A 56129-nucleotide genomic window follows, 5' to 3' on the forward strand; every position below is an offset into this window, starting at 1 on the left:
AGGGCGACGCCAACCAGGCCGGCAGCGTCATCCGCGATATGGAAAAGTCATTGCGCGGCAATGCCGCGATCGACGCCTGCAAGGCCATTTCGGTGGCGCTGCTGCATGAATCGGCCGGCAATACCCCGGCGGCGGTGACGGAACTGAACGCGGCGGTGGCGGCGGTGCGGCTGTCCAAGGGTTTATCGAGCGACTTCAAGATTGGCCTGGCGCGCACCTGCCTGTCGAACCGGCTCGATAACGCGGCGGCGGAAGTGATGCTCACGGTGATGAACGATGTCGACAGCAAGGTGTCGATGCAGGATGCGATGAGCGTGTTCGTCAAGGCCGGCCGTCCCGACCTGGCCGAAGGCATGAACTCGCGCCTGATGACCCAGGTGCAGGAACTGCTCGACCTGGCCGCCGAAAAAGGCAATATGGGCGACGTCAAGGGCGCGGTGCAGACCCTGCTCGAAGCGCAGCACATGGCGCCCAAGAACGTGCAGGTCATGCTGGCCCTGGCCAAGGCGATCTTGCGCCAGCTCGAAGACCTGGGCTGGGATCATCCGCTGGCCGAAGTGTGCATCAGCCAGATCGAGGCCGTGCGCAAGATCGATCCGGGCAATCCGCTGTTGCCGGGCCTGACCGAGGATTACCACGGCGCCCAGCGCAAGTACGGTATTTCGAGCTGACCGGAAGGGTCAAGCTGCGCGGGCGCGCAGCGCGGCGGCCAGGGCGTCCGGCGTCGGCGCGCAGGTAAGCCAGATCTCGTTCCAGGTATTGCCGTCGCCACTGTCGCCCTGGGTCCAGATGGTGAGCCAGAGACGATTCTCGTGCGGCGCGCCGGAACCGGTGCCCGGCAATGCCACCGGCAAAGCGAAGGCCCAGCCGGATTCGCCATCCAGGCCGGTCGCGCCGATATGGTCGCAAGCGTCATCGGCGGGACCGAAGTGCGCCTCCAGTTGCGCCAGCAGGTCGTCGCGGATGTTCTCCAGCAGGTCCGCGCGCTCGATGAGCGGCTGCGAAGAAGACCGGCGGCATGGCCACCTCCGCGCGCGGGCGGCCCTGCCACACCAAACGTCCCGCGTGATCGTAGAGCGCGGCGAACTGGCCGGCGTCGCCATGCTCGCGCCGCCAGCGGTACGCCACGCGCGCGTCGCGGTCGAGCAGCACCACGCCATCGTGCCCAAGAAACGGCGCCAGCGGCGTATTCGTCTCTGGAAGCCACAGTGCGCCGTCGGACGAGAATACTTCGATGAGCTCTTTCGGCGCCGGCAGGAACACGCCGTCGGTGCGCACGAGACCCCATATCAGGGCGCCGTCATCGATTCCGGTGGGAGCTTGCGCTGCAGGGGATCCGTGGCCGATGGCAAACCCGTGCCTGGTGAAATCCGTTCCCAATAAACATATGGCGTGTCGAGTTCGCTCCCGTCGGCCTTGAAGAAAGTTTTTTCGCCATATTTGACGATTCCACAGCTCATCGTCGTGGACAGGTGGCAGGACTGATCCTTGAGCACATGCTTGCCGCTGGCATCCAGATAACCGAACGTGAAGCCCTTCTGAATGCAAAATGCAAGTCCGTCGGCATTGAATTGGTCGATCCGGTCATGACGCGGTGGCACAATCGAGTTGCCTGCCGTGTCGATCAGGCCGAACATGTCCGGCGCGCTCGCCGCCGGCGCCACGCCGTGGACGGAAAACCCGAGCGCATCGTCAAACTGCGCAGCGATGATCCACTGTCCATCGCGCCCGATGTAGCCGGTCTTGTCTTGTTCGCTCAAACGCGCGGCGGCCAGGCCGTTCGCGACGAATTGCCCGGCGTTGAAGAAGCTGCCGTCGAAGGCGAACTGGCCGTGCAGATCGATATAGCGCCAGGCGGTCGCAGACACTTTCACGGCCGCCAGCCCGTGCGCAAACGCACTCACCGCCTCATGCCTGGGTGCGATGACGCACTGGCCAAGCAGATTCATGTAGCCCCAAAGGCCGTTCTTGCGGAAGCGGGAAAGGCCATCGTCGCTGAACGTGTACGCGTCGTCCAGATCGGGCGCCACCAGCCAGTCGCCGGTCGCGTTGATGTAGCCGCATGCATCGTCGCCGGCCGAGGCGGCGGCAATCAGGCCGCCACGTCCGTCGTCCCGGAACGGCCCCAGCACCTGGACCAGCGCTGGCTCCATGGCGCGCGCCACGCCCTCATGAATAAGGAGCAGATCGCCATATGCGTCGTCGGCTTGGAAATGATTTCGGATCAGGATGGGCCGGGTCGGCATGATGGCGTGCGTGTGCGAGTCGGATTGTGCCGGCATTTTACCCGCAGCAACTACAAGGCATTAGCATTTCGATAACATTGATGCGGAATGTGCTGACACGCGACGAGATGCCCGGCTGGAAATAATCACCCGCACTACGGCGCGATGGCCGGCGACCGGAACGGCAATCGTCACCGGCTCGCCGTCAGAGAGTTCCGCTTGCCGGACAGCGCTTCAGCACTCGCGCGCCAGTCCTCCACTCTTGCACGGATCGGCATTGGCCGGGGTGTGCAGCTTGAACGCCGGCTGATGCCCAGCTACCGGTTTCGCAGGGGCGGGTTTGGCCTTCACGGCAGGCTTGGCCGCTGGCTTGGCTGCCACTTTGGGCTTGACGCCAGCTTTTGCCGGAACGACGGCGAGCTTCTTTTTCGCTGCGGCTTTCGCTGGCGCCGGCGGCATGTTTTTCCTGGCCGTCGGCTTGACCGGCGCCACAGGCGCTTTTGCCTTTGCGAGCGGCTTTTTCGTCGGAATCGCGGGCGCCCTGGCTTTCGCCACCGGCTTGGCCGCAGGCGCTTTTTTTACCACGGTGGCAGCCAGCGGATGCGCACGTGTGGGCGCCGGTTTCGGTTTCGGTTTCGGTTTCGGTACCGGTAGCGGCTTTTCCACATGCGCAATCTCGACCGGCTTGTTGACCACCGGCTTTTCCGGCTCCGGCGGCAAGACCACCAGCGGCGGTATCGGTTCCGGCGCCGGCGTGATCCGGCCCGGCGGCGGCGAGGTGTTGTCCGGCACCGGTTCGGTGCCTAGCGGAGCGAGCGCAGCCTTCGGCTGCGGCTTGGCAAGCGGCTTGGCCGGCGCCGCCGGATCGACCCTGGCGCTCATCGCCACCGCATGCATGGCGTCGTCGAGCTTGCGTTCGGCATTGAACCACAAGCCGCCGCCAATCAGGGCCGCCAGCGCAAGCGCGCCGCCGCCCCATGCCACCGCCGTGCCGACCCAGTTGTCCGCGGGCGGTTTTTCCTGCAGGATGCCCGACAGCGCCGGCGGACCCTCGGGCTCCTCGGGCTCCTCGGGCAGCAAGGACGGCACAGGCAGCTTCGCGGCAGGCGCCGGTGGCGCAGGATCGAACGTCGCATCGTCCGGTGTCAGGCTCGGCTCGACCCGCCGAGGTCCGTTTTGCTCATGTGATTCCAAAATCTAACCTTTATTGATCTGACACTAAATTGTGTACCAAGTCACAAGTGTAGCCAATATTACAAACTTTTGGAGCACAAATCGCCAAAGCCGCCGCCGCCGGGGGTTTCGATCACAAACAGGTCGCCCGCCGCCATCTCGGTTTTACCGATGTGGGCCAGCAGTTCCACGCTGCCGTCGGCCCGCACCACGCTGTTGACGCCGCATGCGCCCGGACTGCCGCCCGCCATGCCGAACGGCGCGTGGATGCGGTTGTTCGACAGGATCGCGGCCGTCATCGGTTCCAGGAAGCGCACCTTGCGCACCCCGCCGTTACCACCGTGCCAGCGCCCCGCCCCGCCCGATCCGTGCCGGATTTCGTAGCTCTCGAGCCGCACCGGGAAGCGGAACTCCAGGATTTCCGGATCGGTCAGGCGCGAGTTGGTCATATTGGTCTGGACTACGTCGGTGCCGTCGTAACCCTCGCCCGCGCCGGAGCCGCCCGAAATCGTCTCGTAATACTGGTATGTGGCGTTCCCGAAGGTGAAGTTGTTCATCGTGCCTTGCGACGCGGCCATGACCCCGAGCGCGCCGTACAGCGTGTTGGTGATGCAGGTCGACGTCTCCACATTGCCCGACACGACCGACGCCGGATAATGCGGATTGAGCATCGAACCGGGCGGAATGAGCACCTTCAGCGGCTTCAGGCAGCCCGCGTTGAGCGGAATTTCATCGTCGACCAGCGTGCGGAACACATACAGCACCGCCGCCATGCACACCGCCGACGGCGCGTTGAAGTTGTTGGCCAGTTGCGGCGAGGTGCCCGTAAAGTCGATGGTGGCGCTGCGCGCGGCCTGGTCGACCCGGATCGCCACCTTGATCTGCGCGCCGTTGTCGAGCTGCGTGGTGAAGTCGCCGTTCTTTAAGGCGCCGATCACGCGCCGCACCGCTTCCTCGGCGTTGTCCTGCACGTGGCCCATGTACGCCTGCACCACGTCCAGGCCGAAGTGCGCGACCATCTTGCGCAGTTCGTCCACGCCCTTCTGGTTGGCGGCCACCTGCGCGCGCAGGTCGGCCATGTTCTGGTCGGGATTGCGCGCCGGGTAGCGCGCACCGCCCAGGAGCGCGCGCGCCTCAAGGTCGCGCAGCAGCCCGTCGACGCCGTCGACCAGCTTGAAGTTATCGATCAACACGCCTTCCTGCTCGATGAAGACCGAGTCCGGCGGCATCGACCCCGGCGTGGTGCCGCCGATGTCGGCGTGGTGGCCACGCGAGCCGACGTAAAACAGGATCGCGCCGCCGGCCTGGTCGAACACCGGCGTAATGACCGTGACGTCCGGCAGGTGGGTGCCGCCGTGGTAAGGGTCGTTGAGCATGAAAACGTCGCCCGGACGCATCTTGCCGGCGTTTTCGGTCATGACGGTCTTGATCGACTCGCCCATCGAGCCCAGATGCACCGGCATGTGCGGCGCATTGGCGATCAGCTTGCCGTCAGCGTCGAAAATGGCACAGCTGAAGTCCAGCCGTTCCTTGATGTTGACCGAATACGCGGTGTTCTGCAGGCGCAGTCCCATTTGCTCGGCAATCGACATGAACAGCTTATTGAAAATCTCGAGCATCACCGGATCGGCCGTGGTGCCGATGGCGCGTCGCGCGGGCATCGCTTCGATCCGCGTCAGCACCAGATGATTGTGCGGCGTGACCCTGGCCTGCCAGCCCAGTTCCACCACGGTGGTGGCGTTGTCTTCGGCCACAATGGCCGGGCCTTTGATCACATCGCCCGGGCGCATGTCGGCGCGTTTGTACAGGCCCGTGTTGTGCCACGAATCGGCGCCGAACATGCGCACCGTCTCGCGCGCCTTGAGCGCGCCTTCACGCGGGGCCTGCAGCGCCAGGCTCTCGGCCGGGGCGTCGGAGGCGCCGATGGCTTCCACCGACACCGCTTCGACGACCATCGCCTTGGACGGCATCAGGAACGAGAAGCGCTTCTTGTAGGCCGCTTCGAACTGGTTCTTCATGCGTTCGGGATTATCGAACAGGACGATGATGGCCGAGTCGGTGCCTTCGTAGCGCAAGTGAACGCGCCGCACCAGGCGAATGCGCGCGGCGGCCACGCCCTGGTCGGTCAGCTCGCGGGTCAATCCGTCGCCCAGCGCGCTGAGGTAGCCGTGCAGCATGTCGGGCGTGGTATCGGGCAGGCGCAGTTCGACCGCGCGTTCGCGCATGGCGCGCTGGTCGGCCAGGCCCATGCCGTAGGCCGACAGCACGCCGGCCAGCGAGTGGACGAACACGGTTTTCATGCCGAGGGCGTCGGCCACCAGGCAGGCGTGCTGCCCGCCGGCGCCGCCGAAACTGGTCAGCGCGTACTCGGTCACGTCGTGGCCACGCTGCACCGAGATCTGCTTGATCGCGTTGGCCATGTTCCCGACCGCGATCTGGATGAAGCCTTCGGCCACCTGCTCCGGCGCCGGCGTGACGCCCGTGGCGGCGCCGATTTTCTGCGCCAGGGCGAGGAACTGGGCGCGCACGCGCTCGACGTCGAGCGGCTGGTTGGCGCTTGGTCCGAACAGGCGCGGAAAATGGGCAGGCTGGATTTTACCCAGCATGACGTTGCAGTCGGTGACCGCGAGCGGGCCGCCGCGCCGGTAGCTGGCCGGCCCCGGATTGGCGCCGGCGCTGTCGGGTCCCACGCGATAGCGGCTGCCGTCGAAATGCAGCAGCGAGCCGCCGCCGGCGGCGACCGTATGGATGCTCATCATCGGGGCGCGCATGCGCACGCCCGCGACCAGGGTTTCGAACACGCGTTCGAATTCGCCCGAAAAGTGCGACACGTCGGTCGAGGTGCCGCCCATGTCGAAGCCGATCACCTTCTCGAAACCGGCCGCCTGGCTGGCGCGCGCCATGCCGACGATGCCGCCGGCGGGACCGGACAAGATGCTGTCCTTGCCCTGGAAGGCGCGGGCGTCGGTCAGGCCGCCGTTCGACTGCATGAATTGCAGGTGTACGCCCGGCATCTCGGTGGCCACCTGGTCGACGTAGCGGCGCAAGATCGGCGACAGGTAGGCGTCGACGACGGTGGTGTCGCCGCGCGCGACCAGTTTCATCATCGGGCTCACCTCGTGCGAGACCGAGACCTGGGTAAAGCCGATGGCGCGGGCGATCCGCGCGCAAGCGGCCTCATGGGCAGTGTAGCGGTAGCCATGCATGAAGACGATGGCCAGCGAACGGGCGCCCTCGTCGTAGGCCGTTTGCAGGGCGATGCGGGTGGCGGCGTCATCGAGCGCCGTGAGCACGTCGCCGTGGGCGCCGATCCGTTCGTCGATTTCCACCACGTGGCTGTACAACAGTTCCGGCAGCACGATATGCCGATCGAACAATTTTGGCCGGTTCTGATACGCTATGCGCAGCGCGTCGCGAAAGCCTCGCGTGATGGCCAGCGCCGTGCGCTCGCCTTTGCGCTCGAGCAGGGCGTTGGTGGCGACGGTGGTGCCCATCTTGACGGCCTCGATGGCGTCGACCGGCATCGGGGCGTCGGCGGCGAGGCCAAGCAGGTGGCGGATGCCGGCGACGGCGGCGTCGCTGTACTGCTCCGGATTCTCGGACAACAATTTATGGGTCACCAGGCTGCCGTCAGGCTGACGCGCCACGATGTCGGTAAATGTGCCGCCGCGATCGATCCAGAATTGCCAATCCATGTGCCATCCTTAAATGTGTTTGGGATGGCGCATATTGTAGTGCCCATCCCGAAATTTTAGTCAGCGTGTATTGAAATTGGCGCAATCTTGGCGCCTTTGCAACGGAGTTATGATGAAATCACTATACAGCGTCGCCGAAATCCGCACTATCGAACATAACATGGCACAAAGTCTACCGGCCGGCACGCTCATGCAACGCGCCGGCGAAGCGGCGGCCAGCGCCGCGCGCGCCATGCTGGCCGGACGCAAGATCCTGGTGCTGGCCGGCCCCGGCAACAACGGCGGCGACGCGCTCGAAGTGGCGGCCAACCTGGCCGGCGCCGACACCGACCTCGATGCCGAGGTGACGGTGCTGTACCTCGGCGGCCCCGCGCCCTCGGCCGACAGCGCGCAGGCGCTGGCGCGTGTACGCGCCAGCAAGGCGCTGTTTGTCGACAGCCTGCCGCTCGGGCGCGACTGGGGCCTGATCGTCGATGGTTTGTTCGGCATCGGCCTGGCGCGCCCGATCGACGGCGACCTGCGCGCGCTGGTCGAGGCCATCAACGCGCTGGGGCGGCCGGTGCTGGCGCTCGACGTGCCGAGCGGGCTCGATGCCGACACCGGCGCCGTGATCGGCCCCGATGGCGTGGCGATCCAGGCCACGCGCACGATTACCTTCATCGGCGACAAGCCCGGCCTGCATACGTTTGAAGGACGCGATTACGCGGGCCAGGTGCAGCTGGCGCCACTGGGCATCGATCCGGGCCAGCGGCCGGCGGCCGGGGCGCGCCTGAACGAGCCGGCGCTGTTTGCGCGCCACCTGGCGCCGCGCCGGCATAACAGCCACAAAGGCAGCTTTGGCGACGTGGCGGTGATCGGCGGAGCCAAAGGCATGGCGGGGGGGCCCCCCGGGGGGGCGGCCCCCCCCCCGCGGGGGGGGGGGGGGGGGGGGGCCCTTCCAAAAAACCATTCCCCCCCCCCCCCCCCCCCGGGGGGGGGGGGGGGGGGGGGGGGGGTGTTTCTATTCCCCCCGGGGGGGGGGGCCCCCCCCCGCCGCCCGCTGGGGCCCGGGGGCGGGGCGCGGCGGCCCCAACGGCCGGGGGGGCGCGCCGCTGCGGGGGGCGCGCGCGGCCCTGTTTACCGGGGCCGGGCGGGTGTTCGTGGCGGCCATCGAGCCGGCGGGCGCGGTCGATTTCGTGCAGCCCGAGATCATGATGCGCGACGCCCAGGACTTCGATGGCGGCGACGCCACCCTGGTGATCGGGCCGGGCATGGGCGACTCGGTGAGCGCGATGCGGGTGCTGTTCAAGGCGCTTGAAGGCAAGGCGGCGCTGGTGATCGACGCCGATGCGCTCAATCTGATCGCCGACAGCCCGGACTTGCAGGGACGGCTGGCGCAGCGCGAGGCGACGGCGATTGTGACGCCCCATCCGCTGGAGGCGGCGCGGCTGTTGGGCGTGACCAGCGCCGTGGTCCAGGGCGACCGGCTGGCCGCGGCGCGCGAACTGGCGTCGCGCTTGAACGCGGTGGTGGTGCTCAAGGGCTCGGGCACGGTCATTGCCAATGCCGGCGGCGCGGTGGTGATCAATCCGACCGGGAATGCGGGCCTGGCGACAGCGGGCAGCGGCGATGTGCTGGCCGGGATGTGCGGCAGTTTGCTGGCCCAGGGGTGGCAGGCGTGGGAGGCGGCGATTGGCGCGGTGTGGGTGCATGGCGCGGCGGCCGAGCGCCTGGTGGCGCAAGGGAGCGGGCCGATTGGCTTGACGGCCGGCGAATTGCCGGTGGCCGCGCGCGCGGTGCTTAACGCGCTGGCGCGGTAGAACCACGTCGTTCCCGCGCAGGCGGGAACCCAAGTTCGTCGAGCCACCTGTAGCTTCGGCACGAACTTGGGTTCCCGCCAAGGGGGCCGCCGAGGCCGGGAACGACTGATAATAGGATACTGGCTAACGGAGATGGTTAAACCAGGCGTCCACCCGCGATCGTAATCGTCCTGCCACAGCGCGCCGCAATCGACGGGTCGTGCGTCACCAGCACCAGGGTCGAACCGCGCTCGCGGTTCAACTCGAACATCAATTGAATCACCGCCTCGCCGGTGGCCGCATCCAGGCTGCCGGTCGGCTCGTCGGCGAACAACAGCGGCGGCTCGGTCACGAACGCGCGCGCCAGGGCCACGCGCTGCTGCTCGCCGCCCGACAAGAACTTGGGATAATGCTTCAAGCGGCTCGACAGCCCTACCCGTCCCAGCATCGCCGCCGCCTTTTCCCTGGCATCGCTTTCGCCGCGCAGCTCCATCGGCAGCATCACGTTTTCCAGCGCATTGAGGTGCGCCAGCAACTGGAACGACTGGAACACGAAGCCCAGCTTGGCCTTGCGCAGGCTGGCGCGGCCATCTTCATCGAGCGCGAAGATATCGTCGCCCGCCAGGATCACCTTGCCGCTGGATGGCGTGTCCAGGCCCGCCAACAGTCCCAGCAAGGTCGACTTGCCCGAACCGGACGCGCCCACGATCGCGAGCGTCTCGGCCGGTTGCACTGTAAAATCGACGCTGTGCAGGATGGTCAGTTCGCCGCTGGCATCGGCCACGCGCTTCGACAGGCCGATCACCTCGATCGCCGCAGGCGCCCCTGCATGGTCACTTACGTAACGATTGGAAGAATCAGGAATGTCACGCATGCTTGTTTATCTCAAAAAATGGTCGGTTTGCGCTCTGCTGATGATGGCTGCCTCGGCGAGCGCCTATTCTGCACCAAAAACCGTGCTTGTGCTGGGCGACAGCCTGTCCGCCGAGTATGGCCTCAATCGCGGCGCCGGCTGGGTCGCGCTGATGGAGCACAAACTCAAGGCCGAAAAAATCGAGGCGGCCATCGTCAACGCCAGCATCAGCGGCGAGACCACCAGTGGCGGGCGCGCACGCCTGCCGGCCCTGCTGACCAGGCACAAGCCCGACGTCGTGGTCATCGAACTGGGCGCCAACGACGGCTTGCGCGGCTTGCCGGTGCCGGCCGCCGAAGCGAACATGCGCACCATGATCGAGCTGGCGCAGAAAAACAAGGCGCGCGTGCTGTTGGTCGGCATGCGCATTCCTCCCAACTACGGACGTCAGTACACCGACAGCTTTTTCGGTATGTACAAGTCGCTCGCCACCCAGTACAAAACGGCGCTGGTGCCGTTCATGCTGGACGGGGTGGCCGACAAGCCGCCGCTGTTCCAGCCCGACCGCCTGCATCCGGCGGCCAACGCCCATCCGATCATCCTGGCCACGATCTGGCCGCATATGCTGCCACTGGTGACATCACGATGAAATATCCCGCCCTTGAGAATTTTGCGACCCTGCTGCCGCAGCTCGACCAGTTCGACTGCATCATCGACGCGCGCAGCGAGTCCGAATTCGCGCTCGACCATCTTCCCGGCGCCATCAACTGCCCGGTGCTGAGCGATCCGGAGCGGGTACGGGTCGGCACCATGTACAAGCAGATCAACGCGTTCGAAGCGAAAAAGGTCGGCGCGGCGCTGGTGGCCAAGAACATCGCGCGCCATATCGAAACTTTGTTCCTGGACAAGCCGAAGGAATGGCGTCCCTTGATTTATTGCTGGCGCGGCGGCAACCGCAGCGGCGCGATGGCGCTGATCCTGGCCAAGATCGGCTGGCCGGCGGTGCAGCTCGACGGCGGCTACAAGGCGTATCGCGCCCACGTGAGCGCGGCGCTGCTCGACACTCCGCGGCCCGACTTCAAGGTCATTTGCGGCCCCACGGGAAGCGGCAAGAGCCGCCTGCTGCAGGTGCTCGAGTCGATCGGCGCGCAAGTGCTGGACCTGGAACAGCTGGCCGCGCATCGCGGCTCGGTGCTGGGCAATTTGCCGAGCAAGCCACAGCCGTCGCAAAAGATGTTCGAGACGACGATCTGGGAAAAGCTGCGCCACTTCGACCCGGCGCGGCCGGTGTTCGTGGAGTCCGAAAGCAAAAAGGTCGGCCAGTTGCGCGTGCCGGACGCGCTGATGGACAAGATGCGGCAATCGCCCTGCGTTTCCTTGATGCTGTCGCGCCCGAACCGGGTGCGCCTGCTGATGGAGGATTACGAGCATTTCACCAACAGCCCGGACACGCTCAATACCCAGCTCGACTGCCTGACCTTGCTGCACGGGCGCGACAAGATCGACAGCTGGCACGCGCTGGCCAGCGGCGGGCAAATGCCGGTGCTGGTGGACGAACTGCTGGCGTCGCATTACGATCCCGCTTACCTGCGCTCGATCGACCGCAATTTCATCCAGGTCGGCAAGGCCGAGGTGGTGGAACTGGACGATATTGGCGAAGCCGATTTTCTGGCGGCGGCGCGGCGCTTGCATGCCATCTGATTGTCTGGTTCGAGAAGGATCACCGTTTCACGAACACTATCTGACTCACCAGGCTGTCGATCTGTTCGGCCCCGGCGTTTGCAGCGGTTGCGGCAAGCATGGGTTTCACCCGGCCTGCGAAGCCCGGGCTGTGCAGCGAGTACGAGCGTTCGATGAGAACAAGCGCCGGCTTCTTGAGCAGCATGCGCTGCACGGGACGTACGGCGTCGTGGGCGCTGCGTCCCGGCAGTCCTACGATTTCGCCGTCGCGGCCTTATCGGCCTACGTCGAACGCCCGCTTGATTGCGATCCCCAGCATGCGATCGAAGGCGCCGGATGGTGGTTCATTGCGGAGGGCTGGATTGGCATGCTCGGTTTCATCGTCGAGAAAGAAGGCGCCACGATCTATCCGCTCTTCTCCGGGCTAGCCGCACGGAACTGGCTGCCTGACACTTCCGCTGACTGGTGCACGATTGTTGCGTACGTGAATGGAAAGGTCGAGGCAACGGAGCGCTCAACGAACACCTGACCGGCACACTTATTGATGCAACATCACGCTTGGCCAGAACTTGAACTCGCCACGCCGCTTCATCGGCACAGTGATTTTACGCAGGTGCTCAGGAAGGGCCGTTCCGTCCATCGCCGCGAATTCAACCATCAAGCGGCAATTCACCGCGCTGGCGCGCTGGCGAAGTTCAATGACGGTTTTTGTCGCCGCATACGACATCGGATCAATCTCGACGGTGCTGCCCTCCATGCCCTGCCTTACCATCCCATCGCGGATATCGGCCGCACATCCGAGCAAAGTCTTGCGCATCAGTTTGAAACGCGCGGGCTTGTTAGCGCTATTCTTAAACAAGAGCGTTATAGAAATCAGCTTTTTATCCGAAAAATCTTCGACGCTTGAATTAACGCTCACATCGAGGGCATTCTGGACATGGGCATCCGCTGTTGGTTTGACCATGAACTGACGCGTCACGCGGCGATCACCAGGCAGATCCCTCAACGTGTATAAAATTTCGCATGGAAGCGAGGAAAAGAAACCCACGGGAATAGATCGATGGGCAAAGCCGCCGGGCGGAATGACGGCAATTGTCGATTCCGCTTCAAACAGCTTGGGACGTTTCACGCCATCCTTATCAAAAAAACCTTCAAAACGCGTTCCGGCAAACTGTGCGGCACGATTGCGTGAGTAACATGTCTGATCCGTCAGCAAGTCCAGGTCGGCTCCCCTTGTTCCGAAGTCAAGCGCGACGGATACAGGGTGTGCTTTGTCGTTAAACAATACGACATTGACTTCCGGCGCCAGGAAGGTCGCATTCGACTGAAAAACCAGATGACGAGTTTGCGCCTCTGCTACCGCAGGTGCCGCACAGAATAGAAAGAGAGGAACAACCAATAAATAATTGTTCACGCTCTTATTTCTTCCCAACCGGAGGAGGCGTTCGCTTATTCGGTACAGCACTAGGGTGCTTCCCCTTCTTATAGTTATCAAGCGATTCTTTCAGTGCATCATCCGAAAAGACCTTTTGCTCCCCAAATTTCCCATTATTATCAATCTGCCATTGATAGGCGTCGATTTCTGGTTTGGCCATCTCGGGCATTTGATGCGACTCCCATTGCCACTCATGCAACAACTCGTGCCCGAATGAGCTGGCCCAGTCTCCAGGCAAGGGCTGCACTGCCGAGGCAATCTTAGTATTGACGACAACGATGTCGTTGTGGAGCGTCCACATGAGAGTCGTGTCGGAGGACAGTGGCTTCAACTGCCACACCGCTTGCTTTCCGTCCTTCGTATATTTTGGCAAATAGACGTTGTTGTGTTCTTCAACACTCATTACGGTCACGTTTGGCCCTGCCTGCGATTTGTTCATGGCGGTGAAGCGTTTTGACAGTTGTGGAAGTGTGCTTTCCAGCGTTCCCAAGTTCTTTGACACAGCGTCGACGAGGTCTTGCGGCACCCCTGCATTGAATTTGATTCTAAAGCCCCCCTGGCCAACCACTTGATCTTTTGAAGTGAGTGCAATTGGTTTTTCAGCGCCCTTTTTGACATTTACCTGCGGCACCGGGTAACCGTTAGCCGGGTTATAGCGGGCAGAACTTTCTTGCGCAGACATCCCTGCTTCACGAGCCGCATTTTCCATCCATCCAGGCATAAGCGCCGCCGTAACACTGCGCCCCAAGCCGGAATCAAGCAACTTTTTTGCAGTTGCATCCAGCGCCCCAGACACGGCAGTGGCGGCACTGGTCAATGTCAACATCAAGGCGCTTTGAATCCCTGGAACAACCTCGGCATCTGCAATAACCGGATCGGTCTGAACTGCGCCGCCACCGATAAATACATTACCCGACCCTTCCACAATAAAGGCGCCACATTCAATCTTGTCGCTAACCCTGGCCGCCGGCAAGCCGTTAATGAATACAGTGGGGCTGCCGGTAATGATCTTTAATGGCGCCTGCGAGTGCTTCGAACAAACGGCTACATCAACATGCGCTCGTGCCGCCTTTATGCCGTTAGTGAACACATTTCCAGAACAGGGCCCTGTGATCTTGCCGGTGATATCACCTCCGCTACCTCCCGCTCCACCGGATTCGCCTCCTGTCGAGGAATCGGCGGGCGGCGTGTGACCGATCAGGTCACCAAGTCTGGCTGCTTGCGGCATTTCTCAGCTTTCCATGGAGAGGTCGAGATCGGCTCCTGACTTCAGCATGATCGACAAGTTCGGGCAATTATCATTGCGCTGTAATAAGCGCATTGCTCTGTTTTTGAGTTGCGCCGGAAACTCAAGGGAAGCACGCTGCGGGTGATTATGCATTGACGGTGGCTGGTTCATATGGTGTGGAGGTATTTGAATCCATCTTTTCTGTCGTAAAGGCGCACGAGCTCTGTACGTCCAAGGTACGCCGGCGGCATTGTCAGGAAAGTACTTTTGCTGCCGCGCGACGCAGAGAGTACACTATTTCCTTTTGACATGAAATGCCCGATCTGGACTTTTAGCAGCAGCTCCATACCCGCATTATTTGGCTACACGGGGCGCCGCGTGACGATCTTGAGCTGTTGCCGATAGCGGAACCGTCACCTGGCGCAAAGGGTGGCGCCGGGACAACTGCGTAAGCCCCTGAAACTCGGCCGATAGGCGGCAGTCCTTGGAAACAGCCTCGGAGCGCATCGTGACCGCAGTGAGTACCGCCGCATAAGAATCCTTTTCGATCCGCACAAAGCTGCCTTCCATCCCCTCCTTGATCAGGGAGTCGCTGATATCAGCATCACAGTCAAGCAGCATTTTCCGCACCAATCTGAAAGCGACTGGTTTTGCCGCGTTGTTTTTGACCAGTATCGTGACGAGTTGGCGTTTGTCCTCGACCTGGGACTGCGCCGTCGCTGTAACCGATACATCATCCGGCTCGACGTCCTCTTCCTGTGATGGTTTGGCTACGACAATCCGGCTGGCGATTTTTTGACCGTCGGCCTGATCCGTAATGGTCAGCGTGATTTCGCACGGCATTCGCGAAAAGAAGCCGACTGGATAGTATCGGTGTGCAAAAGATTTGGCAGGAATCACCGCCATGCTGGTCGAGCGTTCAAAAGAGCCATACGGGCGCGGTCTTGCGGAAGGATCCCATTGATCAAACGGCGGGCCATTCATCACCGCGACAGGCTTGCGTGACAGGCACGAGTGGCGGTTTGCTGCCGGGTTTTTTACGTCATTGGCGCCAAAATCCACGGTGAATTTTCTTGGATAATCCTTATCGTTATACAAAACAATATTGATTTCAGGAGCCAGAAACGTATTTTGCGTCTGGAAAACCTGGTGACGCATCTCCCCTGCGGTGGCGCTCCCTATCCCCGTCAGGATAATGAAGCCCCACCGTGGCAGGAATTTGTTCGTCAGCCGCCTACGCTCTGACTGTCGTGAATGCGCCATTATTGAATCACTATCCGGGAGTTCAAGAGATCAGATGCCGAAATGTCGGCTCGATGTTTTTCGCATGCAGGAATCGCACGATATCTTCCAGCGTGGCGTCGCGCAGCAGCAAACCATCGGGCGCGCTTGGGACGGCACGCGCGGCGCTCAATGCCGGCGCGCCATGTGCCGCCCCGAGCACCTCCAGCGCCTGCTGGAACTGCTTTGCGCTGATGCGCTCCAGACGCTCCAGTAAGGCCGCCTGGGCGGCCAGCGGCGGCGCCATCTCCAGCCCCGACTCCTCGGCGAACGCGGCGCCCAGGCCTGCGTCGATGAACGCGGCCCACTTGCCGGTGTGCGGGTCCATGCAAGGCGGCAATTCCACCGCCGCGCCGGCCGCATCGGAAAATGGCGCCATCGCGGGCACGTAGGCCTTGCGGATCAGTTCAAGAAAATGTCGTGCCTGTGCGATCGGCGTCGGCGTTTCCATCGACATCCACAAATAATAGCCATCCGACCCGGAAATGCTCACCGCCGGCGCGGGAAACCCGAGTTCGGCCTGCAAGCCATTCGCCAGCGCGCACAACTGATCCCAGTGCTGCGCCTCGCCCGCACCCGGCATCTTGCGAAACGGGATCACCAGCGCACGCGTCATGCCGCCCTCGGCCAGTTCGATGGCAAGCGCGCTGTGTCCCGCGCGGCGCTGCGCGAGCAGCTCGAGCGACAAGGCGCCCGCGGGAAGGTACAAGCGGCTCAGTTCCGACATCATCTTTTGCATCTGTTTCCTCAATCCGGCCAGCTACCCTGCGTAGCGAATGGCGCATTTTGCCACAGCGCGGCGCCCGTGCGGCCGGCCTTACCAAAATCGAGGCCAGCATCAGCGAACGCCAGGACGACCTTCCCGCCCTCGTCGGCTATGCCTTCAGCCAGGGCCGAACCCTGCTCGACACGCAGTCGCTCGAGCAGGAAGGCCGCGCGCGGATCACGGTCCCGGTCGGTGCGGAAGGACAACTGGTGCGCATCGTGCCCGGCCCCCAACTGGACAAGGATGTGCGTGGTCAACGGCACGCTGCTCAAGCGCGTCGTCTCTGGCGGCGTGGTGCTGAACCTGCTGGTATGCAGTGGCTTCGTCGGGGCGCAGCACGAACACGCAATCATGGTAGGGAAAAACAGGATTGGGCAGGTCGAACGTGGCGGCATATTCGCCGTCGTCCATGAGAAATATCACACTCTTGGAGGGAAGATTCCGTTTGCTTGCAGGGCGGCTGCCAGCCGCGCGCCCCAGAGTGCAACGGCTTCATGCGGCATGCCGTAGCCGCAGCAGTCGACCTCGTAAGGAGATTCGGGTGACAAATTGCCGACCCAGGCAATCTCAAAGCTGCTTGGAAAGTTGTTGAGCCGGATCGCATACGCGCCGACCGAATTCGGCATGCCCGATGCGGCAAGCAGCGTGCCGAGTGCGTCCAGGCCGCTGGCGAAAAAGATGTCTCCGCACGCGGAGGAGTCTGGTTTGCTGTTCATGGCGACAGGAGGATAGGTGATTATCAGGCGACACACCGCTGTGCTGCGGGCGAAAAAAAACCCGGCAGCGCGAGCGACCGGGTTCGTATACGACGCGACAGCGCGATTACTTCGCTGCGGGAGCGTCTTTGGCGTCGGCTGCGGCCACCTCGGTCTTGACGATGATCTTGGCCTTGGCTTTTTCTTTCAGCGCATCGACATAGCCGCGCATCTCGACCTGGCCGAGGCGCTCGGCGATTTCTTGCTGCTCGGCGGTGCGGCGCGCTTCATCGACCTTGGCCGGCTGCGATACCTTGCTGATGCGATACACTCCGTAGCCGATGCCAGGAATCTCGACACCCACATAAGCCGGCAGCTTGCTCGCGTCAGCCTTCAGGACCACCGGCAGCGCCGCCTGGTTGACCGCCGTCTGGGTTGCACGGCTGACCATCTTGGCCGCGCCGAAACCGGCGGCGTCGCCGCTGGCCCTGGCAGCGGCGATCTTCGCTTCGCCGGCTTTCTTGGCCAGGCTGATCGCTTCCTGCTGCGCCACACGCATGCGGATGATGTCCTGCACTTCGGCCAGCGGACGCTTGGCGGCCGGCGAGTACTCGACGATGCGGGCCGCGACCAGCATGCTCGGCTTGACTTCGATGGCTTCGGTATTGTGCTTGTTCTTGACCACGCTGTCCGAGAACACGGCGCTGAGGAATTTAGCATTGTTCAACGGCGACTGGGCCAGCGCCGGATTCGGCGTGCGCGTGACGTTGTCGAGCGTTTCGATCTTCAGTTTCAGCTTGTCGGCGACCGGCTTCAGGCTGGCCGACTGGTCGTACACGGTTTCGGTGAAGGTTTGCGCCAGCTCCGAATACTTCTTCGACATCTTCGGCTTCTTCACTTCAGCAAGCAGCGCATCCTTGACTTCGTCGAGCGGCTTGACGGTTTCCGGCGCCAGCCTGGTGACGGTGACGATGTGGTAACCCTGGTCCGATTCGACCACGTCGCTGATTTCGCCTTGCTTGAGCTTGAACACGGCCGTTTCGATTGCCGGGCTGATCATCTCGCCCTTTTTCGCCTGGCCCAGCTCGCCGCCCTGCTCGGCCGTCGACACGTCTTGCGACTTGGCTTTGGCGACATCGGCAAACGTGGCCGGCGCCTTGCGCAGTTCGGCCAGCACGGCCTCGGCCTTGACCTTGGCGGCGGCTTTGTCGGCCGCGCTCGCGTCTTTGGCGAACTTGAACTGGATGTGGCTGTACAGGCGCTCTTCCGGGGTGGTGAAGCGCTTGCTGTTGGCTTTGTAGAATTCGGCGACTTCGGCATCGGTCACGCTGACCATGCCTTCGACCGCGGCCGCGTCGAGCACCACGTAGTCGATCTTGGCTTTTTCCGGCACCTGGAACAAGGTGGCGTTCTTGTCGTAGAAAGCCTTGATCATCTCGTCGGTGACCTTGACCTGGGCCTGCTGCTCGCTGGCCGGGAACAGCATTTCCTGCACTTCGCGCTCTTCGTCGAAAATAGTCGACATGCGCGTGGCGACCGTGCGCGGCAGGAAAGCGGTTTCCTGCACCGTGCCGGTCAGCTGGCGCAGCACGAAGTCACGGCGCAGGCTGGCCTCGTACTGGGCCGCCGTCATGCGCGCGTTGAGCAGCGCCGCTTTATAGACATCGACGTCGAACTTGCCGGCGGTCTTGAATTGATCGTTTTGCTGAATCGTGTTGACCAGCAGATCGTCGCCCACGGTCAGGTGGCTGCGGTCGATTTCCGCTTCGACCGCGCGCTGCGCGATCAGGTTATCGAGGATTTCGCGCTTGAATTCAGGCGTGTCGAAGCGTTTCTGGTCGAACTGCGCACCCATCATGGTGCGATACTGGTCGACCTGCCGGCGCTGCGCCTCTTCCCATTCGGGTTGCGTGATCTTCTTGCCGTTCACATTGGCCACGACAACGGTGCTGTCCGTGTTTTCTCGGCTGGCCATGCCACCGACGACCAGGAACGAAGCGGCCAGCAACACCAGCATGACCTGGATCCAGCGCTTGTGATTGCGAATAAATTCAAACATGGTTTGCCAATTCGAGATAAATAAAATTGCGATGGAATGCGATTAAAACGCACATATAAAAAAAGGCGAACTTTCGTTCGCCTCTTCTTTTTTTGACAGGACTGCCAGGACCCGGCCGCCTTGTGCGAACCATGGAGTTCCGTACTGGCCACTCCTGAACCCCGGCGCACTCCCCGAACGGAGACTGCACCATCGTACTGCTATATGCTGGCGGAGCGGACGGGACTCGAACCCGCGACCCCCGACGTGACAGGCCGGTATTCTAACCAACTGAACTACCACTCCTAAATCGTTTCTTCTTATTCGTTGGCGGAGCGGACGGGACTCGAACCCGCGACCTCCGACGTGACAGGCCGGCATTCTAACCAACTGAACTACCACTCCTCGAATGAAACAGCGTATTTTTTATTGGCGGAGCGGACGGGACTCGAACCCGCGACCTCCGACGTGACAGGCCGGCATTCTAACCAACTGAACTACCACTCCGTAAAAAATACTTCACAACATGCCAGGCTCTGGTGGGGGCTGAGAGGCTCGAACTCCCGACCCGCGCCTTGTAAGGGCGCTGCTCTACCAACTGAGCTAAACCCCCGCAAGCACACCTGTGTCACCAGGTGCTACCGACATTCTCCGGTGATTGTCACCTCACCGAAGGACATTAGTTTACTGCATCTTTAAGCGCTTTACCAGCTTTAAATTTAGGAACTTTCGCCGCCGCGATCTTGATCGCTTCCTTGGTGCGCGGATTGCGCCCGGTACGCGCGGCGCGCTCGCCCACCGAGAAGGTGCCGAAGCCGACCAGGGTCACGCTGTCGTTCTTTTGCAGGCTGGCGGTGACGGCATCGATCATGGCGTCGAGCGCGCGCGTGGCCGAGGCCTTGGTGATGTCCGCCGACTTCGCGATTTCTTCGATCAATTCTGTTTTGTTCACTTGTGCCCCATTACCTAAGAGTTGCGGCGAAAAGAAATCCGCAGCGCGTATTAAACAAGCCGCCCATCCGCCTGTCAAGCCACACCAACCGTAAAAAAAGCAAGCGTCACGAGGACGCTTGCTTCTGTACTGCGCTAGCGGCCAATTAGTGTTTCACGACGTCCGTCTGCGGGGCCACGCCATCGACCGCGGTGGCGGCGGCAACGGCGGCCACGGCCGGCACTTCCACCACCGGCGTCGGCATCCGTTCGAGCGCGATTTCGAGCACCTTGTCGATCCAGCGCACCGGAACGATTTCGAGCTTGTTCTTCACGTTGTCCGGAATGTCGGCCAGGTCCTTGACGTTCTGCTCAGGAATCAAGACCGTCTTAATCCCGCCGCGATGCGCCGCCAGCAGTTTTTCTTTCAGCCCGCCGATCGGCAGCACTTCGCCGCGCAAGGTGATCTCGCCCGTCATCGCCACGTCGGCCCGCACCGGAATGCCGGTAAACACCGACACCAGCGCCGTGGTCATCGCAATACCGGCCGATGGACCATCTTTCGGCGTGGCGCCTTCCGGCACGTGAATGTGAATGTCGGCTTTTTCGAACACGTCATTCTTGATGCCGAGGCGGTTGGCGCGCGAACGCACCACGGTGCGCGCCGCTTCGATCGATTCCTTCATCACGTCGCCCAGGGTGCCGGTGCGGATCACGCCGCCCTTGCCCGGCATTTGCACCGCCTCGATGGTCAACAGGTCGCCGCCCACTTCGGTCCATGCAAGGCCGACCACCTGGCCGATCTGGTTCTCTTTCTCGGCCACGCCAAAATCGTAACGGCGCACGCCCAGGAACTTGTCGATGTTCTTGCCGTTGACCGTGACCTTTTTATCGGCCTTTTTCAGCAGCAGCATCTTGACGACCTTGCGGCAGATCTTCGAGATTTCGCGCTCGAGCGAACGCACGCCGGCTTCCCGCGTGTAGTAACGGATGATGTCGCGGATCGCGCTTTCGGCCACGGCGATTTCTTCTTCCTTCAGGCCATTCGCCTTGATCTGCTTGGGCAGAAGGTAACGCTGGGCGATGCTGGTCTTTTCATCTTCCGTGTAACCGGACAGGCGAATGACTTCCATGCGGTCGAGCAGCGCCGGCGGAATGTTGAACGAATTCGAGGTCGCCACGAACATCACGTCCGACAGGTCGAAGTCGACTTCGATGTAGTGGTCCGAGAACGTGTGGTTCTGTTCCGGGTCCAGCACTTCGAGCAGGGCCGAGGACGGATCGCCGCGGAAGTCCGCGCCCATCTTGTCGATTTCGTCGAGCAGGAACAGCGGGTTGCGCACGCCGACCTTGGCCAGCGATTGCAGCACCTTGCCCGGCATCGAACCGATATACGTGCGGCGGTGACCGCGAATCTCGGCTTCGTCGCGCACGCCACCCAGGGCCATGCGCACGAACTTGCGGTTGGTGGCCTTGGCGATCGATTGGCCAAGCGAGGTTTTACCCACGCCCGGAGGACCGACGAAGCACAGGATCGGCGCCTTCAGCTTGTCGACGCGTTGCTGGACCGCGAGGTATTCCAGGATGCGTTCCTTGACCTTGTCGAGGCCATAGTGATCGCCCTCGAGGACTTTCTCGGCGTTCGACAGGTCGTTATTGACCTTCGATTTTTTCTTCCAGGGCAGATTGACCAGGGTGTCGATGTAGTTACGCACCACGGTCGCTTCGGCCGACATCGGCGACATCAGCTTGAGCTTCTTGAGTTCGTTGGTAGCCTTGTCCAGCGCTTCCTTCGGCATCTTGGCGGCGATGACTTTTTTCTCGAGTTCGTCGATATCGGCGCCATCTTCGCCCTCGCCCAGTTCTTTCTGGATCGCCTTGACCTGCTCGTTCAGGTAGTACTCGCGCTGCGATTTTTCCATCTGGCGCTTGACGCGGCCACGGATGCGCTTTTCCACTTGCAGGATATCGAGCTCGCCTTCGAGCTGGCCGAGCAGGTGCTCGAGACGCTTGGCGACATTGAAGATCTCGAGGATCACCTGTTTCTGCTCGAGCTTGAGCGGCAGATGGGCGGCGACGGTATCGGCCAGGCGGCCGGCGTCGTCGATCCCTGCCAGCGAAGCGAGGATTTCAGGAGGAATCTTTTTGTTCAGTTTGACGTACTGGTCGAACTGCTGGACGATCGCGCGGCGCATCGCCTCGACTTCGGAATCGTCGCCGATTTCCGAACTGAGCGGGGTCAGGTCGGCGATAAAGTGGGTCGGGGCATCGCTGATGTGGTTGATGCGCGCACGCTGGGCGCCCTCGACCAGCACCTTGACGGTGCCGTCTGGCAGCTTGAGCATTTGCAGGATGTTGGCCACGCAACCGATCTCGTAGATGTCGGACGCGGATGGCTCGTCTTTGGCTGCGGCTTTCTGGGCCGCCAGCATGATGCTCTTGCCCTGCTCCATCGCCGCTTCCAGCGCCTTGATGGATTTAGGACGGCCGACGAACAGTGGGATCACCATATGCGGGAAGACGACCACGTCGCGCAACGGCAGTAAGGGCAGCGTCGTTTGCTCGGTTAATTTGGAAGTTGTCATGGCATACCTTATAGAAAGCGTGTTGACGATATTGGCACCATCTGCCAAAACACAAGACCGGCGGATAAAATATTTCTACAAGTTATTTGAATATTCATCAACTTGATTCAAATACAACCGGAATAATCTGAAAAAACTTTATCGGAACATCAAATAAAAAAGCCACCGCGCAGCGCTTGCGCTGCGAGTGGCTTTTCGAGTGAAGCCTGATTCTTTTATTGAGGTAAATTGTACCGTCAAGAATTCAGGAATCAATGCTTTTGTTGCGTTCGCATCGCAGAATTTCAGTTTTCGCCTGATGCCTTGGCGCTTTCGCTGTAAATCAGTAAAGGTTTTGCGCCGTTCGTGATCGAATTTTCATCGATAACGACCTTGATGACATTCTGCTGATTTGGCAATTCGTACATCACATCGAGCAGTGCATGTTCAAGAATGGAACGCAAACCGCGCGCACCGGTCTTGCGTGCCAATGCTTTACGGGCAATCGCATGCAAAGCGGCCGGACGGATTTCCAGTTCCGCGCCTTCCATTTCAAGCAACTTGGAATACTGTTTAATCAAGGCATTCTTCGGCTCGATCAGGATCTGGATCAGCGCTTCTTCGGTCAGTTCGGACAAGGCGGCAACCACCGGCAGGCGGCCCACCAGTTCGGGAATCAGGCCGAACTTGATCAAGTCTTCCGGTTCGGCTTCGAGCAGCACGTCGGCGCTGGCGCGCTGGGACTCGCTCTTGACGCTGGCCGAGAAACCGATGCCGCTCTTTTCGGAACGGTTCTGGATGATCTTGACCAGGCCGTCGAACGCGCCGCCGCAGATGAACATGATGTTGGTCGTGTCGATCTGGACGAAATCCTGGTTCGGATGCTTGCGCCCGCCTTGTGGCGGCACCGATGCCATGGTGCCCTCGATCAGTTTCAGCAAGGCTTGCTGCACGCCTTCGCCGGAAACGTCGCGGGTAATCGACGGATTGTCCGATTTACGCGAAATCTTGTCGATTTCATCGATGTAGACGATGCCGCGCTGGGCCTTGTCGACTTCGTAGTTGCAGCTTTGCAGCAGCTTCTGGATGATGTTCTCGACGTCTTCGCCCACATAACCGGCTTCGGTCAGGGTGGTGGCGTCGGCGATCACGAACGGCACGTTGAGCATGCGCGCCAGGGTCTGGGCCAGCAGGGTTTTACCCGAACCGGTAGGACCGACCAGCAAGATGTTGCTCTTTGCCAGTTCGACTTCGTCCTTCTTGCCCAGGTGCTTGAGGCGCTTGTAATGGTTGTAGACCGCAACGGACAGGATGCGCTTGGCGGTTTGCTGGCCGATCACGTACTGATCCAGCAATTCCTTGATCTCGTTCGGGGTCGGCAGGTCCGACTTGGCGCCGGCCACCGTTTCGACGTTCGAGGTCTCGTCGCGGATGATGTCGTTACACAGGTCGATGCATTCGTCGCAGATGAAGACGGATGGACCTGCGATGAGCTTCTTCACCTCGTGCTGGCTCTTGCCGCAGAACGAGCAGTAGAGAAGTTTTTCGCCGCTGGAGGATTTTTTTTCTGACATGGGGCAGGGTTCTCTTGAATTGCTATAAATGTAACGCGAACAGACGCGCAACATGAGTGTGCGCTAACAGCATGCTACCCGAAATAAAAACGAAACGCCCGAACGTTGTAGCGCCGGGCGTTTTTTCAGCAACACCACAGGTGAACGTCACGATCACGCTGCCGCACCCCGGGCTGGCCGGTTGGGCGGCGCGTGGCCGTGACGACCCGCGCTGGCAAGCTATTCGCGCTTCGCAAGGACTTTGTCGATCAGGCCATACTCAGCGGCTTCCTCGCCCGACATGAAACGGTCGCGGTCGGTATCCTTGTGGATCTGTTCCATCGTCTTGCCGGTACGTTCGGCCAGGATGTGGTTCAGGCGCTCACGCAGGTAGAGGATTTCTTTCGCCTGGATTTCGATATCCGAGGCCTGCCCTTGCGAGCCGCCCGACGGCTGGTGAATCATGATGCGCGAGTTAGGCAGCGAAAAACGCTTGCCCTTGGCGCCCGCCGCCAGCAGGAAGGCGCCCATCGAGGCCGCCATCCCGGTGCACAGGGTCGACACGTCCGGCTTGATGAAGTTCATCGTATCGAAAATCGCCAGGCCGGCCGAGACCGATCCGCCAGGCGAGTTGATATACAGCGAAATATCCTTGTCGGGATTTTCGCTCTCGAGGAACAGCAGCTGGGCGACGATCAGGTTGGCCATCTGGTCATGCACCGGCCCGACCATGAAAATCACGCGTTCCTTGAGCAGGCGCGAGTAAATATCGTACGAGCGCTCGCCGCGGCCGCTTTGCTCCACGACCATCGGAATGAGGCCGAGTGCTTGTGTATCCAATGCCGGATTATGATTCATACCTGTCTCTTCCTTTGTAAGCAGCCTAAAGCCGACTTTAAGCTTGTGCGTTGCTTCCCATCAACTCGTCGAATGCAACAGCCTTGGCTGTGACTTTCGCGATACCGAGTACATAGTTAACGACGTTTTCTTCCAATACAAGAGCTTCGACTTCCGACAGGCGGCGACGATCGCTGTAATAGTACTTCAGTACTTCACGCGGATCTTCGTAGCTTTGAGCGAAATCTTCGATCTGTGCCTTGACCTGCTCAGCGGTTGCCTGCAGCTTGTTGTCGCCAACCAGTTGCGACAGGATCAAGCCCAGGCGCACGCGGCGCTCGGCCTTGGTGGCGAACAGTTCTTGCGGGAATGGCATGTCTTTGACATCCATGCCGCGCTGCGCCATGTCCTGGCGGGTCATGTCGGCCAGGCGGTCCGCATCCTGGGCGATCATGACTTTAGGAACTTCCATCTCGGTGACCTTGACCAGGGCATCCATCACGGCTTCCTTGTTGCGTGCCTTGACGCGGCCTGCGACTTCGCGTTCCAGGTTGACCTTGATGTCAGCGCGCATTTTTTCCAGGTCGCCGTCTTCCATGCCCAGGGACTTGGCGAACTCGGCGTCAACTGCCGGCAGGTGCGCCCATTCCAGCTTTTTCAGGGTGATGGTGAAGTCGGCGGTTTTGCCGGCCACGTCGGCACCGTGGTAGTCGGCCGGGAAAGCCAGCGGGAAGGTTTTCGCTTCGCCGACCTTCAGGCCGACGGTAGCGGCTTCGAATTCCGGCAGCATGCGGCCTTCGCCGAGCACGAATGCGTAGTCTTCAGCTTTGCCGCCCGGGAATTCAACGCCATCGATCACGCCGACGAAGTCGACGGTGACGCGGTCGCCATTGGCTGCGATCGGCTCGCCGCCGTCGCCGTGTTCGCCGGCTTCACCCTTGGTGTGGTAATGCACGCGCTGCTTGCGCAGGATCTCGATGGTCTTTTCGATTTCCGCGTCCGACACGTCGGCTTTCACGGTGTCGATCTCGACGCCGGACAGGTCGCCGATGACGACGTCAGGATAGACTTCGAAGGTGGCGTCGAACGACAGCACGCCTTCGGCGGAATCTTCCTTTGGTTCGATTTTTGGAAAACCGGCAACGCGCAGCTGGTTCTCGTTCGCAGCTTCGCTGAATGCGCGGCCGACTTTATCGTTCAGCACGTCCGATTCGATCTGGTAGCCGTATTGTTGCGCAACCATTTTCATTGGCACTTTGCCTGGACGGAAGCCAGGTGCCTTGGCCGATTTGGCCTGCTGTTTCAGGCGCTTCTCCACTTCCGTACGGACGTCAGTCAGCGGAAAAGAGATCGTCAAGCGACGTTCGAGTTTACCCAGGGTTTCGACTGCAGTTGCCATGTAAAAATCGTCCAAAAAATAGTATTAAACTCGTGGTGCGAGGAGGGGGACTCGAACCCCCACACCATTGCTGGCGTCAGGACCTAAACCTGGTGCGTCTACCAATTTCGCCATCCTCGCGGGATCGCATCCGGCGCCATCATAGGCGGCCGCATGCACCTTTCCATCTGAAAAAACAAAGGGCGCCCGACAGTGAAACCGGCCGCCCTGCACTGCCTTTGTTAGGGGCTACAACTTCAACCCGGTATTTTACTGGATTTTCTGACCACATAGGGCGTTTTTTGAATCGGACTCATGCGGCGTATAATTTGGAAACGTTTTCAGTCCCTTAAAGAAATACCTCGGCATGTCCTCCCATCAGATTGACAAAGTCCGCAACGCCGGATTGTTCGCCATGACGTGGCCCATTTTTGTCGAGCAACTCTCGCATATCCTGCCGGGCGTGGTCGATACCTTCATGGTCAGCCACCTGGGCGATTCGGCGGTGGCCGCTCTGGCGGTGGCCAACCAGATCGTCGGCTTTTGCATCATCTTGTTTTCGTTCGTCGGGATCGGCAGCGCGGTGGTGCTGACCCATTACCTGGGCGCGGGCGACCGCGCCGGCGCCGAACGGGTAGCGGCCACCGCAGTCGGGATCAACTTCTGGCTGGGGATGGTCGTCAGCCTGGCGATCTGGGCGTTTTCAAACGACATGCTGCGCCTGCTGCAACTGCCGCCGCAATTGATGCCGTACGCGCAGCCCTTCCTGGCGCTGATGGGCGGCACCCTCTTCCTCGAATCGATCAACATCGCGTTCGGCTCGGTGCTGCGCGCACACGGGCACACGCGCGAAGCGATGTACGTCGCCATCGGCATGAACGTGCTCAACCTGATCCTGAACGTGGTGCTCATCTTCGGCCTGCTGGGCGCACCCAAGATGGGCGTGATCGGGGCGGCGCTGTCGACCGTCATCAGCCGCGCCGCCGCTTGCGTGGCGCTGGCCTGGCTGGTGCGGCGCCAGCTCAAGCTGGGCGTGCGGCTGGGGTGGTTCGTGAGCCTGTCGCGCGCGACGCTGGCGCGCATCCTGCGGATCGGCTTGCCGGCGGCGGGCGAGAACCTGTGCTGGCAGGCCAGTTTCATGGTCATTACGTATTTTGTCGGGCAGATGGGCGTGGTCCAGCTGGCCACGTTTTCGTATGCGATCCAGCTATCGATGATCATGATGATGCTGGGCATTTCGATCGGGATCAGTACCGAGATCATGATCGGGCACATGATCGGCGCCGGCGAATTCGACCAAGCCTACCGCCAACTGTTGCGCAGCCTGCGCGTGGGACTGGGGGTGACCGTGGTGACAACCTGCGTGGTGGTGCTGCTGGCGCCGTGGCTGCTGGGCTTGTTCAGCAAGGACCCGGCGATCGTGGCCGGTGGCGCGCTGCTGCTGCGGCTCAGTTTGTTGCTGGAGCCGGGGCGCACGTTCAACCTGGTGGTGATCAATTCGCTCAGGGCCACGGGCGACGCCAGGTTTCCGGTGCTGATGGGGGCGTGTTCGATGTGGGGCGTGGCGGTGCCGCTGGCATGGCTGCTGGGCCTGCATTTCGGGTGGGGCTTGATGGGCGTGTGGATCGCGTTCACCTGCGACGAATGGGTGCGCGGGTTGGCGATGTATGCCAGGTGGAAAAGCCGGGTGTGGGAGAAACATGCGCACGCGGTGCGGGCGCATGTGGCGGCATAAATCTTAGGACTAGAAGTCTGAAACACGTCGTCCCCGCGAAGGCGGGGATCCATAGCACCGTTGATCATAGGTGCTATGGGTTCCCGCCTTCGCGGGAAAGACGGTGCTTACAGCGGAGCCACGGCGGACGTATTACGTGCGCAACGCGACCGCTTCCACCGGCTTCTTCACCCGGAAGCACGTCGCATACAAGGCCGGCAAGAACAGCAAGGTCAAGGCCGTCGCCACCACCAGGCCACCCATGATGGCAACGGCCATCGGTCCCCAGAACACCGAACGCGACAGCGGAATCATCGCCAGCGCGGCAGCGGCCGCCGTCAGGATGATCGGCCGGCAACGACGCACCGCCGCCTCGATCACCGCATGCCACGGCTCCGCTCCGGCGGCGATATCTTGCTCGATCTGGTCGACCAGGATCACCGAGTTACGGATGATCATCCCGAACAGGGCAATCACGCCCAAATTTGCCACGAAGCCGAACGGCCGGTTCAAGATCAGCAAGGCCATCGCCGCACCAGCCACGCCCAGCGGACCGGTCAGGAACACCAGCAGCGAACGCGAGAAGCTGTGCAGTTGCAGCATCAGCAGGGTGAATACGATGAACAGCACCAGCGGCACGTTGGCCGCGATCGACGCTTCCGCCGCCGCGCTGTCGGCTGCGGCGCCGGCCAGCGAGATCGTGTAGCCAGGCGGCAGCGCCGCGCGCAGGTCGGCCAGCTTCAGGCCAATCTGATCGGACACGGTCGGCCCCTGGATGCCATCGACCACATCGGCCTGCGCCGTGATCGCCCATTCGCGCCCCTCGCGCCACACCACGCCCGGTTCCCACACAAAGTGCGCACGCGCAATCTGCGAAATGGTCACCGACTTGCCCGATGCGGTCGGGATGTTGGTGTCGTTGAGCACCGCGATGGTGGCGCGCTCTTCGACCGGCTGGCGCACCACGATGTCGATCAGCTTGTTGTCTTCGCGGAACTGGCCGATGGTGGTGCCCGACAGGATGGTATTTGCCGCGCGCATCACCGTCTGCGAGGTCACGCCCAGCGCGCGCAGTTTCTCCTGGTCCAGGTCGAGGCGCAGCACCTTGACCGATTCGTTCCAGTTGTCATTGACGCCGATCGCGTTCGGATTGGCGCGCATGATCTCCTTGACCTTGTCGGCAAAGTCGCGCACGACCGCGATTTCGGGACCGGCGACGCGGAACTGCACCGGATACGGCACCGGCGGCCCGTTCGGCAACAGCTTGACCCGGCCGCGCACTTCCGGGAAATCCTTGCGGAAAATATCGACAATCTTCAGGCGCAGCGATTCGCGATGCTCGAGCCCGCGCGCCAGCACGACGACCTGCGAGACGTTCGATTGCGGGAAGATCTGGTCCAGCGGCAGGTAAAAGCGCGGGCTGCCGTTGCCGACATAGCTGGTCACGCTCTCGACATTGGCTTCCTTGATCATCAGCTTCTCGAATTTCTTCACCAGCGCTTCGTTGGCCTTGAACGCGGTGCCTTCCGGCGTCCACATCTCGACCATCAGTTCAGGCCGGCTCGAATCCGGGAAGAATTGCTTCTCGATGAACTTGAAGCCGAAGACGCCCAGGAAGAACACGCCCAGGCTCAGCGCGATGGTGGTCTTGCGCCACGTCACGCACCAGGTGACGACGCGGCGGAAGCGCTGGAAGCCCGGGGTGTTGAACATGTCGTGCTCGCCCTCGCCGGCCGCGTGCGGCTTGACCTTGAGGATCATGTAACCGATGTAAGGCGTAAACACCACCGCCACCAGCCACGAAATCAAGAGCGCGATCGCATTGACCGAGAACATCGAAAAGGTGTACTCGCCGGCCGCCGACTTGGCCAGGCCGATCGGCAAAAAGCCGGCCGCCGTGATCAGGGTGCCGGTCAGCATCGGCATTGCGGTCGAGGTGTAGGCGAAGGTGGCCGCGTCGAAACGCGACATGCCCTCCTCCATCTTGCGCACCATCATTTCGACGGCGATGATGGCGTCATCGACCAGCAGGCCGAGCGCGATGATCAGCGCCCCGAGCGAAATCTTGTGCAAGTCGATGTTGAAAAAGCGCATGAACAAGAAGGTAATGGCGAGCACCAGCGGGATCGTCAGCGCCACCACCAGGCCCGGCCGCGCATCGATGCGCAGCGGCTTGGTGTGCAAACCGAGCGCCAGGAAGCTGACCGCCAGCACGATCACCACCGCTTCGATCAGCACCTTGATGAATTCGCTCACCGAGGCCGTCACCGCGCGCGGCTGGTCCGATACCCGTTCGAGCTCAATGCCGACCGGCAGCTTGGCCTTGATGCGCGCCACCGTTTCGTCCAGGCCCTTGCCCATCGCAATGATGTTGCCGCCCTTTTCCATCGACACGCCCAGGCCGATCACTTCCTTGCCGTTGAAACGCATCTTTTCGCGCGGCGGATCTTCGTATTCGCGCTTGATGGTGGCAAAGTCGCCCAGGCGGAAGGTGGTGCCGTTGGCGCGCAGTTCCAGGTTTTCCAGGTCCTTGGCGGTGGTCAGGGCGCCCGTCACGCGCACTTGCAGGTTATCGGTCGCGGTGACCAGCACGCCGGTCGCTTCGACCGAGTTCTGGGTGGCGATCTGGCCGGCGATGACGTCGAACGGCACGCCGAGCTGCGCGAATTTTTTGTGCGAAAACTCGATATTGAGCTTTTCGGCCTGTACGCCGAACTGTTCGACTTTCGACACCAGCGGCACGCGCAGCAATTGCTGGCGCACGAAGTCGGCGTATTCCTTGACCTCGGCGTAGTTGAAGCCGTCGGCCGAAAGCGCGAAAATCGAGCCGTAGGTATCGCCGAATTCATCGTTGAAGAACGGCCCGATCACGCCCGCGGGCAAGGTGCCCTTGATGTCGCCGATCTTCTTGCGCACCTGGTACCAGGAATTGGCGGTCTCGCGCGGCGGCGTCGATTCGCGCAGCTGCAGGATGATGATCACTTCGCCCGGCTTGGAATAACTCTTGATCTTGTCGATGTAGGGCGTTTCCTGCAGCGTTTTTTCGAGCTTGTCGGTGACTTGCTCGGCCATCTGCACCGCAGTCGCGCCCGGCCAGATGGCGCGCACCACCATCACGCGGAAGGTAAACGGCGGATCTTCATCCTGCCCCAGGTTCATGTAGCTGATCACCCCGCCCAGCAACAGCGCCACGATCAGGTAGCGCGTCAGCGGGATATGTTCGAGTGCCCAGCGAGAAAGATTGAATCCCTTCATTTGGCGACCTCGACCTGAGGTGCGGCCGCGCTCTTTTGCACAGGCGCAACGTCACTCGACGAGGTGTCCGGCGGCAGGATCGTCACTTTCTGGCCCGGCTTGATCAGGTTCACGCCGGCCGTCACCACGGTCTGGCCAGCCGTCACGCCGCCGGCCAGCACCACGTCGTTGGCGGAGGTGCCGGCAATGGTCACCGGCACCATGCGCGCCACGCCCTTGTCGACCACCCACACCGAGGTCGTGTTCTTTTCGTGATACAGGGCCGTCAAAGGCACCTTGATCTGCGGCGTGGCCATGGTGCTGGCGAACTGCACCATAGCGGTCATGCCCAGCTTGACGTCGGGCGCGCTGTCGGGAATCGACACCTTCACCGCATAGGTACGGGTGGCGGGGTCGGCCACCGGCGAGACTTCGCGCACCTTGCCGGGAATGACCACATCCTTGTTGGCCCACAGGCGCACGGTCACGTCGGTCAGTTTGCGCAATTGCTCGACCTTATCTTCCGGCAAACCAATGACGATTTCCTTTTCGCCCATCTTGGCCACGCGCACCACCGGGGTGCCAGGGGACACCACCTGCCCCACTTCGGCGTCCACGGCGGTGACCACGCCATCGACATCCGAGACCAAGGTCGCATAGCCGGCCTGGTTGGACTGCCCGAAATACGCGGCCTGGGCCGCATCGACAGTGGCTTGTGCCGAACTGTAGGCCGATTGCTTGGCGTCCAGCACGGCCTGGCTGACAAAATTCTTCACGCGCAATTCCTGATAGCGCTTCAGTTCCGCCTTGGCCAGGTCGCGCCCGGTTTCGGCGGCGCGCAGGTTGGCCTTGGCCTGGGCCTGGGACAGCTTCAAGTCTTGCGGGTCGAGCTGCATCAGCACCTGGCCCTTCTTGACCACGGTGCCGGGGTCGACCTTGCGCGCGGTAATCTTGCCGCCCACCCGGAACCCGAGACGCGATTCGACCCGCGCGCGCACCTCGCCGGCGAACTCGGCGTTGACGCCGACGGTGCTCGAACTGAGCACGATGGCGCGCACCGGACGGATGTCTTCCTTTTTCTCCACGGGCTTGGAACAGGCGGCCAGCAAGGCGGCCAGGACGGCGGCGCTGAGAAGGGTCGTCGGTGCCAAAGGTCTTTGGCGCAGGTTTTTCACGGGGAACACGGTGTTTTCCTTTACTATGCGGTGGGCGCCATCCTGGCGATGATGTCGAGATGCTACTACTCGTTCGGCCCTGAGAGCTAACTGACTTTCTGGTTAGTAATTATAATCCTGCAAGTTTTATTTGCAAATGACTTTTGCGTCATTAATTACCCATGCCTGTCGATCACTACGAGAATTTCCCCGTCGCCTCGATTTTGTTGCCCAAGCGGCTGGTGCCGGCGGTCGAAGCGATTTACGCCTTCGCCCGCACGGCGGACGATATCGCCGACGAAGGCGACGCCAGCGGCCCCGAGCGGCTAGCCGCCTTGAGCGCCTACGAAGCCGCGCTCGACGCCATCGGCCGTGGCGAGCACCAGCGCGACACCCTGTTCCGGCGCCTGGCCGAAGTCATTGCACAATACAAGCTGCCGCTGCCACCATTTTACGACTTGCTCTCGGCGTTCAAGCAGGATGTGGACACCAAGCGCTATCCGACTTTTGAGCTGCTGCTCGACTATTGCCGGCGCTCGGCCAATCCGGTCGGCTTGCTGATGCTCTCGCTCTACGGCGCCGTCGACGACGCCAATGTGCGCGATTCGGACGCCATTTGCTCGGCGCTACAACTGATCAACTTCCTGCAAGACGTCGGCATCGACCGCCAAAAAGACCGTATTTACATTCCAATGGATGACTTGCAGCGCTTCGGCGTGGCGCCGGCCGAACTCGATCAGCACAATACCGGCGGCAACTGGCGCGCGCTGATGGCCTTCGAAGTGGCGCGCGCGCGCGCCCTGATGCAAAGCGGCGCCCCGCTGGCGCGCCGCTTGCCGGGACGCATCGGCTGGGAATTGCGCCTGGTAATCCAGGGCGGCTTGCGCATCCTGGAAGAAATCGAAAAAGCCGGTTACGACGTCTTCAACCAGCGCCCGCAGCTCAAAATGCGGGACTGGATGGCGATTCTGTGGCGCGCGCTGCGGATGTGAACCGCTGTATCGGCCCTTGCCAGTGAAAAAACCCCCATCGGCCCTCTCGTCCGGGGCGCATCGGCTATAGAATAGCGGCTTCGCTTCACGCACCCTTGCACTTTTGACCATGTCTCCTGACGAATACTGCCAACAAAAGACCGTCCAGAGCGGCTCCAGCTTCTATTACAGCTTCCTGTTCCTGCCACCGGAGCGGCGCCGCGCGATCACCGCGCTGTACGCCTTTTGCCGCGAGGTGGACGACACGGTCGACGAATGCACCGACCAGTCGATCGCGCGCATCAAGCTGGCCTGGTGGCGCACCGAACTGGCCACCATGTACGCCGGCGCGCCCACGCACCCGGTCACGCTCGCCTTGCAGCCGCACCTGACGGTCTATAACTTGCAGGAACAGCACATGCAGGCCATCGTCGACGGCATGGAAATGGACCTCGACCAGACCCGCTACCTCGACTACACCGCCATGAAGCGCTACTGCTGGCACGTGGCCAGCGTGGTCGGCATCTTGTCGGCCAGCATTTTCGGCGTGAGCAATCCGAAGACCCTGGAATACGCAGAACAGCTGGGCCTGGCGTTCCAGCTGACCAATATCATCCGCGACGTGGGCGAAGACGCGCGCAAGGGCCGGATTTACCTGCCCGTGAACGAATTGCAACAGTTCGGCGTGACGGCGGCCGACTTGCTCAACGCCCGCCACAGCGACAAGTTCGAAAACCTGATGCGCTTCCAGACCGAGCGCGCGCAAAAGGTCTACGACGAAGCGTTCGCCCTGCTGCCCAAGGAAGACCGGCGCGCCCAGCGTCCCGGCCTGATGATGGCGGCCATCTACCGCACCGTGCTCGACGAGATCGAGCGCGACAATTTCCATGTCTTGAGCCAGCGCATCTCGCTCACGCCGCTGCGCAAACTCTGGCTGGCGTGGAAGACCTACATCCGTGGCTGACGCCGCTGCCCTCACAGTCGCCGTCATCGGCGCCGGCTGGGCCGGTTGCAGCGCGGCGGTCGAACTGGCCCGCGCCGGCTGCAAGGTCAGCTTGTCCGAAGCGGCCCGCACCCTCGGCGGACGGGCGCGCGCGGTCGAGGTCCAGGGCCGTCAGCTCGATAACGGCCAGCATATCTTGCTGGGCGCCTACAAGGAATCGCTGCGCCTGATGCGCGTGGTGGGCATCGACACGGGCGCCGCCATGCTGCGTCTGCCCTTGCAGATGCGCTACCCCAAGGGCAGCGGCGGCATGGATTTTGTGGCCCCGCGCCTGCCGGCGCCCTTGCACCTGGCGCTCGCCCTGCTGCGCGCCGACGGCCTGGAGTTTGCCGACAAGATGGCGCTGGCGCGCTTTTCCTCGACCGCGCGCTGGATGGACTGGCGCCTGCACACCGACTGCAGCGTCAGCGAACTGCTGGAACGCTACGACCAGACCGACCGCCTGATCGAACTGATGTGGCGGCCGCTGTGCCTGGCCGCGCTCAACACCGCGCCCGAGCGCGCCTCGGCCCAGGTGTTTCTGGCCGTGCTGCGCGACAGCCTGGGCGCCGCCCGCGCCAGTTCCGACATGTTGCTGCCGCGCCTGGACCTGAGCGCGCTGTTCCCGCTGGCCGCCGCCGCCTTCGTCGAAAGCCGGGGCGGCAGCGTACGCGCCGGCGCCAAGGTCGCCTCGCTCGCAGCGAACAAGGGCGGCTGGCTGCTTGGCGACGGCGAGCCGTTCGACGCCGTGGTCATCGCCACGCCGCCGCCGGGGGCCGCCATCTTGCTGGAACAAGCCGGCGCGCCCGAATTAGCGGCGGCGCTCGGGCACTTCGAGTACGAGCCGATCACCACCTGCTATTTGCAGTATCCTGCCGCCACGCGCCTGGAACTGCCCTTCTACGCCCTGCGCGACAACGCCGCCAGCGGCCACTGGGGCCAGTTCGTGTTCGATCGCGGCCAGCTCGACCCGGCCCAGGCCGGCATGTTGTCCGTGGTCATCAGCGCCTCGGGCGCAGCCTCGGCACTGGGACGCGAAGCGCTGGCCCAGGCCGTTGCCGGCCAACTGGCCGCCGTGCTGAAACGCCCGCAACTGGCGCGGCCCGACTGGGTCCAGGTGATCAGCGAAAAACGCGCGACCTTCGCCTGCACGCCCGGCCTGGCGCGCCCGGCCAACGCCACCGGCCTGGCGCGCCTGGCCCTGGCCGGCGACTACACCGCCAGCGACTATCCGGCCACCATCGAGTCGGCCGTGCGCAGCGGCGTGGCCGCCGCCCGCCTGCTCACAAGCAAGAGCAAATGAACGACTGTCCCCCGATTCGGTCGTTGACGGCGCTCAAAGTGCAGCCTGTCGCATTCCGCTGGAGCTGAACTGTCGGTTTTCGTACAGTAGCACCATCGAAACAGGTTTTTTACACGGACAGCACATGAACATCGCACTCGGACTGCGCGCACTCGCTTTACTGGCTTTTGTTGCCGCGAGTACCTTTATGATCGTCATGCCGCACCTGCTTGATGGCGACGTGCAGATTTTCCATTCGGGCGTGGCGCTGAGCCACTCCTGATCCAACCAGGCGATCATCATGGGCAAACTCGACTATCTCGACGCGCTGCGGCGCGCCATGGCGGGCATTTCCGCCGACACCCAGGCCAAGACCCTGGCCTATTATGAACAGCGCTTCGTCGACGGCGTGGCCGCCGGCCGCACCGAAGAAGACGTGGCCGCCGAACTGGACGAGCCGAAAAAGATCGCCATGACCCTGCGCGCCAGCATGCACATGCATTCTTTCGAGCAAAAGAAAAACCCCGCCAACCTGCTGCGCCTGCTGGTGTCGATCGTCGGCCTGGGCATTTTCAACCTGTTCATGGTGGTGCCGGCGCTGGTGTACGCAGCCTTCCTGGCGATCCTGTACGCGGCCGGACTGACGTTTTACGTGGCCGGCATCGCCATTACCGCCAGCGGCCTGTCGGGCGCCAACGAACTGGTGCTCGACGGGCCCTTCCGCGAGATCATCCTCAGCAACGCGTCCGATGAAGACCGCGACAAGCTGCAGGCGATCGTTTCCATCGGCGAGGAAGGCGTGCAATTTCACCAGGAGCGCGTCAGCAAGGAGCACGACGACCAGGCCAAGGCCGAGGCCGCCATTCTCGACGCCGGCGACGTGGTCGAAAAAGCCATCGCCAGCAGCGGGGAAGCGGCCAGCGTGGCGCGCGAGGCCGGCGACGCGGTGCGCTCGGTCGCCAAGGAAGCGGCGGCAAGGGGTTCGGAAGCTGGCGGCGCGCACCTCAAGAAACGCAGCGTGGTGCGCCGCGCCGAAGAAGCGGCCGGGCGCGGCGTGCGCATCACCACCGAACTCGAACCCGGATCGCGCACCACCCAGACCTTTTTCGGCCTCGGCATCGTGCTGGCCGGAATCGTCATCTTCCTGCTGTGCCTGGTCATTACGAAATACACGCTGATCGGCATCCGGCGCTATGTCGACATGAATGTGTCCCTGCTCAAGGGCAACTGAATCCGAACCGGAGAATCTGATGCGCTCACTACTCAAAGTCGGCTTCGGCCTGCTGCTCCTCGCGTTCGTGCTGATCGGCCTGTTCTACGGCATGCTGCGCGCCCAGGGTACAAGCCGCCCGAGCAATCCCGAAGGCCGCATGGTCGCCAGCGAAACGCGCGCCGTGGCCGCCAACATCACCAGCATCACCCTCGGCGGCCCGATCGACATGACCCTGCGCCAGGGCGCGCTGCCGTCGCTGACGGTGCGCGGCGAACAACGCCTGCTGGGCAATGTGGAGACGGTCAGCGAAGGGGGCAAGCTGCATATCGATACCAAGGGCATGCTGCTGCACCATAAACAGCCGCTGCAAGTGGTGCTGGTGCTGCCCGCGCTCGAGACCCTGCAGATCCGGGGCAGCGGCGACAGCACCGTCAACGGCTTTAACGGCGACAAGCTGGAACTGCAATTGCACGGCTCCGGCAACGTCAAGTTCAACGGCCGCTACCGTGAAGTGGAAGCCGAACTGCAAGGCAGCGGCGACATTGAACTGAACGGCGGCAGCAGCGACAAGGTCGATGTCAGCGTGGTCGGTTCGGGCAGCATGACGGTGGTGGGCGCGGCGAAAGCGTTCAAGGTGTCGCAGATGGGTTCGGGCGACCTGGACGCCGAGCACCTGAGCGCGGATGCGGTCACCATCGACCTGATGGGTTCCGGCAGCGCCATCGTGCAGGCCCGCAAAAGCGCCTCGGTCAACCTGCGCGGCAGCGGCGACATCAGCGTGCATGGCAATCCGGACGAGCGCAACATCAACCGCAACGGCTCGGGCGACGTCAGTTTCGAGTGAGCCAGTTCAGGGCGCCGAGGCCGGCGGCGCGCCCGCTGGCGAAGCAGGCGGTGAGCAGGTAGCCGCCGGTAGGCGCCTCCCAGTCGATCATTTCGCCGGCGGCGAACACGCCCGGCACGGCGCGCAGCATGGCCTTGGCGTCGAGCGCATCGAAGCGCACCCCGCCGGCGCTGCTGATCGCCTCGTCGATCGGGCGCGCGCGTTTGAGCACCACGGGCAGCATTTTCAGCGCCTGCGCCAGGCGCGCCGGGTCGCCGAATTCGGCCGCCGACAGGCATTCGCGCAGCAATCCCGACTTGACGCCCTTGATCCCCAGCCGGCTTTGCAGATGGCTCGACATCGAGCGCGACCCGCGCGGGCGCGTCACTTCATCGAACACCTTGTCAACGCTGAAGTCGGGCGCCAGGTCGAGCCAGATGGTGGCGCTGCCGTCGGCGGCGATCTGCTCGCGCAGGCCGGCCGACAAGGCGTAAATCAAACTGCCTTCGACCCCGCCGGCGGTGATGACGAACTGGCCCTGGCGCTTGTACGGGCCGCCATCGGCGCCGAGCGCGGTGACGGCCACGGTGGTGAGCGGCGCGCCCGCATGGCGGCTGCTGAAATGCGCGCTCCAGTCGGTGTCGAAACCGCAGTTCGACGGCGCCAGCGGCGCCACCGGCACCGCGCGCTCTTGCAAGAGCGGCACCCAGGCGCCGTCCGACCCCAGGCGCGCCCAGCTCGCGCCGCCCAGCGCCAGGATCACCGCGTCGAACGTCGCCTGGCACTCGCCGTCCGGGGTGGCGAAGCGCAGCGCGGCGCCGTTCCAGCCCAGCCAGCGATGGCGCATGTGAAATTGCACCCCGCCCTCGCGCAAGCGGTGCAGCCAGGCGCGCAGCAGGGGCGCGGCCTTCATATCGGTCGGGAACACGCGCCCGGACGTGCCCACGAAGGTGTCCACGCCAAGACCGTGAATCCAGTCGCGCACGGCCTTGGCATCGAACAGCGCCAGCCACGGCGCCACCTGGCCGGCGCGCGCGCCATAGCGCTGGCCGAATGCAAGGGCCGGCTCCGCATGCGTGATATTCATTCCGCCCTTGCCCGCCAACAGGAATTTGCGCCCGACCGACGGCATGGCGTCGTACAGGTCGACCGCCACCCCGCCCTGGCTCAACACTTCGGCGGCCATCAGGCCGGCCGGACCGCCGCCGATGACGGCGACGCGGGCTTGGGTAGGAGTTTCGGGCATGGCATTCTCGGTGCGGCGGTTGGACGACCCGCATTGTAGTCGACTTCGGGAGGCTGAAAATAGATGTAAAGCTTGCTTGACATCGTGCGCAATGCTGCCTACCATGTAAAGCATGCTTGACAACCAAGGAGGCAAACATGCATGAAAAAGTCATCGGGCGGCGCTACCTGCGCGAGCTGTTCGGCGCCATTGGCGTCTATTGGTTGCTGCTGACCTTGTCGATCGTGTTCGGCAAGGACTTGCCCAACGGGCCAGCGCGCACGCTGATCCTGGCCATTCCCGTGATCGGCGTGGCGCTGGCCGTGTGGGCGATCGTGCGCCAGATGCGCCGCGTGGACGAATTCGTACGCCTGCTAACGCTGCAAAACATCGCGCTTGCCGCCGCCATCACGGCCAGCCTGACCTTCAGCTACGGCTTCCTGGAGCTGGCGGGCTTTCCGCGCGTGTCGATGTTCGTGGTGTGGCCGGTCATGGCCGTCAGCTGGCTCCTGATCGGCCTGGTGCGCAAGATCACCAAGCGATGAACAACACCATCCGCGAACTGCGCGCGCGGCAAGGCTGGAGCCAGGCGCACCTGGCCGACCTGCTGAAGGTATCGCGCCAGACCGTCAACGCCATCGAGACCGGGCGCTACGACCCGAGCCTGCCGCTGGCGTTTGCCATCGCCCGGCTGTTCGCGCAGCCGCTCGAATCGATTTTCCATCCCGACCAGGAGACACCATGATTGCCCGTTTTGTCATCGCCTTGACCCTCGCGGCCAGCGCGCCGGCCTTCGCCGCCGAGGCGCCGCCGCCAACAAGCAACCGCTTCGCCGCCACCTTGGTTCCGGCCGAACGCTTCGACATCGGCGCGGTACAGGTCGAACGGCACGGCAAGGGCAAGCGCGCCCTGATCCTGATTCCGGGCCTGGCCAGCGGGTCCTGGGCCTGGCAAGGCACGGCGCGCCGCTTCATGGGCCAGTACAGCGTGTACATCGTCACCCTGCCCGGCTTCGACGGCCGCGCGCCGGCGCCGGGCAAGCAGATGGAAGCGGCCCAGCGCGCGCTGGCGCAACTGATCGATACGCGCAAACTGGTCAAGCCGGTGCTGGTCGGGCACAGCCTGGGCGGCGTGCTGGCCTTCTCGCTGGCGGCGCAGCGCCCGCAAGATATCGGCGCCGTGATCAGCATCGACGGCTTGCCGGTATTCCCCGGCGCCGAAGACCTGGCGCCGCGCCAGCGCGAGCAGATGGCGCAGCAACTGGCGCGCCGCATGATGCCGGGCGACCAGCGCGCGTTCGCCGCGCAACAGCAGGACTACATGCGCGGCATCGGCGTGATGGACATGGCGCGCGCCGACGAACTGGCCAAGCTCAGTGCGCGCAGCGATCCGGGCGCGGTGCTGCAGTATATGGCCGAAACGTTCGCCATGGACCTGCGCCCGGCGCTGCCGAAGATCAGCGCGCCGGTGCTCCTGATCGCGCCGTACTTCGATGCCGACGCCAGCGCCCACGAGCTGACCGAAGAGACCAAGAAGGCCTACTACGCCTCGCTGATCGAGGCGGCGCCGGCAGCGCAGGTGGTCATGGTGGCGCCGGCCCGGCACTTCGCCATGATCGACCAGCCGGAACAGGTACACGAGGCCATCGCCCGCTTCCTGAAAAACCTGTAATCGTGCGTCCGGCTGCTACGCGCGGTGGCGTTTTTTGCTACGCGATGCAGCTTTGACAATTATCAAGAATGGCATTGCACACTGCTGGTTCCCGCTGTTTCAACCCTGGAGACCACATGAAACGTACACTGGCCATTCTGGCGATTTGCGCATCCTTCACCGCGCTGGCGGCGCCCGCCGCCGCACCATCGGCCACCGTCCGCGCCGGCGCCACCGTGCGCCTGGACCCCACCGCGGCCAACGTCAAGCGCGTGCGCGCCGCCCTGCACGCGGCCCGGTCGGAAGAGCACAAGATCGACCAGGTCCGCCTGCTCGGCAGCCTGTACTCGCGCAGCAATGCCTCCGGCATGAACGACATCATCATGGGAGAGCTGCGCACGCTGGCCGCCTCGCCCAGCCGGCGCATCGCGCGCAGCGCCATCTATCCGCTGGCGCAAGCCGTGGGCGCCGACGACACCATCGAGATCCTGCTGCGCGCCAAGCGCGCCGGCCTGATGGAAAGCGAAGAAATCGCCGGCGAACTGGCGCGCGCCCTGCGCTTTGCGCCGCGCGAACAGCAGTTGCGCTACGTGCAGCTGATCGCCGCCGAACAATCGCGCTATGGCGTGGACGTGATGATCATGGGCTTCGGCAGCGAGCTGCTCGACCCGATGCTGCCCGAAACGCGCCAGGCCATCGGCGAACTGCTGCGGCGCACCCGCATCGACTTCCCGCGCAACGCCGACAGTTTTGGCTACGTGGACGCGATCCGCTACGCCGGCTGGCTGCACGCCAGCGCCCTGACCGAGCAATGGGTCAGCCGCCAGCCATATGAAGTGACGGTCATGGCGCACCTGGACGACCCGGAGCTCGACCCGCGCAAACTGATCGCCTACCTCGGCACGCCCGAAGGCAAGGAGCTGATGGCGCGGGTTGGCCGGCGCGCTCCGTTCGCCGGCGCGGTGCGGCGCGCCAGCGGCTACGCCGACGCCTATCCCCGCAGCCTGCACGTGAAAAAGCTGGTGGCCGATATCGTCGGCAGCTGGCACAAGCTGCCGGCGTAGCGCACCCTGCGTCGCCCGCCGCAAGCGACAGGAACTTTCAGCGGCAGTCGCGGTCGAATGGGCAGGCACACGGGAAATCCTTCCGATTGCGTACAGTTTGATTACTTGATAAAATATAACTCTTACAATAACGATAAGTGGAGCGCTTATGCCCATTCTTGGTGTCGGTTTGCATATCCTGGTTGCGCTGTACTTCGCGGTCCATGTCGTTCGTTCACGCCGCGAGCTGTACTGGCTGCTTATCCTGTTCTCCTTCCCTTTGCTCGGTAGCGTGGTGTATTTCTTCGCCATCTACTTGCCGCATTCACGGCTCGATCACACCCTGACCCGCGCCGGTCGCAGCGTGCTCAGCACCTTAGACCCTGGACGCGCCGTACGCGATGCCCGCGATGCGTTCGAGCTCACGCCAACGGCCCACAATCAGACCCGGCTCGCCAGCGCCATGCTGGAGGCAGGCATGGTCGCCGAGGCGGCGCGGCAATATGAAGCGTGCCTGCAAGGCCCCTTCGCGGGCGACCCCGACATTCGCTTCGGCGCGGCGCAGGCATTGCTGGCCAACTCCCAGGCTGCCGAGGCGGTGCGCATGTTGACGACGCTGCGCGCCACCCATCCCGCTTTCCGCCAGGACAAACTGGGTTTGCTGTTGGCGCAGGCATATGCCAGGGCGGGCCAGAAAAAGGAAGCGGCTGAAGAATTTGCGCATCTCGTCGAGCGCTTTCCCGGCGTGGAGGCAAGGGTTGAGTATGTCGTCTGGGCACTGGAACACAAGGAACCATTGCTGGCCGACGCGCAGTATCGCGAACTGGACCACCTGCGCAAGCATATGAACAAACACACCCGTTCACTTCACGCCGATGCGTTCAAAAGGCTGGACGCGGCACTCAAGACGCATCGACAGTAAGTCCGGTACACGCAGGCAAAGCGCGCAAGGAAAAATCGGTCCGACACGGGCATCTCCCTTCTGCGATCAAGGCGGCGTCGAGCCAGGGCGCCATGTTTCTAAGGGACCGGGGCGCCGGCGCGCCGCGTGCCGTCCGCCGCGCCCGGCTCCAGCAACTCGCCCGCCGCCAGTTGCGGCAGCGACACCATCAGGTCGGCGAAGCGCTGGCCCTGGATCATCACGTGGCTGCGGGTGAGCTGTTCGGCCTTGTCGCCATCGCCCGCCAAAATCGCCTGCACCAGGCCATCATGTTCCTCGTACGAAGCCGCGACCCGGTCGCGCACGCGCAGCTGCAAGCGCCGGTAAGGGCGCAGGCGGCGGTACAGGTTGCGCGTCTGCTCCAGCAGGAACTGGTTATGGCTGCCCGCGTAGATGGCTTCGTGGAAGGCTTCGTTCTGGTAGTAGTACGCGTCCGGGTCGCTGGCGTCGCGCGCCTCGCGGCACGCCAGGTGCGCCGCCAGCAGCCGGACATGGTCGGCCGCCGTCATGCGGCGCGCCGCCAGCCGGCTGCAGGTCGCCTCCAGCTCCGACATCACTTCGAACATCTCCACCAGCTGGTGCGGCCCCAGTTCGGCCACCACCGCGCCGCGCCGCGGGCGGATCACCACCAATCCCATCGACGCCAACTGGATCAGCGTTTCGCGGACCGGCGTGCGCGACACGCCGAAGCGCGCGGCCAGTTCGGTCTCGTCCAGATGCTGGCCGGGCGCCAGTGCGCCGACCGCAATCAGCTCTTCAATCTTCTCTCGAAGTATTACGGAACGGCTACTCATGTGTATTGACTGTCACCGATTGTATACAAGATTTCATTATAAAAGCACGATAGAACTTGACAAGGCATTTTTAGAAATATTACTGTATACCAAGAAACGACGTTTGCACAAGCCAAATACATGCGTGTGCCGCGTCGTCCTTCGACCTTAGTGCCACCCGCGCAGTTTCCATCATCTTGGAGGATGTATGACCGTAATGACCCGCAGAACCGTGCTTGCCGCGCTCGCCTCGAGCCCACTCTGGATGCACAATGCCTGGGCCCAGACGACCAGCCTGAAAATCTCGCACCAGTTCCCCGGTGGCACGATCAGCGAAGGCGACTTCCGCGACCGCCTGTGCCGGATGTTCGCGGCCGAAGTGGAAAAGCGCAGCAAGGGTACGCTCAAGTTCTCGATCTATCCGGGTTCCTCCCTGATGAAGACCAATTCGCAGTTCTCGGCCATGCGCAAGGGCGCGCTCGACCTGTCGCTGGTGCCGCTGTCGTACGCCGGCGGCGAAGTCCCGGAAGTGAACATCGGCCTCATGCCCGGCCTGGTCACCACCTACGAGCAGGGTTACAGCTGGAAGAACGCCGAAGTGGGCAAGGAACTGGCGCGCATCCTGGCCGAAAAGGGCATCGTGGTCCTGAGCTGGATCTGGCAGGCGGGCGGCGTGGCCTCGCGCAGCAAGCCGATCGTGGAGCCGGAAGACGTGCGCGGCATGAAGGTGCGCGGCGGCTCGCGCGAGATGGACCTGATCCTCAAGGCCGCCGGCGCCGCCGTCGTCACCTTGCCGTCGAATGAAATCTACGCCGCCATGCAGACCGGCGCGATGGATGCGGCGCTGACCTCGTCGACCTCGCTGATCTCGTTCCGCCTGGAGGAAGTATCGAAAGCGCTGACCACCGGTCGCGGCGGCGCGTACTGGTTCATGTTCGAGCCGCTGATGATGTCCAAGGCGATTTTTGACCGCTTGAGCAAGGAACAGCAGGCGCTCCTGATGGCGGTCGGCGGCGAACTGGAAACCTTCGCGCGCACCTCGGCCCAGGCCGACGATGCGGCCGTCGCCGCCGTGTACCAGAAAGCCGGCGCCAAGGTGGTCGACCTGAACGCGACCATCGTCAAGAAATGGCAGGCCATTGCGCGCACCACCGCGTGGACCGACTATCGCGAGAAGAACGCCAACTGCGCCAAGCTGCTGGCACTGGCCGAGAAGACCTTGTGAGCCACGGCTTCGAACTGGCGCCGGCCAAAGGGCCGGCGGTGCCGGACCACCCGGTCCTGGCGGCCATCTCGCGCGCGCTCGACCGGGTCAACGCCATGCTGCTCATGCTGTCGATGGCGGCCCTCGTCATCACCGCGCTGGTGCTGACGTATTCGGTGGTGTCGCGCTACTTCTTCAAGCTGCCCACCGACTGGCAGGATGAAGCGGCGGTGTTCATGCTCGTTGGCGTGACCTTCTTCTGCACCGCTTACGTACAGTCGCTGCGCGGCCATATCGGCATCGAGGCGCTGGCAAGCTTGCTGCCGCCGAAGGTCAACGCGGTGCGCCTGTTCCTGGTGGACGTGATGTCATGCCTGTTCTGCGCCTTCTTTTCGTGGAAGTCGTGGACCCTGTTTCATGAAGCCTGGGTCGACGGCCAGACCACCTCGTCGACGTTCGCGCCGCCGCTGTGGATCCCGTACGGCATGATGGCGCTCGGGATGTCGCTCCTGACGCTGCAAATCCTGGTCCAGGTCCTGGCCCACCTTACCAATAAACCCGCCAACAAACCAGCCGACCAGCGGAGCGCTCCATGACCGACCTGACCCTCGGCGCCCTGTACGGCGTCGTCACCCTGATCGTCATGTGCTCCGGCATGCCGATCGCCTTCGCCCTCGGGGTGGTGGCAATTTCCTTCATGTTCTTCTTCATGCCGTCGTCGTCGCTCGACACGGTGACCCAGAACGTGTATGAAGAAATGGCGTCCATCACCCTGCTGTCGATCCCGCTGTTCATCCTCAAGGGCGCGGCGATCGGCAAGTCACCGGCCGGCAAGGACCTGTATTCGGCCATTCACACCTGGCTGCACAAGATCCCCGGCGGCCTCGGTATCGCCAACGTGTTTGCCTGCGCGCTGTTCGCGGCGATGGCCGGTTCGTCGCCGGCGACCTGCTCGGCCATCGGCTCGGCCGGCATTCCCGAAATGCGCAAGCGCGGCTACTCGCCCGGTTTCGCGGCCGGCATCATCGCCGCCGGCGGCACCTTGGGCATTTTGCTGCCGCCGTCGATCACCATGATCCTGTACGCGGTGGCGTCGGAACAGTCGCTCGGGCGCCTGTTCCTGGCCGGGATCGGCCCCGGCCTCCTGCTCGTCGCCCTGTTCGCCGGCTATGCGGTTTTCCGCGCGCGCAAGGAGTACGCCATCGCCAAGGCGATCTATGAAGCCGGCGGCGACAAGTCGCCCTACCTCGACACCGAGCATTTCACCCTGCGCGAAAAAGTCGAAATGCTGCCGCGCGTGCTACCCTTTATCGTCCTGCTGATCGGCGTGATGGTGGCGCTCTACGGCGGCTACGCCACCCCGTCCGAGACGGCCGGCCTCGGCGCCCTGCTGGCGCTGGTGCTGATCGCGGTGGTCTACAATGTGTGGCGCCCGAAGCAGCTCATGCCGATCCTGTCGTCGACCATCAAGGAGTCGACCATGCTGCTGTTGATCATCGGGATGTCGCTGCTGTATTCGTACGTCATGAGCTACCTGCATATCAGCCAGTCGGCCGCGCAGTGGGTGGTGGACATGCACCTGTCGCGCTGGGTGCTGCTGTCGGTGATCTTGCTGATGGTGGTGGTGTTCGGCTTCTTCCTGCCGCCGGTATCGATCATCCTGATGACCGCGCCGATCATCCTGCCGCCGCTGAAAGAAGCCGGCTTCGACCTGATCTGGTTTGGTATCGTGATGACCGTGGTGATGGAAATGGGACTGATCCACCCGCCGGTGGGCTTGAATATCTTCGTGATCAAGAACATCGCGCCCGATATTCCGCTCAAGGATGTGATCCGGGGCGTGATGCCCTTCCTCGGCTTGATGTTCGTTGCGGTGGTGCTGCTGTGCCTTTTCCCTTCGATCGCGACCGGCCTGCCTGACATGATGATGGGAGTGAAATAGATGAGTGCATCGCCAGCGAAGTGGAACACGCTGCAAACCAACCGCGCCGAACGCCTGGCACGCGCCGGCGCCTCGCTTGGCGGTGCCCTCGACGGCAAAGCCTTGCCGGCGGCGCTGCTGCCGGAACTGCTGTATGCCGTGATCGAACGGGGCGACCGCGTGTGCCTGGAGGGGAACAACCAGAAGCAGGCCGATTTTTTGGGGCAGGCGCTGGCCCAGCTCGACCCGGCGCGCGTACACGGCCTGCATATGCTGCAATCGGTGCTGGCCCTGCCGCAGCACCTCGACGTATTCGAGCGCGGCGTGGCCGACCGCCTCGATTTTTCGTTTTCCGGGCCGCAGGCGGCGCGCGTGGCCAAGCTGCTCGCCGCCGGCAAGCTCAAGATCGGGGCGATCCATACCTATCTTGAGCTGTTCAGCCGTTACTTCATCGACCTCACGCCGCGCGTGTGCCTGATCGCGGCCGAAGCGGCCGACCGCCACGGCAACCTGTACACCGGCCCGAATACCGAAGACACGCCGCCGATTGCCGAAGCGACGGCCTTCAAGAACGGCATCGTGATCGTACAGGTGAACCGCATCATGGACACCCTGCCGCGCGTGGACATTCCCGCTGACTGGGTCGACTTCGTGGTGCAGTCGCCACGGCCCTACTATATAGAACCGCTGTTTACGCGCGACCCGGCCCAGATCTCCGAGATCCAGGTGCTGATGGCGATGATGGCCATCAGGGGCATCTACGCGCCGTACCAGGTCGAGCGCCTGAACCACGGCATCGGCTTCGACACGGCGGCCATCGAACTGCTGCTGCCGACCTACGGCGAGTCATTGGGCCTCAAAGGAAAAATTGCGCGCCACTGGGCGCTCAATCCCCATCCGGCCCTGATTCCCGCAATCGAATCGGGCTTTGTCGAATCGGTGTATTCGTTCGGCTCCGAACTGGGCATGGAAGACTACATTCGCGCGCGCCCCGACGTGTTCTTCACGGGGCCGGACGGCAGCATGCGCAGCAACCGCGCCCTGTGCCAGGCCGCCGGCCACTATGCCTGCGACATGTTCATCGGCTCGACCCTGCAGATCGACTTGCAGGGTAACTCCTCGACCGCGACGCAAGGGCGCATCGCCGGCTTCGGCGGCGCGCCGAACATGGGCGCGGACGCGCGCGGACGGCGCCATGCCAGCCCGGCGTGGCTGAAAGCCGGCCAGCAGGCGCGCGAGGGCCGCAACACCATCCCGCGCGGCCAGAAGCTGGTGGTGCAGATCGTCGAGACCTTCCGCGAGCACATGCAGCCGGCGTTTGTGAACAAGCTCGATGCCTGGGACCTGGCCGAGCAAGCCGGCATGGCGATCCCGCCGGTGATGATCTACGGCGACGACGTGACCCACATCCTGACCGAGGAAGGCATCGCCAACCTGCTGCTGTGCCGCAGCGACGAGGAACGCGAGCAAGCCATTCGCGGCGTGGCCGGCTACACGCCGGTGGGCATGGGGCGCGACCGGCGCATGGTGGAAAACCTGCGCGACCGGGGCATTATCGCCCGCGCGGAAGATATCGGCGTCGACAAGCGGCTCGCCACGCGCGACCTGCTCGCCGCCAGGAACATGAAAGACCTGGTGCGCGCCTCGGGCGGTTTGTACAACCCGCCGAAGCGCTTCCGCAACTGGTAAAGACTGGAGAATCAAATGGAAACGCTCGAATATCGCTTCGAACATGGCAGCCGCGTGCTGCCGGCGCAAGCGCAGGTGGTTGGCGTGGTCGGCTCGGGCAACCTGGAAGTGCTGATCGAATCGGCGCCGCTGAACGGCGCCTGCACCATCGCCATCAAGACCGCCGCCGCCGGCTTTGGCGCCACCTGGGAAGCGGTGATGCGCGACTTTCACGAGCGCTGGCAACTGATGGACGCGCGCATCGACATCAACGACATGGGCGCCACGCCCGCCGTGGTGAGCCTGCGGCTGGACCAGGCGGTGCAAACGATGCTGGGAGAACAAGCATGAGTAGCGCAGTCACCAGCTACATTGAACTGACCGCGCGCGAACGCCTGGCGCGCCTGTTCGACGAAGGCAGCTTTGAAGAATTCCTGCCGCCCTCGGCGCGCGTGGTCAGCCCGCACCTGGGGCAGCTCGACGCCCCGGTCGCCTTTGACGACGGCGTGGCCGTGGGCCGCGCGCAGTTGAAAGGCCAGCCGGTATTTTGCGCCGCGCAGGAAGGTGGCTTCATGGGCGGTGCCGTCGGCGAAGTCCACGGCGCCAAGCTCACCGGCCTGTTGCGCCGCGCGGTGCGCGAGAGCGCCGCCGCCGTGGTGCTGCTGTTGGAAAGCGGCGGCGTGCGCCTGCATGAGGCCAACGCCGGCCTGATCGCCGTGTCCGAAGTCATGCGCGCCCTGCTCGACGCGCGCGCCGCCGGCATTCCGGTGGTAGCCCTGGTGGGCGGCTCGAACGGCTGCTTCGGCGGCATGGGCATTGTGGCGCGCTGCGCCAACGCGGTGGTGATGTCGGAAGAAGGCCGGCTGGCCATGTCCGGCCCCGAAGTGATCGAAACCGCCTCCGGCGTCGAAGAATTCGATTCGCGCGACCGCGCACTGGTCTGGCGCACCACCGGCGGCAAGCACCGCTACCTGATGGGCGACTGCCAGGCCATCGTGCCCGACACGGTGCAGGCCTTCCGCGATGCCGCCATCGCCGCCATCGCGCACAGTTCGGCCGCCGGCGTGGAACTGAGCCTGGCCGCGCTCGAAGCCGAACAGGCGCTGCTCGGCGAGCGCATTACGCGCTTCGGCGGCTGCGCCGACCCGCTCGACGCCTGGCGCGAACTGGGCATTCCCGACCCGGCCGCCGTGCCGATGATGGAGGCCGAGGCCTTTTCCGCCCTCGCGGCACGCTACACACGGGGAGCTGCATGATGAACTGGAATGAACTGGCCGCACAGCTGTTCCCCGAAGGCCATGCGATCACGGAGAGCGACAATTTCCTGAGCGGCGGCGCGCGTGTCGCCGGCGCCGACATTGCGGTGGTCGGCACCACCGGGCACGCCCCGATCGGGGTCGAGATCGCGCTGGCGCAGGCGCGCTTCGTGCTGGAGACGGTGCGCGAGCATCCGGGCCGGCCGATCCTGATCATGGTCGACACGCAGGGCCAGCGCCTGCGCCACCGCGACGAAATGTTGGGCATCAACAGTTTCATGGCGCACCTGGGCAAATGCGTGGACCTGGCGCGCCGCTCCGGCCACAAGATCGTCGGCCTGGTGTACGACCAGGCGCTGTCGGGCGGGTTTATCACCAGCGGCATGATGGCCGACGCCTGCTACGCCCTGCCCGACGCCACCATCCGCGTCATGGGCTTGCCGGCGATGGCGCGCATCACCAAGGTGCCGGAAGAACGGCTCACCGAACTGGCGGCGTCGAATCCGGTATTTGCGCCGGGGCCGGAAAACTATGCCCGCATGGGCGGCATCGAGGCGATCTGGGACGGCGACCTGGCCGCGAGCCTGGCCAAGGCGTTCAGTGACGCCGGCCCCACCGACGTGCGCAGCGCGCGCGGGCTGGAACGCGGCGGGCGCAAGTTGGCACAGCCGGTCATCGCCGCCATCGTCGCAGGGTCGAATGTACTCGCGCCATGACCAGGCGTGGTTGAGCGACGCCGGCTGGGCCGCCGCGCTCGAAGGCGCGCCGCCGGCACATGCGCCGGCGCTGGAACAATGGCGCCGGCATGACTGGCCGCTGATCGTCACGCGCCGCACGCCCGACGCCCCAGCCGGCGCGGTATGCCTCGGCCTGGCGCCGCCGCCGGAGGCGGGCCGCAAGCTGCGCATCGCTTTGCAGGTCGATGCGCAGTCCGTTGCGCGCGTTGAACATGCGCTGACGCTGCGCGCCGCAGCTTCAGCGGCGCCGTCGCGCTGGGCCGCGCCACTGGCGGCGCTGCTGGCCGATGCCGGCAGCATCACGCTGCGCGCCTACGGCTCGCTGGCCCTGCAAGCCGTGACAAGCCTGACCTACCTGACCGACTCTTCCGACCTCGACCTCTTGTTCACGCCTGCCAGCCTGCACGAACTCGACGCCGGCATGCAGCTGCTGCAAGGACACGCGCATCACCTTCCGCTCGACGGCGAAATCGTCTTTCCCGGCGGCGCCGCCGTCGCGTGGAAGGAATGGCGCGACGCCGCGGCTGCGGGCGCGGACGCCCGGGTACTGGTCAAGGATGCCGGCAGCGTGCGTTTGGCGACGAGGGCGTCGCTGCGGGAACTGCTCGCATGATGGACACATCGATTCTTGTCGATACGCGCCGGCTCACCCGGCACGTGGCACGGCTGGCCATCGCCAGCCTGTACGCCGAACTGGCGCTGTATCCCAAACCAGGGCTGGTGTCGATGGTCGATAACGGCAGCCACACCGACATGAACGCCGCCACCTTCATGCGCAGCCTGTTCTCGCTGCGTCATTACTTCCGCCATATTTGCCGGGCCGGCAGCGACGGCGCGCCGTTTGCCACGCTCAAGCGGCTCGGCATCGACGCCGAGCAGCGCATGCTGCGCGCCACCGGCGGCGTCAACACCCATCGCGGCGCCATTTTCAGCCTTGGTTTGCTGTGCGCCGCCGCCGGACGGGCGTACGCCCACGGCGCCGACCTGACGGCGGCCGCGCTGCAAGCGCACCTGCTGGCGGGATGGGGCAAGGAGTTGGGCGGCCATACGACAGCGATCGACCAGCGGACGAACGGACTGGCGGTCGCCGCAAAGCACGGCGCCAAAGGCGCGCGCCACGAAGCGGCCAGCGGCTTGCCGTCGGTCTTCCGCACGGGCCTGGGGGCCTTGCGGCGTACGCTGAAGGAGGGGCGCAATCTGGAGCACGCCCGCATCGACGCGCTGTTCGCGCTGATGACGCACGTCAGCGACACGAATGTGGTTCATCGGGGCGGGCCGCAGGGCGCGGCCTTTGTCCGCATCCAGGCGAGCGCCTTCCGCCATGCCGGCGGCACCGCGTCGAGCGGATGGCAGGCGCACGCGCTGGCGATCCACCACGCTTTTGTCGAACGCAAGCTGTCGCCGGGCGGCGCGGCCGACCTGCTGGCGGCAAGCTGCTTCGTGCATGCGCTGACCGTGGAGCACGAACGATGACGCAAGGTCTGTTCATCATGTGTTCGGGCCAGGGCGGCCAGCACGCGGGCATGTTCGACCTGGCCCGCACCGACCCGGCCGCCGCCGCCCTGCTCGACCAGGCCGGCCTTCGCATGGATAGCGCCACGCTGTTCGATAACGCGGTGGCCCAGCCATCGATCGTCGCTGCCGCGCTGGCGCTGTGGGAAGCGCTGCGCGCGCACCTGCCCGCGCCAATGCTGGCCGCCGGTTACAGCATCGGTGAAGTGGCGGCATGGTCGGTGGCCGGCGCGCTGGCGCCGCTCGACGCCATTGCGCTAAGCCGGGTACGGGCGACGGCGATGGACGATGCGGCCCGTGCCGGGCCAGAGCAGGCGCTGGTCGCCATCAGCTGCGTGCCGATCGACCAGGCCGCCGCACTGCTTGCGGACTACGGCTACGACATCGCGATCGTCAACGGCTACGATGCCTGCATCGCCGGCGGGCTGGCGAGCGATCTTGCAGCGCTGGGCGCTGCGGCGGCCGCCGACGGCGCCAAGCTCCAGCGCCTGCCGGTCGCGCTGGCGTCGCATACGTCGCTGATGGCGCCGGCGCGCCCGGCTTTCGACGCGGCCCTGCAAGCGCTGCGCTTCGCCACGCCGGCGTGCCCGGTGCTCGGCGGCGTGAGCGCGCTGGCGCTGCACACAAAAACGCAGGCTGCGGATGAATTATCGCGCCAGCTGGTGCAAACGATCCGCTGGAGCGACTGCATGGACGCGGCGGCGGAAGCCGGCGTCACGGTGGCGCTGGAACTGGGGCCGGGGTCGGCCCTGGCGCGCATGATGCAGGCGCGCCATCCGCGCATTGCCTGCCGCTCGGTGGCGGATTTTCGCAGCATCGACGGCGTGGCCGCCTGGGTCGGGCGTCAGGAATAGGCGCTTCAGCCGCCCGTCACGGGCGGGAAGAACGCCACTTCGGCGCCCTCTTCCACCACCTGGTCGGGACCGCACATGACCTGGTTGCAAGCCATGCGCAGGGCGCGCTGCTCCGACAGGGCCTGCTCCCACTTCTCGCCGCGCTCCATCAGGTGGCGGCGCACCTGGCCGACCGTGTCGATCCCCGCCGGAAGGGTAACGGTTTCCTGGGACGAGCCAAGTGCTTCGCGCACGCTGGCGAAAAAACGCAGTGTAATGTTCATCGATGCCTAATGCAGTAACTCGCTAAATGGGATGAAGCGCACGATGTCGCCCACCTTGATGGCCTGGCCGGCAGGCTTGTCGAGCAGGCCGTCGCCCCAGACGGTGGACGTGAGCACGCCCGAACTCTGGTTGGGGAACAGATCGAGCCCGCCGGCGTCGTTGATGCGCACGCGCAGGAACTCGTTGCGGCGGTCGGCCTTGGGCCAGTCGAAATCGGCGCGCATGGCGTACGCGCGCGGCTCGACGCTGCCGGCGACGCCCTGCAAGCGCAGGATGAACGGCCGCACGAACAGCAAAAACGTGACGAAACTCGACACCGGATTGCCGGGCAAGCCGAGGAAGAAGGCCGATCCGCCATCGCGATCGACTTCGCCGAAGGCCAGCGGTTTGCCCGGCTTGACGGCGATCTGCCACATGTTCAGTCGCCCTTCGGCTTCCACCGCCGGCTTGATATGGTCTTCCTCGCCGACCGACACGCCGCCCGAGGTGATGATCAAGTCGTTCTGGCGCGCGGCGTTGCGCAAGGTCTCGCGGGTCGCTTCCAGGGTATCGGGCACGATGCCGAAGTCGGAAATCGCGCAGCCCAGGTTCTCCAGCAGCGCGCGCAGGGTAAAGCGGTTCGAATTGTAGATGGCGCCCGGCGCCAGTTGCCCGCCCGGCGCTTCGCCCGGCATGGTCAGCTCGTCGCCGGTGAAAAACACCGCCACCCGCAAGCGGCGGTACACCGGCAGGTTGGCCAGGCCGACCGAGGCGGCCAGCCCAAGTTCCTGGCTGCGCAATCGGGTGCCGGCGGCCAGGATAAGGCCGCCCGCTTCAATATCCTCGCCGGCGCGGCGAATCCATTCGCCCGCCTGCGGCGCGTGCATGATGGTCACCGTGTTATCAAGCCCGGCTTCGCACTGTTCCTGCATCACGACCGCGTCCGCCCCTTGCGGGATCATGGCGCCGGTGAAGATGCGCGCCGCAGTGCCGGCTTCCAGCGGTTTGCCCACCGTGCCGGCCGGGATGCGCTGGGTGACCGTCAAGGTGGCCGTGCCGCCGGCGCAATCGGCGGCGCGCACGGCGTAACCGTCCATTTGCGTGTTGTCGGCGGACGGTACGTCGATGGTCGAGACCTGGGAGGCGGCCAGCACGCGGCCGTTGGCGCCCAGGGTCTGCACGATTTGCGTTTCGTGTACGGGGCGCGCCGCGCCCTGCAGGAAGTCGAGCGCCTCGCGCACCGACAGCATCGGCGCGCGGCTCTTGGGTGATTCGTTTGCCATGCTGTTACAGACCCGTGTTGGCGGCGATGTAAGCCTGCATCTGCGCCACGTCCGCCGGCAAGACGACGAACTTCTGCGGCAGCGATTCGATATCGTCGAATCCCGGCGGACGCTCGGCGTCCACGCCCAGCGCGTCGAGGATGGTTTCGTTGAACTTGGCCGCCAGCGCGGTTTCAAGCACGATCATCGGCACGCCCGGCGCCATGTACTGGCGCGCCACCTTGATGCCGTCGGCGGTGTGGGTGTCGATGGTGATGTCGAAGTCGTCGGCCACGTCGCGAATGGTGTCGAGGCGGTCCTTGTGGGTCGATTTACCCGACGAGAAGCCGTAGTTCGACACCAGCTTGAATTCGTCGCCGTCGCTGCCCGGCTTGCCCGACAGGTCAAAACCGCCCTCGGTGTCGACCTTGTGGAACAGCGCGCGCACGCGCTCGGCGTCGCGCCCTACCAGGTCGTAGATAAAGCGCTCGAAGTTGGACGCCTTGGAAATGTCCATCGACGGGCTGCTGGTGTGGTACGTTTCGGCCGACTTGCGCACGCGGTACACGCCTGTGCGGAAAAATTCGTCAAGGACGTCGTTTTCATTGGTGGCGGCCACCAGGCGGTCGATCGGCAGGCCCATCATGCGGGCGATGTGGCCGGCGCAGATATTGCCGAAGTTCCCCGACGGGACCGTGAACGAGACTTTTTGGGTGTTCTCGGTGGTGGCCGCCAGGTAGCCGCGGAAGTAGTACACCACCTGGGCCACCACGCGCGCCCAGTTGATCGAGTTGACGGTGCCGATTTTTTGCCTGGCCTTGAACGGCAGGTCGTTGGAAACCGCCTTGACCAGGTCCTGGCAATCGTCGAACACGCCTTCGACGGCGATGTTGAAGATGTTCGGGTCCTGCAGGCTGAACATCTGCGCGCTCTGGAAGGCGCTCATCTTCTTGTGCGGCGAGAGCATGAACACGCGGATGCCCTTCTTGCCGCGCATGGCGTATTCGGCCGCGCTGCCGGTGTCGCCCGAGGTCGCGCCGAAGATATTGAGCTCCGCGCCGTCCTTGGCCAGGGTATATTCGAACAGGTTGCCCAGCAACTGCATCGCCATGTCCTTGAAGGCCAGGGTCGGGCCGTTCGACAGCGCCTGCAGGATCAGCGTTTTGTCGCCCTGTTGTTCGAGGATGCGCAGCGGCGTGATGTCGGCGCTTTTTTCGCCCTTGCGCACGTTGCGGTACACATCGGCCGTGTAGGTCTTCTTGGTGAGCTTTTTCAGGTCCGCTTCCGGGATATCGGTCGCGAACTTTTTCAGGATCTCGAACGCCAGGTCGGCGTACGACAGCTTGCGCCAGGCATCGAGTTCGGCGCCGCTCACCTGCGGATACTCGGCCGGCAGGTACAGGCCGCCGTCGGGCGCGAGGCCGCCCAGCAGGATGTCGGAGAATTGTTGGGGAGCTTGCGAAGCGGTGGCCTTGGCGGCGCGGGTAGACACGTAGTGCATAGAGTTGGTAGGTCCGTTTTGGCTGACAGCGGGGAGCAGAACAATGCGATCGGACGTTTATTATAGTTCGCTGCGCCATCGCATGCGAAATCGGCGCACATTTCCGTCTTTTGACGGCAAACACGCCGGCTTCGCCTCAGAGCCGGGCGGCTGCCGACTGATCGCGCATGGCCAGGCCGGTCATGGCGTCGAGCGCACTGACCTCGCGTATGACCTGGATCATGCGCTGCCGCAATTCCTCGGTATCTTCGATTGACAGGCAGAGCCAGCGTCCTTGGATGCCGGCCCAGACAAAATGCCGCCGCAGCGCGTCTACGAAACGAAGCGGCAAGGCCCGGTTCCCCAGAACGACGTGGGCCAGCGCCTTCGACGCGTACATCCAGTCGTCCCTGTGCAGCTTGTCGAGCGTGTCAAGAATGGCCGGCCAGGCGGCCAGCAGCGCCTGGTCGCCACCCTGCTTCCAGGTCGAGAGAATGCGCCTGGACAGATCGGCGGACTTGAACGTCTCGCCGCCCGGGCGAGCCCGATCAGCCGCAGCCAGCGCGTCCTGGTAAAGGCGTCGCAGCCTGATGGCGCCGACCAGGTCGCGCGAATACGTGGGCAGGTCCGCCTGCGCGGCGTAGGCACGCTCGATCGCGGCAAAATCGGTGGTCGGTGCGATGCCCAGCGCTTGCCAGCAAAGCGTCTGATCCGGATCATCAGGCGCTGAACCGGTGTCGATAGATCCGCAAAGTGTCGTCATGCGCCGATTTTACACGGCCGCATGCAAGCGGAAAAGGCTGTCATTGTTTTACTGCTATGATCGCGCGCTCAATCTGGGAGAAACCATGACCGTCTCATCCGTGCCACATCCGTACT

Annotated in this window: 54 protein-coding genes, 5 tRNA genes and 1 pseudogene (2 of these 60 only partly in view); 29 read left to right on the forward strand and 31 right to left on the reverse strand. The window is 63.6% G+C overall.

Features of this window, described 5'->3' with window-relative positions:
- Positions 1–671 carry the final stretch of a tetratricopeptide repeat-containing response regulator gene (locus tag F1735_RS04255; RefSeq protein WP_167235774.1) on the forward strand. It extends 961 nt beyond the left edge of the window, so 671 of the gene's 1632 nt are visible here — the last part of the coding sequence; its start codon lies beyond the left edge, outside the window; the stop codon is at positions 669–671.
- Between the two features lie 9 nt (positions 672–680).
- On the opposite strand, the gene F1735_RS04260 is transcribed toward F1735_RS04255, so the two are convergent.
- The 4 genes from F1735_RS04260 to F1735_RS04275 form a co-directional block, all read right to left on the reverse strand.
- Positions 681–1103 (reverse strand): hypothetical protein, encoded by a 423-nt coding sequence (locus F1735_RS04260; protein ID WP_167235775.1) that lies wholly within the window; start codon positions 1101–1103, stop codon positions 681–683.
- 186 nt (positions 1104–1289) lie between these two features.
- Positions 1290–2246, reverse strand: a complete 957-nt coding sequence (locus F1735_RS04265) for a WG repeat-containing protein (RefSeq protein ID WP_167235776.1) — start codon at positions 2244–2246, stop codon at positions 1290–1292.
- Between the two features lie 213 nt (positions 2247–2459).
- The gene (locus F1735_RS04270) at positions 2460–3419 is read right to left on the reverse strand and encodes a hypothetical protein (protein ID WP_167235777.1); all 960 of its coding nucleotides are present in this window, start codon (positions 3417–3419) and stop codon (positions 2460–2462) included.
- 59 nt (positions 3420–3478) lie between these two features.
- Positions 3479–7093, reverse strand: a complete 3615-nt coding sequence (locus tag F1735_RS04275) for a hydantoinase B/oxoprolinase family protein (RefSeq protein WP_167235778.1) — start codon at positions 7091–7093, stop codon at positions 3479–3481.
- 190 nt (positions 7094–7283) lie between these two features.
- Between F1735_RS04275 and F1735_RS36340 the strand changes: the two are divergent.
- Both F1735_RS36340 and F1735_RS04285 read left to right on the forward strand, forming a co-directional pair.
- Positions 7284–7772 (forward strand): annotated as a pseudogene (locus F1735_RS36340) (NAD(P)H-hydrate epimerase); the annotation flags it as partial.
- Positions 7773–8205: 433 nt separating this feature from the next.
- The gene (locus tag F1735_RS04285) at positions 8206–8892 is read left to right on the forward strand and encodes an NAD(P)H-hydrate dehydratase (protein ID WP_373888471.1); all 687 of its coding nucleotides are present in this window, start codon (positions 8206–8208) and stop codon (positions 8890–8892) included.
- A gap of 136 nt (positions 8893–9028) precedes the next feature.
- On the opposite strand, the gene F1735_RS04290 is transcribed toward F1735_RS04285, so the two are convergent.
- A complete protein-coding gene (locus tag F1735_RS04290) occupies positions 9029–9745 on the reverse strand; it encodes an ABC transporter ATP-binding protein (RefSeq protein WP_167235779.1) in 717 nt (238 codons plus the stop codon).
- Between F1735_RS04290 and F1735_RS04295 the strand changes: the two genes are divergently transcribed.
- From F1735_RS04295 to F1735_RS04305, 3 genes are read left to right on the forward strand one after another with little or no spacing between them, the layout of a single operon-like run.
- The gene (locus tag F1735_RS04295; protein ID WP_167235780.1) at positions 9744–10373 is read left to right on the forward strand and encodes an arylesterase; all 630 of its coding nucleotides are present in this window, start codon (positions 9744–9746) and stop codon (positions 10371–10373) included. The two genes, F1735_RS04290 and F1735_RS04295, sit on opposite strands and share 2 nt — an antisense overlap.
- Positions 10370–11425 carry a tRNA 2-selenouridine(34) synthase MnmH gene (gene mnmH / locus F1735_RS04300; protein WP_167235781.1) on the forward strand — a complete coding sequence of 352 codons (1056 nt, stop codon included), beginning with the start codon at positions 10370–10372 and terminating at the stop codon, positions 11423–11425. Before F1735_RS04295 ends, mnmH begins: the two co-directional genes overlap by 4 nt.
- Positions 11415–11933 (forward strand): hypothetical protein, encoded by a 519-nt coding sequence (locus tag F1735_RS04305; protein WP_222852940.1) that lies wholly within the window; start codon positions 11415–11417, stop codon positions 11931–11933. The genes mnmH and F1735_RS04305 overlap by 11 nt, the downstream gene beginning before the upstream one ends.
- Positions 11934–11942: 9 nt before the next feature.
- Here the strand turns inward: F1735_RS04305 and F1735_RS04310 are convergent, their stop codons facing one another.
- From F1735_RS04310 to F1735_RS04395, 18 genes are all read right to left on the reverse strand, one after another.
- Complete coding sequence (locus tag F1735_RS04310; protein WP_167235783.1) at positions 11943–12818, reverse strand: hypothetical protein; 876 nt, start codon at positions 12816–12818, stop codon at positions 11943–11945.
- A 4-nt stretch (positions 12819–12822) separates the two neighbouring features.
- Positions 12823–14067, reverse strand: a complete 1245-nt coding sequence (locus tag F1735_RS04315; RefSeq protein ID WP_167235784.1) for a PAAR domain-containing protein — start codon at positions 14065–14067, stop codon at positions 12823–12825.
- A gap of 3 nt (positions 14068–14070) precedes the next feature.
- Positions 14071–14238, reverse strand: coding sequence for a hypothetical protein (locus tag F1735_RS04320; protein WP_167235785.1), 168 nt, complete (start codon positions 14236–14238; stop codon positions 14071–14073).
- Positions 14239–14421: 183 nt separating this feature from the next.
- Complete coding sequence (locus F1735_RS04325) at positions 14422–15225, reverse strand: hypothetical protein (RefSeq protein WP_167221836.1); 804 nt, start codon at positions 15223–15225, stop codon at positions 14422–14424.
- A 127-nt stretch (positions 15226–15352) separates the two neighbouring features.
- Entirely contained in the window at positions 15353–16087 is a 735-nt protein-coding gene (locus F1735_RS04330; RefSeq protein ID WP_167235786.1) for a hypothetical protein, read from the reverse strand.
- 8 nt (positions 16088–16095) lie between these two features.
- The gene (locus F1735_RS04335; RefSeq protein WP_222852941.1) at positions 16096–16386 is read right to left on the reverse strand and encodes a hypothetical protein; all 291 of its coding nucleotides are present in this window, start codon (positions 16384–16386) and stop codon (positions 16096–16098) included.
- Between the two features lie 147 nt (positions 16387–16533).
- Positions 16534–16830, reverse strand: coding sequence for a hypothetical protein (locus F1735_RS04340; RefSeq protein WP_167235788.1), 297 nt, complete (start codon positions 16828–16830; stop codon positions 16534–16536).
- A 106-nt stretch (positions 16831–16936) separates the two neighbouring features.
- Positions 16937–18868 carry a SurA N-terminal domain-containing protein gene (locus tag F1735_RS04345; protein ID WP_167235789.1) on the reverse strand — a complete coding sequence of 644 codons (1932 nt, stop codon included), beginning with the start codon at positions 18866–18868 and terminating at the stop codon, positions 16937–16939.
- A gap of 208 nt (positions 18869–19076) precedes the next feature.
- A tRNA-Asp gene (locus F1735_RS04350) sits at positions 19077–19153 on the reverse strand.
- A 22-nt stretch (positions 19154–19175) separates the two neighbouring features.
- Positions 19176–19252 (reverse strand) — tRNA-Asp (locus F1735_RS04355).
- Positions 19253–19277: 25 nt separating this feature from the next.
- Positions 19278–19354, reverse strand: a tRNA-Asp gene (locus F1735_RS04360).
- Positions 19355–19384: 30 nt separating this feature from the next.
- Positions 19385–19460: transfer RNA gene (locus F1735_RS04365), tRNA-Val, on the reverse strand.
- Positions 19461–19526: 66 nt separating this feature from the next.
- A complete protein-coding gene (locus F1735_RS04370; protein ID WP_054262580.1) occupies positions 19527–19799 on the reverse strand; it encodes an HU family DNA-binding protein in 273 nt (90 codons plus the stop codon).
- A gap of 145 nt (positions 19800–19944) precedes the next feature.
- A complete protein-coding gene (gene lon, locus F1735_RS04375) occupies positions 19945–22362 on the reverse strand; it encodes an endopeptidase La (protein WP_167235790.1) in 2418 nt (805 codons plus the stop codon).
- A 284-nt stretch (positions 22363–22646) separates the two neighbouring features.
- Complete coding sequence (gene clpX / locus F1735_RS04380; protein WP_166879493.1) at positions 22647–23915, reverse strand: ATP-dependent Clp protease ATP-binding subunit ClpX; 1269 nt, start codon at positions 23913–23915, stop codon at positions 22647–22649.
- Positions 23916–24134: 219 nt separating this feature from the next.
- Complete coding sequence (gene clpP / locus F1735_RS04385) at positions 24135–24752, reverse strand: ATP-dependent Clp endopeptidase proteolytic subunit ClpP (RefSeq protein ID WP_166879491.1); 618 nt, start codon at positions 24750–24752, stop codon at positions 24135–24137.
- Between the two features lie 37 nt (positions 24753–24789).
- Positions 24790–26130 (reverse strand): trigger factor, encoded by a 1341-nt coding sequence (tig, locus tag F1735_RS04390; RefSeq protein WP_167235791.1) that lies wholly within the window; start codon positions 26128–26130, stop codon positions 24790–24792.
- 33 nt (positions 26131–26163) lie between these two features.
- Positions 26164–26250: transfer RNA gene (locus tag F1735_RS04395), tRNA-Leu, on the reverse strand.
- 274 nt (positions 26251–26524) lie between these two features.
- On the opposite strand from F1735_RS04395, the gene F1735_RS04400 reads away from it, so the two are divergent.
- Complete coding sequence (locus tag F1735_RS04400; RefSeq protein ID WP_222852942.1) at positions 26525–27844, forward strand: MATE family efflux transporter; 1320 nt, start codon at positions 26525–26527, stop codon at positions 27842–27844.
- 132 nt (positions 27845–27976) lie between these two features.
- On the opposite strand, the gene F1735_RS04405 is transcribed toward F1735_RS04400, so the two are convergent.
- Both F1735_RS04405 and F1735_RS04410 read right to left on the reverse strand, forming a co-directional pair.
- Entirely contained in the window at positions 27977–31078 is a 3102-nt protein-coding gene (locus F1735_RS04405; RefSeq protein ID WP_167235793.1) for an efflux RND transporter permease subunit, read from the reverse strand.
- A complete protein-coding gene (locus F1735_RS04410; protein WP_229505624.1) occupies positions 31075–32208 on the reverse strand; it encodes an efflux RND transporter periplasmic adaptor subunit in 1134 nt (377 codons plus the stop codon). The genes F1735_RS04405 and F1735_RS04410 overlap by 4 nt, the downstream gene beginning before the upstream one ends.
- 185 nt (positions 32209–32393) lie before the next feature.
- Here F1735_RS04410 and hpnC point away from each other — a divergent pair, with 185 nt between their 5' ends.
- The 6 genes from hpnC (at position 32394) to F1735_RS04440 (ending at position 37503) form a co-directional block, all read left to right on the forward strand.
- Positions 32394–33203 (forward strand): squalene synthase HpnC, encoded by an 810-nt coding sequence (gene hpnC / locus F1735_RS04415; protein WP_167235794.1) that lies wholly within the window; start codon positions 32394–32396, stop codon positions 33201–33203.
- A 109-nt stretch (positions 33204–33312) separates the two neighbouring features.
- Positions 33313–34146 (forward strand): presqualene diphosphate synthase HpnD, encoded by an 834-nt coding sequence (hpnD, locus tag F1735_RS04420; RefSeq protein ID WP_167235795.1) that lies wholly within the window; start codon positions 33313–33315, stop codon positions 34144–34146.
- Positions 34139–35467 carry a hydroxysqualene dehydroxylase HpnE gene (gene hpnE / locus F1735_RS04425; protein ID WP_167235796.1) on the forward strand — a complete coding sequence of 443 codons (1329 nt, stop codon included), beginning with the start codon at positions 34139–34141 and terminating at the stop codon, positions 35465–35467. Before hpnD ends, hpnE begins: the two co-directional genes overlap by 8 nt.
- A gap of 124 nt (positions 35468–35591) precedes the next feature.
- Positions 35592–35729: a hypothetical protein gene (locus tag F1735_RS04430; RefSeq protein ID WP_167235797.1), complete on the forward strand. Its 138-nt coding sequence runs from the start codon at positions 35592–35594 to the stop codon at positions 35727–35729.
- An 18-nt stretch (positions 35730–35747) separates the two neighbouring features.
- Complete coding sequence (locus F1735_RS04435) at positions 35748–36677, forward strand: DUF1700 domain-containing protein (protein ID WP_167235798.1); 930 nt, start codon at positions 35748–35750, stop codon at positions 36675–36677.
- Between the two features lie 19 nt (positions 36678–36696).
- Entirely contained in the window at positions 36697–37503 is an 807-nt protein-coding gene (locus tag F1735_RS04440) for a head GIN domain-containing protein (protein WP_167235799.1), read from the forward strand.
- Here F1735_RS04440 and F1735_RS04445 read toward each other — a convergent pair.
- Positions 37490–38728, reverse strand: a complete 1239-nt coding sequence (locus tag F1735_RS04445; RefSeq protein WP_167235800.1) for a TIGR03862 family flavoprotein — start codon at positions 38726–38728, stop codon at positions 37490–37492. The two genes, F1735_RS04440 and F1735_RS04445, sit on opposite strands and share 14 nt — an antisense overlap.
- Before the next feature lie 137 nt (positions 38729–38865).
- On the opposite strand from F1735_RS04445, the gene F1735_RS04450 reads away from it, so the two are divergent.
- The 5 genes from F1735_RS04450 to F1735_RS04470 all read left to right on the forward strand — a co-directional run bounded on the left by F1735_RS04450 (position 38866) and on the right by F1735_RS04470 (position 42322).
- The gene (locus F1735_RS04450) at positions 38866–39252 is read left to right on the forward strand and encodes a hypothetical protein (protein WP_167235801.1); all 387 of its coding nucleotides are present in this window, start codon (positions 38866–38868) and stop codon (positions 39250–39252) included.
- Complete coding sequence (locus tag F1735_RS04455; RefSeq protein WP_167235802.1) at positions 39249–39452, forward strand: helix-turn-helix transcriptional regulator; 204 nt, start codon at positions 39249–39251, stop codon at positions 39450–39452. Before F1735_RS04450 ends, F1735_RS04455 begins: the two co-directional genes overlap by 4 nt.
- A complete protein-coding gene (locus F1735_RS04460; RefSeq protein ID WP_167235803.1) occupies positions 39449–40378 on the forward strand; it encodes an alpha/beta fold hydrolase in 930 nt (309 codons plus the stop codon). The genes F1735_RS04455 and F1735_RS04460 overlap by 4 nt, the downstream gene beginning before the upstream one ends.
- A gap of 116 nt (positions 40379–40494) precedes the next feature.
- Positions 40495–41421, forward strand: a complete 927-nt coding sequence (locus F1735_RS04465) for a hypothetical protein (RefSeq protein WP_167235804.1) — start codon at positions 40495–40497, stop codon at positions 41419–41421.
- A gap of 148 nt (positions 41422–41569) precedes the next feature.
- Positions 41570–42322 (forward strand): tetratricopeptide repeat protein, encoded by a 753-nt coding sequence (locus F1735_RS04470; RefSeq protein WP_167235805.1) that lies wholly within the window; start codon positions 41570–41572, stop codon positions 42320–42322.
- Positions 42323–42420: 98 nt separating this feature from the next.
- On the opposite strand, the gene F1735_RS04475 is transcribed toward F1735_RS04470, so the two are convergent.
- Positions 42421–43134 (reverse strand): GntR family transcriptional regulator, encoded by a 714-nt coding sequence (locus F1735_RS04475; protein WP_167235806.1) that lies wholly within the window; start codon positions 43132–43134, stop codon positions 42421–42423.
- Positions 43135–43321: 187 nt separating this feature from the next.
- Between F1735_RS04475 and dctP the strand changes: the two genes are divergently transcribed.
- From dctP to F1735_RS04525, 10 genes are read left to right on the forward strand one after another with little or no spacing between them, the layout of a single operon-like run.
- Positions 43322–44338 carry a TRAP transporter substrate-binding protein DctP gene (gene dctP / locus F1735_RS04480; RefSeq protein ID WP_167235807.1) on the forward strand — a complete coding sequence of 339 codons (1017 nt, stop codon included), beginning with the start codon at positions 43322–43324 and terminating at the stop codon, positions 44336–44338.
- Complete coding sequence (locus F1735_RS04485; protein WP_373888470.1) at positions 44335–44913, forward strand: TRAP transporter small permease; 579 nt, start codon at positions 44335–44337, stop codon at positions 44911–44913. Before dctP ends, F1735_RS04485 begins: the two co-directional genes overlap by 4 nt.
- Positions 44910–46259: a TRAP transporter large permease gene (locus tag F1735_RS04490; protein ID WP_167235809.1), complete on the forward strand. Its 1350-nt coding sequence runs from the start codon at positions 44910–44912 to the stop codon at positions 46257–46259. The genes F1735_RS04485 and F1735_RS04490 overlap by 4 nt, the downstream gene beginning before the upstream one ends.
- On the forward strand, positions 46260–47927 hold the full coding sequence (gene mdcA / locus F1735_RS04495) for a malonate decarboxylase subunit alpha (RefSeq protein ID WP_167235810.1): 1668 nt from the start codon (positions 46260–46262) through the stop codon (positions 47925–47927).
- Positions 47928–47942: 15 nt separating this feature from the next.
- Entirely contained in the window at positions 47943–48257 is a 315-nt protein-coding gene (mdcC, locus tag F1735_RS04500; protein ID WP_167235811.1) for a malonate decarboxylase acyl carrier protein, read from the forward strand.
- Positions 48254–49162, forward strand: coding sequence for a biotin-independent malonate decarboxylase subunit beta (locus tag F1735_RS04505; protein WP_167235812.1), 909 nt, complete (start codon positions 48254–48256; stop codon positions 49160–49162). Before mdcC ends, F1735_RS04505 begins: the two co-directional genes overlap by 4 nt.
- Positions 49162–49878, forward strand: coding sequence for a biotin-independent malonate decarboxylase subunit gamma (mdcE, locus tag F1735_RS04510; RefSeq protein WP_167235813.1), 717 nt, complete (start codon positions 49162–49164; stop codon positions 49876–49878). The genes F1735_RS04505 and mdcE overlap by 1 nt, the downstream gene beginning before the upstream one ends.
- Positions 49862–50512, forward strand: a complete 651-nt coding sequence (gene mdcG / locus F1735_RS04515) for a malonate decarboxylase holo-[acyl-carrier-protein] synthase (RefSeq protein WP_167235814.1) — start codon at positions 49862–49864, stop codon at positions 50510–50512. The genes mdcE and mdcG overlap by 17 nt, the downstream gene beginning before the upstream one ends.
- The gene (mdcB, locus tag F1735_RS04520) at positions 50512–51372 is read left to right on the forward strand and encodes a triphosphoribosyl-dephospho-CoA synthase MdcB (RefSeq protein WP_229505625.1); all 861 of its coding nucleotides are present in this window, start codon (positions 50512–50514) and stop codon (positions 51370–51372) included. The genes mdcG and mdcB overlap by 1 nt, the downstream gene beginning before the upstream one ends.
- Positions 51369–52265 carry an ACP S-malonyltransferase gene (locus F1735_RS04525; RefSeq protein WP_167235816.1) on the forward strand — a complete coding sequence of 299 codons (897 nt, stop codon included), beginning with the start codon at positions 51369–51371 and terminating at the stop codon, positions 52263–52265. Before mdcB ends, F1735_RS04525 begins: the two co-directional genes overlap by 4 nt.
- A gap of 5 nt (positions 52266–52270) precedes the next feature.
- On the opposite strand, the gene moaD is transcribed toward F1735_RS04525, so the two are convergent.
- From moaD to F1735_RS04545, 4 genes are all read right to left on the reverse strand, one after another.
- The gene (gene moaD, locus F1735_RS04530; protein WP_166896587.1) at positions 52271–52528 is read right to left on the reverse strand and encodes a molybdopterin converting factor subunit 1; all 258 of its coding nucleotides are present in this window, start codon (positions 52526–52528) and stop codon (positions 52271–52273) included.
- Positions 52529–52534: 6 nt separating this feature from the next.
- Complete coding sequence (locus F1735_RS04535) at positions 52535–53791, reverse strand: molybdopterin molybdotransferase MoeA (protein ID WP_167235817.1); 1257 nt, start codon at positions 53789–53791, stop codon at positions 52535–52537.
- A 4-nt stretch (positions 53792–53795) separates the two neighbouring features.
- Entirely contained in the window at positions 53796–55271 is a 1476-nt protein-coding gene (gene thrC, locus F1735_RS04540) for a threonine synthase (RefSeq protein WP_167235818.1), read from the reverse strand.
- Positions 55272–55407: 136 nt separating this feature from the next.
- Complete coding sequence (locus F1735_RS04545; RefSeq protein ID WP_167235819.1) at positions 55408–56013, reverse strand: hypothetical protein; 606 nt, start codon at positions 56011–56013, stop codon at positions 55408–55410.
- A gap of 85 nt (positions 56014–56098) precedes the next feature.
- Here F1735_RS04545 and F1735_RS04550 point away from each other — a divergent pair, with 85 nt between their 5' ends.
- Positions 56099–56129, forward strand: the 5' end (the start) of a protein-coding gene (locus tag F1735_RS04550; protein WP_167235820.1) for a phosphate acetyltransferase. Its footprint extends 920 nt past the window's final position; 31 of the gene's 951 nt are visible here — the first part of the coding sequence; its start codon is at positions 56099–56101; its stop codon lies beyond the right edge, outside the window.

It is taken from the genome of Massilia genomosp. 1, assembly GCF_011682185.1.
GTDB lineage: Bacteria > Pseudomonadota > Gammaproteobacteria > Burkholderiales > Burkholderiaceae_D > Telluria_A > Telluria_A rubra.

What these genes read in the sequence shown, in the direction of transcription:
- F1735_RS04505 (WP_167235812.1), top strand. Translation starts at nt 48,254, where the DNA reads ATGAGTAGCGCAGTCACCAGCTACATTGAACTGACCGCGCGCGAACGC.
- F1735_RS04430 (WP_167235797.1), top strand. Translation starts at nt 35,592, where the DNA reads ATGAACATCGCACTCGGACTGCGCGCACTCGCTTTACTGGCTTTTGTT.
- F1735_RS04315 (WP_167235784.1), bottom strand. Translation starts at nt 14,067, where the DNA reads ATGCCGCAAGCAGCCAGACTTGGTGACCTGATCGGTCACACGCCGCCC.
- F1735_RS04265 (WP_167235776.1), bottom strand. Translation starts at nt 2,246, where the DNA reads ATGCCGACCCGGCCCATCCTGATCCGAAATCATTTCCAAGCCGACGAC.
- F1735_RS04320 (WP_167235785.1), bottom strand. Translation starts at nt 14,238, where the DNA reads ATGAACCAGCCACCGTCAATGCATAATCACCCGCAGCGTGCTTCCCTT.
- mdcG (WP_167235814.1), top strand. Translation starts at nt 49,862, where the DNA reads ATGTACTCGCGCCATGACCAGGCGTGGTTGAGCGACGCCGGCTGGGCC.
- F1735_RS04325 (WP_167221836.1), bottom strand. Translation starts at nt 15,225, where the DNA reads ATGCGTCACCAGGTTTTCCAGACGCAAAATACGTTTCTGGCTCCTGAA.
- F1735_RS04445 (WP_167235800.1), bottom strand. Translation starts at nt 38,728, where the DNA reads ATGCCCGAAACTCCTACCCAAGCCCGCGTCGCCGTCATCGGCGGCGGT.
- F1735_RS04295 (WP_167235780.1), top strand. Translation starts at nt 9,744, where the DNA reads ATGCTTGTTTATCTCAAAAAATGGTCGGTTTGCGCTCTGCTGATGATG.
- F1735_RS04435 (WP_167235798.1), top strand. Translation starts at nt 35,748, where the DNA reads ATGGGCAAACTCGACTATCTCGACGCGCTGCGGCGCGCCATGGCGGGC.
- tig (WP_167235791.1), bottom strand. Translation starts at nt 26,130, where the DNA reads ATGGCAACTGCAGTCGAAACCCTGGGTAAACTCGAACGTCGCTTGACG.
- mdcA (WP_167235810.1), top strand. Translation starts at nt 46,260, where the DNA reads ATGAGTGCATCGCCAGCGAAGTGGAACACGCTGCAAACCAACCGCGCC.
- F1735_RS04275 (WP_167235778.1), bottom strand. Translation starts at nt 7,093, where the DNA reads ATGGATTGGCAATTCTGGATCGATCGCGGCGGCACATTTACCGACATC.
- mdcE (WP_167235813.1), top strand. Translation starts at nt 49,162, where the DNA reads ATGAACTGGAATGAACTGGCCGCACAGCTGTTCCCCGAAGGCCATGCG.
- clpP (WP_166879491.1), bottom strand. Translation starts at nt 24,752, where the DNA reads ATGAATCATAATCCGGCATTGGATACACAAGCACTCGGCCTCATTCCG.
- dctP (WP_167235807.1), top strand. Translation starts at nt 43,322, where the DNA reads ATGACCGTAATGACCCGCAGAACCGTGCTTGCCGCGCTCGCCTCGAGC.
- F1735_RS04405 (WP_167235793.1), bottom strand. Translation starts at nt 31,078, where the DNA reads ATGAAGGGATTCAATCTTTCTCGCTGGGCACTCGAACATATCCCGCTG.
- F1735_RS04440 (WP_167235799.1), top strand. Translation starts at nt 36,697, where the DNA reads ATGCGCTCACTACTCAAAGTCGGCTTCGGCCTGCTGCTCCTCGCGTTC.
- hpnD (WP_167235795.1), top strand. Translation starts at nt 33,313, where the DNA reads ATGTCTCCTGACGAATACTGCCAACAAAAGACCGTCCAGAGCGGCTCC.
- F1735_RS04450 (WP_167235801.1), top strand. Translation starts at nt 38,866, where the DNA reads ATGCATGAAAAAGTCATCGGGCGGCGCTACCTGCGCGAGCTGTTCGGC.
- hpnC (WP_167235794.1), top strand. Translation starts at nt 32,394, where the DNA reads ATGCCTGTCGATCACTACGAGAATTTCCCCGTCGCCTCGATTTTGTTG.
- lon (WP_167235790.1), bottom strand. Translation starts at nt 22,362, where the DNA reads ATGACAACTTCCAAATTAACCGAGCAAACGACGCTGCCCTTACTGCCG.
- F1735_RS04490 (WP_167235809.1), top strand. Translation starts at nt 44,910, where the DNA reads ATGACCGACCTGACCCTCGGCGCCCTGTACGGCGTCGTCACCCTGATC.
- mnmH (WP_167235781.1), top strand. Translation starts at nt 10,370, where the DNA reads ATGAAATATCCCGCCCTTGAGAATTTTGCGACCCTGCTGCCGCAGCTC.
- F1735_RS04290 (WP_167235779.1), bottom strand. Translation starts at nt 9,745, where the DNA reads ATGCGTGACATTCCTGATTCTTCCAATCGTTACGTAAGTGACCATGCA.
- F1735_RS04475 (WP_167235806.1), bottom strand. Translation starts at nt 43,134, where the DNA reads ATGAGTAGCCGTTCCGTAATACTTCGAGAGAAGATTGAAGAGCTGATT.
- F1735_RS04400 (WP_222852942.1), top strand. Translation starts at nt 26,525, where the DNA reads ATGACGTGGCCCATTTTTGTCGAGCAACTCTCGCATATCCTGCCGGGC.
- F1735_RS04345 (WP_167235789.1), bottom strand. Translation starts at nt 18,868, where the DNA reads ATGTTTGAATTTATTCGCAATCACAAGCGCTGGATCCAGGTCATGCTG.
- moaD (WP_166896587.1), bottom strand. Translation starts at nt 52,528, where the DNA reads ATGAACATTACACTGCGTTTTTTCGCCAGCGTGCGCGAAGCACTTGGC.
- F1735_RS04460 (WP_167235803.1), top strand. Translation starts at nt 39,449, where the DNA reads ATGATTGCCCGTTTTGTCATCGCCTTGACCCTCGCGGCCAGCGCGCCG.
- F1735_RS04305 (WP_222852940.1), top strand. Translation starts at nt 11,415, where the DNA reads ATGCCATCTGATTGTCTGGTTCGAGAAGGATCACCGTTTCACGAACAC.
- F1735_RS04340 (WP_167235788.1), bottom strand. Translation starts at nt 16,830, where the DNA reads ATGAACAGCAAACCAGACTCCTCCGCGTGCGGAGACATCTTTTTCGCC.
- F1735_RS04330 (WP_167235786.1), bottom strand. Translation starts at nt 16,087, where the DNA reads ATGCAAAAGATGATGTCGGAACTGAGCCGCTTGTACCTTCCCGCGGGC.
- mdcC (WP_167235811.1), top strand. Translation starts at nt 47,943, where the DNA reads ATGGAAACGCTCGAATATCGCTTCGAACATGGCAGCCGCGTGCTGCCG.
- clpX (WP_166879493.1), bottom strand. Translation starts at nt 23,915, where the DNA reads ATGTCAGAAAAAAAATCCTCCAGCGGCGAAAAACTTCTCTACTGCTCG.
- F1735_RS04260 (WP_167235775.1), bottom strand. Translation starts at nt 1,103, where the DNA reads ATGGCGACGCCGGCCAGTTCGCCGCGCTCTACGATCACGCGGGACGTT.
- F1735_RS04465 (WP_167235804.1), top strand. Translation starts at nt 40,495, where the DNA reads ATGAAACGTACACTGGCCATTCTGGCGATTTGCGCATCCTTCACCGCG.
- F1735_RS04455 (WP_167235802.1), top strand. Translation starts at nt 39,249, where the DNA reads ATGAACAACACCATCCGCGAACTGCGCGCGCGGCAAGGCTGGAGCCAG.
- F1735_RS04535 (WP_167235817.1), bottom strand. Translation starts at nt 53,791, where the DNA reads ATGGCAAACGAATCACCCAAGAGCCGCGCGCCGATGCTGTCGGTGCGC.
- F1735_RS04545 (WP_167235819.1), bottom strand. Translation starts at nt 56,013, where the DNA reads ATGACGACACTTTGCGGATCTATCGACACCGGTTCAGCGCCTGATGAT.
- F1735_RS04525 (WP_167235816.1), top strand. Translation starts at nt 51,369, where the DNA reads ATGACGCAAGGTCTGTTCATCATGTGTTCGGGCCAGGGCGGCCAGCAC.
- mdcB (WP_229505625.1), top strand. Translation starts at nt 50,512, where the DNA reads ATGGACACATCGATTCTTGTCGATACGCGCCGGCTCACCCGGCACGTG.
- F1735_RS04470 (WP_167235805.1), top strand. Translation starts at nt 41,570, where the DNA reads ATGCCCATTCTTGGTGTCGGTTTGCATATCCTGGTTGCGCTGTACTTC.
- thrC (WP_167235818.1), bottom strand. Translation starts at nt 55,271, where the DNA reads ATGCACTACGTGTCTACCCGCGCCGCCAAGGCCACCGCTTCGCAAGCT.